Source organism: Enterococcus sp. AZ167 (genome assembly GCF_051714025.1).
Lineage (GTDB): Bacteria > Bacillota > Bacilli > Lactobacillales > Enterococcaceae > Enterococcus_D > Enterococcus_D casseliflavus.
The window spans coordinates 172,243-229,913 of the sequence record NZ_JBIORB010000001.1 but is presented as its reverse complement, the minus strand read 5'-3'; the positions used below and the strand labels follow the sequence as shown (position 1 = coordinate 229,913).

44 protein-coding genes and 2 pseudogenes (2 of these 46 only partly in view) are annotated in these 57,671 nt (G+C 42.1%); 4 read left to right on the top strand and 42 right to left on the bottom strand.

Annotation, left to right across the window (positions count from 1 at the left end):
- The 15 genes and pseudogenes from IGJ05_RS01110 to parE form a co-directional block, all read right to left on the bottom strand.
- Window positions 1–443, bottom strand: a pseudogene (locus tag IGJ05_RS01110) (WxL domain-containing protein); it reaches 1,855 nt to the left of the window's first position.
- A gap of 1,133 nt (window positions 444–1,576) precedes the next feature.
- Window positions 1,577–2,338: a hypothetical protein gene (locus IGJ05_RS01105; RefSeq protein WP_142968261.1), complete on the bottom strand. Its 762-nt coding sequence runs from the start codon at window positions 2,336–2,338 to the stop codon at window positions 1,577–1,579.
- Window positions 2,339–2,419: 81 nt separating this feature from the next.
- Window positions 2,420–4,873, bottom strand: a complete 2,454-nt coding sequence (locus IGJ05_RS01100; RefSeq protein ID WP_266166570.1) for a glycogen/starch/alpha-glucan phosphorylase — start codon at window positions 4,871–4,873, stop codon at window positions 2,420–2,422.
- A 117-nt stretch (window positions 4,874–4,990) separates the two neighbouring features.
- Window positions 4,991–6,424, bottom strand: a complete 1,434-nt coding sequence (glgA, locus tag IGJ05_RS01095) for a glycogen synthase GlgA (protein ID WP_010749405.1) — start codon at window positions 6,422–6,424, stop codon at window positions 4,991–4,993.
- Window positions 6,421–7,572: a glucose-1-phosphate adenylyltransferase subunit GlgD gene (gene glgD, locus IGJ05_RS01090; protein ID WP_266166569.1), complete on the bottom strand. Its 1,152-nt coding sequence runs from the start codon at window positions 7,570–7,572 to the stop codon at window positions 6,421–6,423. The genes glgA and glgD overlap by 4 nt, the downstream gene beginning before the upstream one ends.
- Complete coding sequence (locus IGJ05_RS01085) at window positions 7,562–8,704, bottom strand: glucose-1-phosphate adenylyltransferase (protein ID WP_016610807.1); 1,143 nt, start codon at window positions 8,702–8,704, stop codon at window positions 7,562–7,564. Before IGJ05_RS01085 ends, glgD begins: the two co-directional genes overlap by 11 nt.
- 31 nt (window positions 8,705–8,735) lie before the next feature.
- Entirely contained in the window at window positions 8,736–10,682 is a 1,947-nt protein-coding gene (gene glgB, locus IGJ05_RS01080) for a 1,4-alpha-glucan branching protein GlgB (protein ID WP_266166583.1), read from the bottom strand.
- 178 nt (window positions 10,683–10,860) lie between these two features.
- Complete coding sequence (locus IGJ05_RS01075) at window positions 10,861–11,268, bottom strand: hypothetical protein (RefSeq protein WP_005229650.1); 408 nt, start codon at window positions 11,266–11,268, stop codon at window positions 10,861–10,863.
- Window positions 11,269–11,366: 98 nt separating this feature from the next.
- Complete coding sequence (locus IGJ05_RS01070) at window positions 11,367–11,813, bottom strand: hypothetical protein (RefSeq protein ID WP_266166568.1); 447 nt, start codon at window positions 11,811–11,813, stop codon at window positions 11,367–11,369.
- Window positions 11,814–12,010: 197 nt separating this feature from the next.
- On the bottom strand, window positions 12,011–12,820 hold the full coding sequence (locus IGJ05_RS01065) for a DUF1803 domain-containing protein (protein ID WP_266166567.1): 810 nt from the start codon (window positions 12,818–12,820) through the stop codon (window positions 12,011–12,013).
- A gap of 88 nt (window positions 12,821–12,908) precedes the next feature.
- The gene (locus IGJ05_RS01060; RefSeq protein ID WP_015510000.1) at window positions 12,909–13,838 is read right to left on the bottom strand and encodes a manganese-dependent inorganic pyrophosphatase; all 930 of its coding nucleotides are present in this window, start codon (window positions 13,836–13,838) and stop codon (window positions 12,909–12,911) included.
- Window positions 13,839–13,932: 94 nt separating this feature from the next.
- Window positions 13,933–14,688 carry a pyruvate formate-lyase-activating protein gene (pflA, locus tag IGJ05_RS01055; RefSeq protein WP_010749400.1) on the bottom strand — a complete coding sequence of 252 codons (756 nt, stop codon included), beginning with the start codon at window positions 14,686–14,688 and terminating at the stop codon, window positions 13,933–13,935.
- Between the two features lie 104 nt (window positions 14,689–14,792).
- A complete protein-coding gene (pflB, locus tag IGJ05_RS01050) occupies window positions 14,793–17,021 on the bottom strand; it encodes a formate C-acetyltransferase (protein ID WP_266166566.1) in 2,229 nt (742 codons plus the stop codon).
- A 269-nt stretch (window positions 17,022–17,290) separates the two neighbouring features.
- Entirely contained in the window at window positions 17,291–19,753 is a 2,463-nt protein-coding gene (parC, locus tag IGJ05_RS01045) for a DNA topoisomerase IV subunit A (protein ID WP_016610800.1), read from the bottom strand.
- Between the two features lie 11 nt (window positions 19,754–19,764).
- Window positions 19,765–21,792, bottom strand: coding sequence for a DNA topoisomerase IV subunit B (gene parE / locus IGJ05_RS01040; RefSeq protein WP_074535153.1), 2,028 nt, complete (start codon window positions 21,790–21,792; stop codon window positions 19,765–19,767).
- A gap of 284 nt (window positions 21,793–22,076) precedes the next feature.
- Between parE and plsY the strand changes: the two genes are divergently transcribed.
- Entirely contained in the window at window positions 22,077–22,715 is a 639-nt protein-coding gene (gene plsY, locus IGJ05_RS01035) for a glycerol-3-phosphate 1-O-acyltransferase PlsY (protein WP_015510003.1), read from the top strand.
- Between the two features lie 52 nt (window positions 22,716–22,767).
- Here plsY and IGJ05_RS01030 read toward each other — a convergent pair whose 3' ends face one another.
- From IGJ05_RS01030 to IGJ05_RS00960, 15 genes and pseudogenes are all read right to left on the bottom strand, one after another.
- Window positions 22,768–23,643 (bottom strand): aldose 1-epimerase family protein, encoded by an 876-nt coding sequence (locus IGJ05_RS01030; protein WP_060792222.1) that lies wholly within the window; start codon window positions 23,641–23,643, stop codon window positions 22,768–22,770.
- Window positions 23,644–23,654: 11 nt separating this feature from the next.
- Window positions 23,655–24,446 carry a GTP-sensing pleiotropic transcriptional regulator CodY gene (codY, locus tag IGJ05_RS01025; RefSeq protein ID WP_005229632.1) on the bottom strand — a complete coding sequence of 264 codons (792 nt, stop codon included), beginning with the start codon at window positions 24,444–24,446 and terminating at the stop codon, window positions 23,655–23,657.
- Between the two features lie 13 nt (window positions 24,447–24,459).
- Window positions 24,460–25,857, bottom strand: a complete 1,398-nt coding sequence (hslU, locus tag IGJ05_RS01020; protein ID WP_010749393.1) for an ATP-dependent protease ATPase subunit HslU — start codon at window positions 25,855–25,857, stop codon at window positions 24,460–24,462.
- Window positions 25,858–25,871: 14 nt separating this feature from the next.
- Window positions 25,872–26,414 carry an ATP-dependent protease subunit HslV gene (hslV, locus tag IGJ05_RS01015; protein ID WP_005229630.1) on the bottom strand — a complete coding sequence of 181 codons (543 nt, stop codon included), beginning with the start codon at window positions 26,412–26,414 and terminating at the stop codon, window positions 25,872–25,874.
- Window positions 26,415–26,436: 22 nt separating this feature from the next.
- Window positions 26,437–27,375, bottom strand: a complete 939-nt coding sequence (gene xerC, locus IGJ05_RS01010) for a tyrosine recombinase XerC (protein ID WP_080544137.1) — start codon at window positions 27,373–27,375, stop codon at window positions 26,437–26,439.
- Window positions 27,376–27,570: 195 nt separating this feature from the next.
- Complete coding sequence (locus tag IGJ05_RS01005) at window positions 27,571–29,007, bottom strand: flotillin family protein (RefSeq protein ID WP_015510006.1); 1,437 nt, start codon at window positions 29,005–29,007, stop codon at window positions 27,571–27,573.
- Window positions 29,008–29,020: 13 nt separating this feature from the next.
- Entirely contained in the window at window positions 29,021–29,446 is a 426-nt protein-coding gene (locus tag IGJ05_RS01000) for a hypothetical protein (protein ID WP_010749390.1), read from the bottom strand.
- A gap of 119 nt (window positions 29,447–29,565) precedes the next feature.
- Window positions 29,566–30,867: an FADH(2)-oxidizing methylenetetrahydrofolate--tRNA-(uracil(54)-C(5))-methyltransferase TrmFO gene (gene trmFO, locus IGJ05_RS00995; protein ID WP_005229622.1), complete on the bottom strand. Its 1,302-nt coding sequence runs from the start codon at window positions 30,865–30,867 to the stop codon at window positions 29,566–29,568.
- Between the two features lie 151 nt (window positions 30,868–31,018).
- Complete coding sequence (gene topA / locus IGJ05_RS00990) at window positions 31,019–33,097, bottom strand: type I DNA topoisomerase (protein WP_266166564.1); 2,079 nt, start codon at window positions 33,095–33,097, stop codon at window positions 31,019–31,021.
- A gap of 142 nt (window positions 33,098–33,239) precedes the next feature.
- A complete protein-coding gene (gene dprA, locus IGJ05_RS00985) occupies window positions 33,240–34,118 on the bottom strand; it encodes a DNA-processing protein DprA (protein ID WP_266166563.1) in 879 nt (292 codons plus the stop codon).
- 68 nt (window positions 34,119–34,186) lie between these two features.
- Window positions 34,187–34,951: a ribonuclease HII gene (locus IGJ05_RS00980; RefSeq protein WP_005229617.1), complete on the bottom strand. Its 765-nt coding sequence runs from the start codon at window positions 34,949–34,951 to the stop codon at window positions 34,187–34,189.
- Window positions 34,935–35,801, bottom strand: coding sequence for a ribosome biogenesis GTPase YlqF (gene ylqF, locus IGJ05_RS00975; RefSeq protein WP_005229614.1), 867 nt, complete (start codon window positions 35,799–35,801; stop codon window positions 34,935–34,937). The genes IGJ05_RS00980 and ylqF overlap by 17 nt, the downstream gene beginning before the upstream one ends.
- A 420-nt stretch (window positions 35,802–36,221) precedes the next feature.
- Window positions 36,222–37,118 carry a class C sortase gene (locus IGJ05_RS00970; protein WP_438724983.1) on the bottom strand — a complete coding sequence of 299 codons (897 nt, stop codon included), beginning with the start codon at window positions 37,116–37,118 and terminating at the stop codon, window positions 36,222–36,224.
- 22 nt (window positions 37,119–37,140) lie between these two features.
- Window positions 37,141–39,008: pseudogene (locus IGJ05_RS00965) on the bottom strand (SpaH/EbpB family LPXTG-anchored major pilin).
- A gap of 64 nt (window positions 39,009–39,072) precedes the next feature.
- Complete coding sequence (locus IGJ05_RS00960) at window positions 39,073–42,648, bottom strand: SpaA isopeptide-forming pilin-related protein (RefSeq protein ID WP_438724982.1); 3,576 nt, start codon at window positions 42,646–42,648, stop codon at window positions 39,073–39,075.
- Between the two features lie 320 nt (window positions 42,649–42,968).
- On the opposite strand from IGJ05_RS00960, the gene IGJ05_RS00955 reads away from it, so the two are divergent.
- Together IGJ05_RS00955 and IGJ05_RS00950 are read left to right on the top strand one after the other, a co-directional pair.
- Complete coding sequence (locus tag IGJ05_RS00955; protein WP_010748508.1) at window positions 42,969–44,156, top strand: IS110 family transposase; 1,188 nt, start codon at window positions 42,969–42,971, stop codon at window positions 44,154–44,156.
- Window positions 44,157–44,611: 455 nt separating this feature from the next.
- Window positions 44,612–46,105: a helix-turn-helix domain-containing protein gene (locus IGJ05_RS00950; protein ID WP_317756367.1), complete on the top strand. Its 1,494-nt coding sequence runs from the start codon at window positions 44,612–44,614 to the stop codon at window positions 46,103–46,105.
- A 128-nt stretch (window positions 46,106–46,233) separates the two neighbouring features.
- Here the strand turns inward: IGJ05_RS00950 and lepB are convergent, their stop codons facing one another.
- The 7 genes from lepB to IGJ05_RS00915 form a co-directional block, all read right to left on the bottom strand.
- Window positions 46,234–46,782 (bottom strand): signal peptidase I, encoded by a 549-nt coding sequence (gene lepB / locus IGJ05_RS00945; RefSeq protein ID WP_005229602.1) that lies wholly within the window; start codon window positions 46,780–46,782, stop codon window positions 46,234–46,236.
- Between the two features lie 31 nt (window positions 46,783–46,813).
- Window positions 46,814–48,256, bottom strand: a complete 1,443-nt coding sequence (locus IGJ05_RS00940; RefSeq protein ID WP_317756365.1) for a S41 family peptidase — start codon at window positions 48,254–48,256, stop codon at window positions 46,814–46,816.
- Window positions 48,257–48,324: 68 nt separating this feature from the next.
- Window positions 48,325–48,546, bottom strand: a complete 222-nt coding sequence (locus IGJ05_RS00935) for a YozE family protein (RefSeq protein WP_438724981.1) — start codon at window positions 48,544–48,546, stop codon at window positions 48,325–48,327.
- A complete protein-coding gene (gene msrA, locus IGJ05_RS00930; RefSeq protein WP_005229599.1) occupies window positions 48,539–49,060 on the bottom strand; it encodes a peptide-methionine (S)-S-oxide reductase MsrA in 522 nt (173 codons plus the stop codon). The genes IGJ05_RS00935 and msrA overlap by 8 nt, the downstream gene beginning before the upstream one ends.
- Window positions 49,060–49,710: a YpmS family protein gene (locus tag IGJ05_RS00925; protein WP_005229598.1), complete on the bottom strand. Its 651-nt coding sequence runs from the start codon at window positions 49,708–49,710 to the stop codon at window positions 49,060–49,062. The genes msrA and IGJ05_RS00925 overlap by 1 nt, the downstream gene beginning before the upstream one ends.
- The gene (locus tag IGJ05_RS00920) at window positions 49,707–50,693 is read right to left on the bottom strand and encodes an SGNH/GDSL hydrolase family protein (RefSeq protein WP_266167315.1); all 987 of its coding nucleotides are present in this window, start codon (window positions 50,691–50,693) and stop codon (window positions 49,707–49,709) included. The genes IGJ05_RS00925 and IGJ05_RS00920 overlap by 4 nt, the downstream gene beginning before the upstream one ends.
- Window positions 50,694–50,905: 212 nt before the next feature.
- Window positions 50,906–51,748, bottom strand: coding sequence for a DegV family protein (locus tag IGJ05_RS00915; RefSeq protein ID WP_026008095.1), 843 nt, complete (start codon window positions 51,746–51,748; stop codon window positions 50,906–50,908).
- Window positions 51,749–51,874: 126 nt separating this feature from the next.
- Between IGJ05_RS00915 and trhA the strand changes: the two genes are divergently transcribed.
- Window positions 51,875–52,528: a PAQR family membrane homeostasis protein TrhA gene (gene trhA / locus IGJ05_RS00910; protein ID WP_005229593.1), complete on the top strand. Its 654-nt coding sequence runs from the start codon at window positions 51,875–51,877 to the stop codon at window positions 52,526–52,528.
- Between the two features lie 63 nt (window positions 52,529–52,591).
- Here the strand turns inward: trhA and IGJ05_RS00905 are convergent, their stop codons facing one another.
- The 5 genes from IGJ05_RS00905 to IGJ05_RS00885 all read right to left on the bottom strand — a co-directional run.
- On the bottom strand, window positions 52,592–53,080 hold the full coding sequence (locus IGJ05_RS00905) for a dihydrofolate reductase (RefSeq protein WP_266167316.1): 489 nt from the start codon (window positions 53,078–53,080) through the stop codon (window positions 52,592–52,594).
- A 5-nt stretch (window positions 53,081–53,085) separates the two neighbouring features.
- On the bottom strand, window positions 53,086–53,832 hold the full coding sequence (locus IGJ05_RS00900) for a hypothetical protein (RefSeq protein ID WP_266167317.1): 747 nt from the start codon (window positions 53,830–53,832) through the stop codon (window positions 53,086–53,088).
- Between the two features lie 44 nt (window positions 53,833–53,876).
- Entirely contained in the window at window positions 53,877–54,824 is a 948-nt protein-coding gene (locus IGJ05_RS00895; protein ID WP_201705124.1) for a thymidylate synthase, read from the bottom strand.
- A 16-nt stretch (window positions 54,825–54,840) separates the two neighbouring features.
- Window positions 54,841–56,748, bottom strand: coding sequence for an ABC-F family ATP-binding cassette domain-containing protein (locus IGJ05_RS00890; RefSeq protein ID WP_266167318.1), 1,908 nt, complete (start codon window positions 56,746–56,748; stop codon window positions 54,841–54,843).
- A gap of 201 nt (window positions 56,749–56,949) precedes the next feature.
- On the bottom strand, window positions 56,950–57,671 hold the 3' portion of the coding sequence (locus IGJ05_RS00885; protein WP_005229585.1) for a cation:proton antiporter. Its footprint extends 1,315 nt past the window's final position; the window shows 722 of its 2,037 coding nt (coding positions 1,316–2,037); the start codon falls outside the window, past its right edge; the stop codon is at window positions 56,950–56,952.

Below are 57,671 nucleotides of genomic sequence, written 5' to 3'. Positions count from 1 at the left end.
TGGTGTGAAACCGAATGTCCAGAAAAGCTGGCTCGAGAGTGCAACCCGTAAAACAACTGATTGCCCGTATGGTTGAGATTGTGGTATCGAATGATTGAACGCTGCTGATTTGTCATGTTCAAATCATGGTATTCAATTGCCCCCCAAAAGTTTCCATGATAGAGTTCCAAATTTTGCAAAGTAATGTCCCATGGAGAATCAGGATTGACACTCGAATCGCGGAAACAGATCGCTACGGCTCTAAGATCCATCTGATAGTTGTCGAGGCCATCGATGATTAACGTTCTTGAAACTCTCGAGGCATTGATATAAACATAGGCTAATCCGCCGTTAGGATTGACGCTGCTGCTCCAGCCGTCAATTCCCGTAATGCCTAAACGAGGATTATCGTTCGTTTGAAAACTGGCTGTCAAATAAATATAGTTGACCGTCGGATCGACCATTGCAGCCATAAATTCGACCCAGTTAGCAACCCCTCTCTTTTTTACGTCGTCGCCTAAAAGATAAAGATTGCCAGGATCAGATGCTGATGCCTCAGGAAGCTGGCTTTCTATTTCCTTCTCTTCTGCTAGTTGATCTTCTTGATCCTCTTGATCCAAATGATCCAATTGATCAGTGGAGTCACTCGAATCAGTTCGCTCATCCTCTTGTGTGTCCGTAAGGTTTTCCCGTGCTTCCTTTATTTCAAGCATTATCATTGAATCTGCTGCTTCAAATGGAAACGATCCTGCTGTATCAACTATCAATGGAACCAAAAAATCACTTCTAGGGGTATCGGTCGTTAGTTTCCAACCGTTCTCTTCAGTGAGTGGCGTCATCTTGACTCCCTTTGGCAACTCCTCTTCAGCAATAACCGCAGCTTTCGGCAATCGGATCGCTATTTCACTAATGGGACGGTCCGTATGAAACGCAACCAGTAACAGGTCTCCTACAGTCCCGGATTTCGTTGATTCATCAAAATAAATGGCAACTCTTTCCTCAGCCTCTTGCTCTCGTATCGGATCGAATGATTCACTCGTAACCGTTTCTTCCTCCAGCTGCGCAGCAAAGAAAACGTTTGAAGAAACCACTCTCATGGTTGAGAAAAAGTAGAGTCCTCCAAGTAAGCCAATAATGATGGTGAAATATACCTTTCTCTTTTTCTTGTTCATTTGTTGATGCCCCACCTTTCAGTGTATCTTTCCCTTGAAATCGATCATGAATCAGTCCTTCCCAAAGAGCAGCTTTAGCCATCAGGACGCTTGCTTCCCTTTTTCAATTGCAGCTGATCAGAAAACCACTGTCCTGCCACCGTTTGACTTGCCATCGATTTTAAATGACAAAAGTAATCGCCAATTAAAATAACAAACATTATAAATAACGATGGTTTTGATCGTTTCACTTTATTCTATAGCCCACGCTATTGCTTAGTAAAATCAGAATATTCCTCAGCCGGTGAAAAATGTATTTCAACTAATCACTTTGTGAAATCGATAGTTTCGGCACACAAAAAAAAACAGCTAGATGTTAGCCATCTAGCTGAAATCATTCATCGTTATGCTCAAAGGACCACTTCTATTAAGAGTAACTGTCACTGCTATTTAGAACGAAAATAGCCATTTGAAGATTCTTCTTGTTGATCGTCTTCAATCATTCCTTTTAATGATCGATCTAAAACGGAACGTTTTTTTTCACCATTTTTTTTATTGCTGGCTCGAAACTCACTGCGTGTCATCCCAACAGAGGGGTGGCGATTGAATTTTTTGACGGTCGGATCATTTTCTTCTTTGACTTGATAAGCTGCTGGTTCAGTATCAAACAACAAATAACTTTCTTGTTTTTTTGCCATTGCATCCATCAAATCGTTCGGTGTAATTTCAGGTTTTTGCTCATCTGGAATAATCGATGCAGGAATATATTTAGGCACGAAATAAGAGCGCCCCGAATATTCTTTTTTCGAAGAAACAGGAACCTCAGCTTTTTCCTTCTTACTAGTCACTTGATAAGAAGAATGGTTCGCCTCTTTGCCAAAAAAGTTGGTTTTTCCTGTTGGCATTTGCTCTTTCACTGGACGTTTTCCGTACTGAGGCAAGTTGGCACGGTGATTGGCAAGCTCTTCTTTTTGACGAACATTGTGCCCCCGATCCCGTTGGCTGGACTGCACTTTGCGCTGTAAAGATTGATTTTCATCCTTGTGAGAATGACTCACGGGATCTTTGATTTCGGTTAAAATCCAATCATCTGCTTTACTGAATGCGGGGCGATGCTCGGATTGCAGCTTCACACCATCTGTATCATCATAAGCAGGAAAACGGAAGTGTTTTCGTTTCACATCTAAATAATTTGCCACTGTACTCATCCTCTTACATGCATTTTTTTCATCATACCATAAATTAAGGGGAATTTCACGAAAGACTACACCATTTCAGATGAGGACACTTCAGCTAAATTCGGCTGGAGGCACCGTCTCAGTCAAGCTTGCTGCATTCGGTTCTTTGACATGGGCAAATAATGGATCGATCTGCCAAATATCTGCAGCATAATTTCGCACCGTTTCATCTGCCGAAAATTTGCCTGCATTGGCAATATTCATTAGGCTGACTTTACGCCAACGTTGCGTATCCTGATAGGCACTATCTACCCGATGCTGCGCGTCACAATAGGCATGAAAATCCTTTAATAAAAAGTATTCATCATTGTATTTCAAAAGGGAATCAAAGATTTCCCGACCTTCAACTTGAATATTCGGGATCGTCCCATCAATAAAGGCATTGACCACCCGTTGCAAGACTGGATCTGACTCATAGTAGGTGTAAGCAGAATAATTATGCTGGGCGTAATACTGATACACTTCTTCTTCCGTCAACCCAAAGATCGCAATGTTTTCATCACCGATCGCATCTCGAATCTCAATATTGGCACCATCTAAAGTCGCGATCGTTACTGCCCCATTTAGCATCAACTTCATATTGCTTGTCCCTGACGCTTCTTTAGAGGCCAATGAGATTTGTTCACTGACATCCGCTGCTGGAATGATTTTTTCTGCTAATGAAACGTTGTAATTTTCTAAAAATACAACCTTGATTTTATCATTGATGGTTTCATCATGATTGATCAGATTCGCCACTTCATTGATGACTTTAATGATCGATTTTGCGTAGTGATAGCTTGGTGCTGCTTTGGCACCAAAAATAAAGACTCTTGGATGAAACGCTGCAGTCGGATCGTCTTTGACCTCAAAGTAGAGCTTCAAGATATGCATTAGATTCAGCAGTTGTCGTTTGTACGCATGCAGGCGTTTGATCTGCACATCAAAAATTGCCGTTGGATCTACTGTAATGCCCGTTGCTTTTTGAATGTACTTTGCCAGTGCACGCTTGTTACTCATTTTTGCGTCGGCAATTTGTTGCAGAACGTTTTCGTCATCATAATAATTTTTGAGCAGCTGCAGATCCAAGGGGTCATTGCGCCAACTCGTACCGATCGACTGATCCAGCACTTTGGCTAATGGTTGATTGGCTAGCTGAAGCCAACGCCGTTGTGCGATGCCGTTGGTCTTATTGTTGAAACGGGCAGGATAAATGAGATAGAAGTCATGGAGTACCACTGATTTTAGTAAATCAGAATGGAGCTTGGCTACCCCATTGACACTATGGCTGCCGATGATGGCTAGATGTGCCATATGGACTTGATCATCAATAATGATTCGCGTCCGATCCAGTAAGGCTTGCGGATGGACCCCTTGCATTCCTTCGACAAAGCGCCGATCAATTTCTTTGATGATCTGATCCATTCTCGGCAACACTTCTTCAATCATGCGAACTGGCCATTTTTCTAAGGCTTCCGCCATGATCGTATGGTTCGTATAACTCATGACTTTCACGGTGATCGCCCACGCTTGTTCCCAATCAAGGCCTTCTTCATCAACTAAAATACGCATCAGTTCTGGGACACAAAGCGCTGGGTGCGTGTCGTTGATATGGATTGCTACTCGTTCACTGAGCATCGCTAAAGGCAGATTCGATTTTTTATAATAGCGAATGATACTTTGAATGCCTGCAGAAACAAAAAAGTATTCTTGCATCAATCGTGTGCGTTTGCCGATCTCGTTTGAGTCATCTGGATATAAAACAGCAGTCAAATTTTCTAAGTCTTGCCGTGATTCCAATGTCGCATAATGCGCCTCATCTTCAGCAGGCACTTCGACACTCCACAAGCGCAGTGTGTTGATGTGTTGATTCTGATAGCCAACCATCGCGGTGTCATACGGAACTGCCCGCCAGGTAAAGCCGCCTTCATAGACTGGCGCTAGTTTTCCGTCCTCTCCCGTAACGAGATAGACCTGCCCACCAAATCGAATAGGCACCGCTTTGCTTTCTTTGCGGACTTCCCAGACATTCCCAGAACGTAACCAATCATCTGGTAATTCTACTTGATGGCCGTCAATAAATTTTTGTTTAAATAATCCATAGCGATAGCGAATCCCGTTCCCATTTCCCGGCAAGCTTAATGAAGCCAGCGAGTCCATAAAACAAGAGGCCAAACGACCGAGGCCCCCGTTTCCTAAAGCCATGTCTTTTTCTGTATCCGCAACGTCATCAAGGGAAACGCCTAACTCTTCAAAAACGGCTTCCGCTTGCTCCAACAGCTGCATATTCAACAAATTGCTTTTTAGCATTTTGCCAGGCAAAAATTCGATTGAAAAATAGTACGCTTGTTTTTGATCCTCCAGCAAGAGATTTTTTCTGGTTTGACGCCAGTCTTCTGAATACATTTGCTTCACCACATTGGCTAGTGCTTGAAACAATTCCTGCGGTGAAGCTTCATCCACTTCAATCGCAAAGAGTTCATGAACACTGATTTCTAGCAGTTCACGCAGTCGTTCTTTTGTCATAGGGTTACACTCCTTTTTGCATTCAATTTATAAAAAAGAAGAATCCTTGCCGCCAAAATTGCTAGTCTTACAACTAGCAGTTCTGTTGCAGACAAGGATTCTTCTGTCTTAAAACAATCAAACTTTGATAGTATTATACAACTGGATATAAAGATCGGAACTTTGATTCCAGCTGAAATCTTTTGCCATTGCTTGCTTGACCAATACGTTCCACGTTGCCTGATCAGATTGATACAATTCGACCCCTTGCTTCAAGGCATTCATCAAGTAAAATGGTGAAAACTCTTGAAAGCCAAAGCCGGTACCTTGTTTCGTGATCGGATTATAGGAATCTACCGTATCTTTCAAGCCACCGATTTCGTGAACGACCGGTAATGTACCATAACGCATCGCGATCATCTGTGACAGTCCGCATGGTTCGAAGGCGGAAGGCATCAAGAAAAGATCCGCTGCTGCGTATAACTTTTGCGCCAATGCAATATCAAAAGAAATCGCGGCAGCACATTTGTCAGGATATCTCTGAGCAAAATAGCGAAAGCCTTCTTCAAAATCATGTTCGCCAGTCCCTAGTAAGATGAACTGAACATCAAATTGCAAGAGATTTTCCATTTCTTCAAGGACCAAATGGAACCCTTTTTGAGTGGTCAAACGGCTAACAACAGAAATCAATGGGACATCTTTACGGGTAGGCAAACCAAATTGTTCTTGTAGCGCTCGCTTGTTTTTAGCTTTTCCTGATAAATCTTCGACACTGAAAGGATAGTCCAAATGAGGATCGGTTTCTGGATCGTTCATTTCGTAATCAATTCCGTTTAAAATGCCGCTGAGTTTGCCGCTTTCCATACGTAAAATCACTTCAAGCCCACAGCCGAACTCAGAGGTTTTGATTTCTTCACTATAGGAAGGACTGACCGTCGTGATGCGGTCCGCATACAAGATTCCTGCTTTCATAAAGTTCAAGCAATCGTTTAAACGTAGTGTGCCATCATCGTATCTCTCAGTCCCCATACCAAAAAGATCTGGTAAAATATCGCGACTATACCACCCTTGAAACCCAATGTTATGGATCGTCAAAACGGTGCGTATGTTTTGATACGCTTGAATCCAATGATATTTTTCTTTGATCAAGAAGGGAATCATCGCCGTATGGTAATCATTGACATGCACGATGTCTGGAATAAATTCAATGCGTTCCATCATTTCGATCACGGCTAATTGGAAGAAAGCAAAGCGTTCCCCATCATCATAAAAATCATAGAGCCGTTCGCGGCCAAAATAGTAGAGATTGTCTATGAAATAATAGGTCACAGAGCCTAGAACTAATTTTTTGATCCCACAATATTGCTTGCGCCAACCGACCGCCACTTCAAAGGAAAAACAATCTTCCATTTGCTCCTGGTATTCAGCAGGCATTTTCGTGAAATAGGGTAAGACCACAATCGTCTCGACGCCTTTTTTGACCAATTCTTTTGGTAATGCCCCTGCAACATCCCCTAATCCGCCTGTTTTAAAAAATGGGGCGCATTCCGCTGCTGTAAACAGAACCTTCATGCGCTTGCCCCTCCAATAACGTCTTGGGTCACATGAGAATTTTTCTTAATGACGATTGGCGTTTCTTTGGTTCCTTGCACTTTGACACCTTCTGCGATGGTCACATTTTTATCTAGGATCGCATAAGAGACTTCGGCACCTGCTTTGATCTCATTATTTCCGAAGATGATCGCTCCTTTGACTTTTGCTTCAGGATGGATCTTCGTGCGGCGGGCAACGAGTGACTGTTCGACCGTTCCTTCCACGATGCAGCCAGAAGCAAAGTGGCTATTTTTCACGTCAGATGTTTCTGAATAATACGTTGGCACTTCGTTTTTCAGTTTGGTATAGATCTTTTGATTCGAATAAAGCAACGACGTAAATCTATGCACATCGAGCATATCCATATTTGTTTGATAGTAAGAAGAGATGTCATAAATGTTACTTAAGTAACCAGTGTACTCATATAGACCTGTATTTTCAACAGCGATCATTTCTCGTAAAAATTGACCGAGGTCTGCCGTTGCGCCAACTTTTTGCCCCTCTTTTAGCGCAGCGATCAGACGATCTGTTTGAATGATAAAAATATCCGTACATAAGTTGACAAGGTCACTGACCTCACCTTTTTTCGCTTGGATCGCTTCTTCTAAGTGACCTTCACTGTCTACATTGAACAACAGATCACTTTCGCAAACATTGTCACTGCTGATGCGTTTGTATACGACGGTCATTTCATTGCCTTGTAGCTGATGGATTTTCAGCAAGGCACGCAAATCAATGTTGCATAAGACTTTGCTGCCCATAAAAACGGTATGATCCGATTTGGATTTTTCCAAATAGTCGATGACATTATAATAATACTCTTGTCCTTCTGCTTGCTTTTTCAATGAGTCTTGGAACAGGTGAATAAAGAAACGGTTTTGTACGCCGTCCAAGTTCCACTCTTTTCCGCCACCGATATGATCGAAGACCGACTGCGTTTCTCCTTCATTGAAAATCATATAGACTTGTTTGATATTGGCATTTTCGATACTTGAAAGATTAAAATCTAACAAGCGATATTTGCAGTCAAACAATAAAGTCGACAGCGGACGGTTTTCTGTTAATGGCATCAAGTCTTGGTATCGTTGCAGATTCCCTAAAATCGCACACATTTTATTAGTTCTCATCAATCGTCACCCCTAAAATTTCAGAATAGCCGACTACGGCAATTTCGTCTGTTCCATCGATCTCTGCATCGTCACCAATCACTGCATTTTCCCCAACGATCACTCGGTTTAATTTAACATTTCTACCGATCACCGCTCCAGGCATGATCACGCTGTCCTTGATCGTCGATCCTTCTTTCACCTGCACATTTTCTGATAAAATACTGTGCTCGATCTCCCCTGCAACATAACAGCCATCCATCACGAGAGAGTTTCTCGCAGCCCCGGTCTCAGTCACAAAATGTGGTGGTGCGATTGGGTTTTTAGAAAATACTTGCCAACTTTTATCCCGAATATTCAACTCCATTGCTGGATCAATAAATTCCATATTGGCTTCCCACAATGAATCGATCGTTCCTACGTCTTTCCAATAGCCAGAGAAGCGATAGGCAAAAACGTTGTCGCCGCTTTCGAGATAAGAAGGAATGACATGTTTCCCAAAATCGACCATTTCGCCGTCTTTTGTATAGTTACTCAACAGCATACTGCGCAGACGACTCCAATCGAAAATATAGATCCCCATTGAAGCGAGATTGCTTTTTGGTTCGGCTGGTTTTTCATCAAATTCGATGATACGGTCATTTTTATCGGTGTTCATGATTCCGAAACGCGAGGCATCTTTCATCGGTACTTCGAGAACTGCAACCGTCAATGAAGCATCATTTTCTTTGTGTTTTTCCAGCATTTCTTCATAATCCATTTTGTAGATATGGTCCCCTGATAAAATCAAGACATATTGCGGGTCCATCTCATCGATATAAGCGATGTTTTGATAGATCGCATGGGCGGTTCCTTCAAACCATTTTTCGCCTTCTGAATTTGAATATGGCTGTAAGATCGTCACACCGGTACTAATTCCATCCAATCCCCAGCTTGCACCATTTCCGATATGGTTGTTTAGTGCTAATGGCTGGTACTGAGTGACAACACCCACATTTTTGATTCCTGAATTGACACAATTACTCAACGTGAAATCGATGATCCGATATCTGCCACCAAATGGAACCGCTGGTTTAGCAATATTCTTTGTTAATTTCCCTAATCGAGTCCCTTGTCCCCCTGCGAGGATCATTGCTAACATCTCTGTTTTCATTTTGTTTGGTGATCTACTCACCGTTCCCCCTCTACTCTTTTTTTTGTGCTTTCTTTACTGCTTTTTTTCGAGTCATTTTGATTTTTTCTGGTTTGATGATTAAAGCCCCAAGTGCAGGCAAAATTGTTTTGATTTGATAGTCGTATTGCTTAAAAGGGGTATTACTGGTCTGGCAGTCTGGGTTATTCGCCACCCAAGTTCCACCAAATACATCCCGTTCCGTGTTTAAAATCTCGCGATACGTTCCTTCGTATGGCACGCCGATCGCAAAATCGTGACGCTCCACTGGTGTCAGATTGACAACCACGATCAAGAAATCTTTTTTCGTTTTTCCTTGTCGTAAGAAAGTCAATGTCGTTTCATCTAAGTTGTCTGCATCGATCACCATCAATGAATCTTCTTGATCATCCAATTCCCAAAGGGCTCGTTCTTCTTTGTATAATTCATTCAAGGTCTGGGTGAAGAACTGCATTTTTGCATTGAATGCGTCGTTTAAATCGACCCATTCAAGACCATGATCATATTTCCATTCTAAAAACTGTCCCCATTCACTACCCATGAATAACAGTTTTTTCCCTGGATGCATCATCATGTACGTAAAGAGATTTCGTAGTTGTGAAAACTGTTTGTAGCGGTCTCCCCACATTTTGTGCATCAAACTTTTTTTGCCATGAACCACTTCGTCATGGGAGAGTGGCAAGATATAATTTTCTTGCATCCGATACATGAAAGAAAAAGATAAAAGGCTTAGATGATCTTTACGGAAAATCGGGTCCATTTCGTAAAAACGCAGGACATCATTCATCCAGCCCATATTCCATTTGTAGTCAAACCCGAGAGCGCCTCCTTCGACCATTCCTGTTATTTTGGTCTCGGAAGTACTTTCCTCTGCAATCATGACAACTGCAGGATGGGCTAACTTGATGACTGAATTGAGCTTTTGTAAGAAATAGTACCCTTCAAAATTCCGATTGCCCCCTTCGTGATTCGGTTCCCATGGACCTTCATCATAATCGCGATAGATCATGTTGGAAACGGCATCTACCCGAATACCATCAATGTGGTAAAATTCGATCCAGAACAATGCACTTGAGATCAGAAAGCTTTGGACTTGCGGTTTGCCTAGATCAAAGTTGATCGCACCCCAGCGAACATTTTTCGCACGGTTTTCATCCATGTATTCAAAGGTCGGCGTGCCATCATAATAGGCAAGACTGTCATCATTGACACAAAAATGTCCTGGCACCCAATCAACGAAGACACCTATATTTTCCAAATGACAAGCCTCTACAAAGTCTTGAAATTCTTCTGGTGTCCCATAATAGGAGCTAAGTGCAAAGTAACCAGTCAATTGATAGCCCCAGGAGGTTCCTAAGGGATGTTCCATCAAAGGCATAAATTCGATATGGGTGTAGCCCATTTTTTTCACGTAAGGAATAAGTTCATCTTTTAATTCGGAGAAGCGATAAGGGGTGCCATCTTCGTGGTGCTTCCAGGAGCTGGCATGAACTTCATAAATATTAAGAGGTCGATTAAATGTTTTTTGTCTTTTTTTCCGTCCTTGCCATAACCCATCCCGCCATTTTTTTTGTGGGATCGAATGCAACACGGCAGCAGTTCTTGGTCGAGCTTCAAAATGGACAGCAAAAGGATCGATCTTCAATACTTCTCGTCCATTTGATTGTTTTACTTTGTATTTGTAAAGCTGTCCTTCTTTTACTTGGTTGGTCTCAATTTCCCAAACACCGGATTCCGTCCTTTTGTTCATCGGCAAGGTATCCGTCCATTGGTTGAAGTCGCCAACAAGCCAAACTTGCTGAGCATTTGGTGCCCAAACGCGAAACACGTAGCCATCATCTACTTGATGGGCGCCTAAGAAATGCTGTACATAAAAATTTTCACCACTCAGAAAGTCTTTTTCCGCAGTCAGTACCTGTTGTTTGGTAACCACTCTCTCATCAGTCCTCCTCAAATTCATTTTGATCGTTGACTGAAATGCCAACGAACTTGTTACGCTCTTTCATCTTTTAGAAATCGTTTCAAAATCAACTACATCTCTCTATCTAGCATAGCATAAAACACTGCGCTAGTAACGCAATAACCTTAGTTGCCAGCAAATAATCTTTGACAGAAAAAAACAGCTTGAACGTATCTGTTCAACCTGTTTCAGCTCTACTTTTTAGCTTTTGGAAAATGAAGTATGTGACTACCCATAACTGAAACAAACTTGCTAAAACAAGAATGAAAACTACCATCACTGGAAGTGTTTCAGTTAATTCAAAATATGCCAACAGTGTCCCAAATGCAGAAGAGGCGGAGCAAAAACACCAAAATCGAAACCCATAAAAACTGGTCACCACGGTATAAAGACTGATGATCCCCAACAAGAAGAGCTGAGTAAATCGATCAAATACCGTATCGGTATAATAAATTTCACCTAACAAGGCTTGGATCGCACCAAAACTTGTCGGTACTTTATAAAGCGTCAGCAGAGCGCCGAGCAAGCTGAATGCGCCAATCAGAAGATGACTGCCAGCTAAGCCGATTCGAATGTTTAGTTTCACGCGTCTTTCACAACCTTCAATCTAAAAAAATCCTTTTTCCGCTAACTACTGCTTACACAGCCGTTTTCCTTATTCACTAGAGCCGAAATCATCAGTACTTATTTTGCCTGCCAAAGCTCTTTTGCTTGTCCATCCGTGTAAACTTTATAGACTTTATTTGCCGATGAGGATGTGTTTGTTCGAGCAATCAAGTAATAGTTCCCGTCACAATCAAACTCACCCTCACTTAATAATTTGTAACTCGTCACTGGCCCATTTGCCATTTTCTTTGCTAAGTAACGCATGGCATGAGCTGGATTCACCAGATAGTTTTGATTGATGAGCCAATCAATGATCACGGAAACGATCGTATTTGCCCCAAACCGTTCCTGTTGTTTTAACGCAAGAATGAGATCGCCATCAGAAAAACGCGTTTCATCGATCCCCGCTTTTGTAATTGCTTGCCGAGCAGCTTCTATTTCTGACATTGATACGAACGTGATCATTTCTGCTTTCGTTTTGTTTTGTTCCAACTGTTCAAAATCAACCGTTTTATATCCTTCCATTTTTATATCCCCTTTCAAAGTTCTAGAATCATCATATCATCAAGAAATCAAAACTCCAAACAAAACGATTGTTGTTTTTTAATTTTTATTCATCAAATTATCATTTGAAGAAATAAGAAAAAAAGCTGCTAGAATCGAATCTAGCAACTTTTTAATAGTCAGAAAATTTAAAACAAATAACATAATTATTAGAAATTTTAATTATTATTGAAATAAAGTGTATTGTATGAACCTGATTTGTTTGCCAAGTGAGCGATCACAAGGCGTTGGACGAACAGATCCTTTTCAGAAGACGGATAACGCTCGTTTTTTAGATTATCACAATTTATTTCTTCCAGCAACAAATGTAGCTCAGGGCTTATGATCTCGACCCGTTGAAGTGATTCCAGAAAAATACTCGGACGGACTTTTTTATTTTTACGAATGCGTTCAAGGATCACACTCACTTGGTCTAAGTAATAGACTGGATCGACATCACCGATCAAATCCATTAATTCATCATAGATCGCAAGGGTGCGCAACTGTTCATTCGCTTCAAAAAAAGCAGGCAGTGTTGGTGGCCACTGTGTTTCTGAGTAAGAGATCAACTGAAATTGTTCATGACTCAATGCATAGACCGCTCCTTGTTCAACTCCTTGCTGACAACCGTAAAAGTATTTATTTTCAACACTTGACGCAGCAAAACTTTTGATAAAACCAGCGATTTCTTGTGTTGACCAATTGCGCGCTGCTTGATAGAAATCATCACTTACTTGTATCTGCTGTTGATCATGTTCAGTATAGATGGGGAAGCCTAAATAATAGCGTCGTTCTTGGCGGATGATCAACTTTTCTGCGATCAAGCGGTCAAGAATTTTATCAAAAGAACCATCTGTAAACTTCGATTTTAATGCTCGTAGTGTCGGCGGCTCTTGGCTATTTAATAGCTCCTCTACCAATTCATGGAATTTCGAAGATTCCAGTATCGGTTGCAATGAGCGAAAGTGGGGACTATAAAAAAATTTCACTGCGTGTACTCCTTATCCAAACAATCATGAAAAATGCTGGCTTGATCTACCAAAACAGATCTCACCAGCATTCAGACAGTTAGCTTAATTATCCTTCAAAAACCTCTGTTAATTGAGGTACGATTTGTTTTTTACGAGAAACGACACCAGGTAAAAACGCACGATTGTTGGTTAATGTCGTTTTAAAGGCTGCTTCTACTGGGGCAGTTGGTTCACCAACGACTAGCAGCTCAGAATTACTATCTAAGATATCAGTGGCAACCAGCAAGAACAGATCATAGCCATTTGCTGCCATTGAATCCTTCATAGCCGCTTCCAACTCTGCTTGACGGTCAAAGACTTCTTTTAGATCAACCGTGTTGACTTGTCCGATACGGATGTTTTTAGCACCCATTGGGAAGCTTTTGGCATCTAGGTCCAGCAATTCTGCTGCTGATTTCGTTCCAAGATTCGTACCAGCTTTTAACATATCTAATCCATAGACTTCCAGTTCTACATCTGCTATAACGGCTAGTTCTTTGGCTGCTGTTACGTCTTCGTCGGTACATGTTGGTGATTTAAACAACAATGTATCAGAGATGATCGCTGAGAGCATGATTCCTGCGATCGCTTTTGGAATTTCCACTTGATTTTCTTTGTATAATTTCAACACGATCGTACTTGTACAACCGACCGGCTCTGCACGATAATACAGTGGATTTGCCGTTTCAAAGTTAGCGATACGATGATGATCAACAACTGCCAACACAGTGACATCCGCAATATCCGCTGCACTTTGTTGAAATTCATTATGATCCACTAACATTACTTCTTGGGTTTCCTTTGCCACTGAATCGATCACCCGAGGGGCAGTTAGGCCAAAGGTATCTAACGCAAATTGTGTCTCTTCATTCGGTGTACCAAGCGCTACTGCTTCACAATCTTTTCCAAGTTGATTTTGTAAATTCGCAAAGGCAATTGCTGCACCAATGGCGTCGGTATCAGGATTTTGATGACCGAATACTAATATTTTCGACATTTCTTCATCGCTCCTATTTCAATTGATATTCACTTTCTAATCATAGTAAAAAAACAGGAAAGAAGCAATAGCAATCTCTTCTTTCCTGTTTTGATCAACGGGTTAAGTAACCTTTATAGTCGTCTACATGAAGCAAACGCTTGGCATTTTTCACCCGATCTTCTGTTGGTGGTTCGATCCCTTCAAGGGGATATTTCAAACCAAGCTCATCCCACTTGTATTTCCCCATCGTGTGATAAGGCAAGATCTCTACTTTATCGACATTCTTCAGTGTTTTGATAAACTCATCCAAACGGATCAAAAATTCATCATAGTCGCTTCTAAAAGGAACCAGCACGTGACGAATCCAGACAGGCTGATTGATCTCTGAAAGATAATTCGCCATATCCAAAATATTATCGTTCGATTGGGTAGTCAACTCTTTATGGGCTTTGTTATCGATGTGCTTGATATCAAACAATAACAAGTCAGTAACGGTCATCAGCTCTTGAAACTTGCTAAAAAATGGTTCTTCCCGTGTAAATGGTTTTCCACAAGTATCTAATGTCGTGCTGACACCTTCTGCTTTGGCTTTACGAAACAGATCGATCAGAAAGTCCATCTGAAGCAATGGTTCCCCACCACTGACGGTGATCCCACCTTTTTGTCCCCAGAATTCGCGATATTTCAATGCCTCTTCTAAGACATCATCAGTCGTTCGTTCGACACCGGTGCCAATCTTCCATGTATCTGGATTATGACAAAACTGGCAACGCATGCGGCATCCTTGCATGAATACAATAAAACGGATACCTGGTCCATCTACTGATCCAAAACTTTCTGTTGAATGTACTTGTCCTGTTACTGCCATAATGCTCTTCCTTTCTTCGAAACGACGGATGACCACGCTCCGTCTGATACTTTCAAAACAAGAGGCGGCGGATTTTCCCGTCCGCCGCCTGAAGTTGTTGCTTATTACATTGCTTCGTGCATTGTACGAGCAATCACGTCATCTTGTTGTTCTTTTGTTAATTTAATGAAGTTTACTGCATAGCCAGATACCCGAATCGTTAATTGTGGGTATTTTTCTGGGTGAGCTTGCGCATCAAGCAATGTGTCACGGTTAAATACGTTGATATTTAAGTGGTGACCACCTTTTGCTGCATAGCCATCTAGCATTGTTGCTAGGTTTTCTTGTTGTGTTTCGTCGTCACGTCCTAATGCTTTAGGTACGATCGAGAAGGTGTTTGAAATACCATCTAATGAGTAATCATATGGTAATTTCGCAACTGATGAAAGGCTTGCCAAAGCACCATGCGTATCGCGACCATGCATTGGGTTTGCACCTGGAGCAAATGGTGCGCCTGCACGACGTCCATCAGGAGTGTTCCCTGTTTTCTTACCATAAACCACGTTAGAAGTGATAGTAAGGATCGACGTTGTGTGTTTTGAATCACGGTATGTTTTCGTGCGTTTTACTTTTTTCATGAAGGCTTTCAACAAGTTGACTGCGATATCATCTACGCGGTCATCATTGTTTCCGTATTTCGGATAATCGCCTTCGATTTCGTAATCTTCAACAATGCCGTTTTCATCACGGATCGTACGAACTTTGGCATATTTGATCGCTGATAATGAGTCAACTGCAACAGAGAAACCAGCGATACCAGTAGCCATCGTACGTAGAATGTCTGTATCTTGTAGCGCCATTTCAATGCGTTCATAAGAATATTTGTCGTGCATGTAATGAATGATGTTCAATGTGTTCACATACAGATCACAAATCCAGTCCATCATTGTGTCATATTTTTCCATTACTTCGTTATAATCCAAGTATTCAGAAGTAATTGGTTGGAATTTTGGTCCAACTTGTGCTTTTGATTTTTCATCGACCCCACCGTTGATTGCATACAACAATGTTTTTGCTAAGTTGGCACGAGCACCAAAGAATTGCATTTGTTTCCCGATACGCATTGCGGATACACAACAAGCGATTCCGTAGTCATCGCCCCAATGTCCACGCATCACATCATCGTTTTCATATTGAATCGCTGATGTTTGGATAGACATTTTCGCACAAAATGTTTTGAAATTATGAGGCAAACGTGTTGACCATAAAACAGTCAAGTTTGGTTCTGGTGCTGGGCCTAAGTTTGCTAAAGTGTGTAAGAAACGGAAGCTGTTTTTCGTTACCAGATGACGTCCGTCTTCACCCATACCAGCGATTGATTCAGTTACCCAAGTTGGGTCACCAGAGAACAATGCGTTGTAATCAGGCGTCCGAGCAAATTTCACAAGACGTAGTTTCATGACGAAATGGTCAACGATTTCTTGTGCTTCTTCTTCAGTGATCACGCCATTTTTCAAATCGCGTTCAACATAAATATCAAGGAAAGTTGACGTACGTCCCAATGACATTGCTGCACCATTTTGCTCTTTGATGGCTGCTAAGTAGCCAAGGTATAACCATTGGAATGCTTCTTTCGCCGTTTGAGCTGGTTTAGAAATATCAAATCCGTAAATGTTTCCTAATTCTTTCAATTCGCTTAACGCACGAATTTGTTCACTCAATTCTTCACGTTGGCGGATAATGTCTTCAGACATCGTTCCGTTTCCGCAATACAATAGGTCTTGTTGTTTTTCTTTGATCAAGAAGTCCACACCGTATAATGCCACACGTCGGTAGTCACCAATGATTCGGCCACGGCCGTAAGCATCAGGAAGACCTGTGATTACACCAGAACGGCGCGCTGCTCTGATTTCAGGTGTATAAGCATCAAAAACTCCTTGGTTATGTGTTTTACGGTAGTCACGGAAAATGTGAGAGACTTCCGCATCAATTTCATAGCCATAAGATTCTGCTGCTTGTTCTGACATGCGGATGCCACCAAATGGTTGCAAGCTGCGTTTAAATGGTTTTTCCGTTTGGAAACCAACAACTGTTTCTAGGTCTTTGTCTAAGTAGCCAGGTCCATGAGAAGTGATCGTTGAAACGACTTTTGTATCCATATCCAATACGCCGCCAGCTTCACGCTCTTGCTTGTTCAGTTCCATGACTTGATCCCATAGCTTCGTCGTTGCTTCAGTAGCATCTGCTAGGAATTCATCTGTTCCGTCATAAGGTGTGTAGTTTTCTTGGATGAAGTCGCGTACGTTTACTTCTTCTTTCCAAGTTTTTCCTTTAAATCCATTCCATTGTTCCATTTGATGGACCTCCTTAAATTTTCTGTTCACTAATGTAACAGCTTTACGTGAACAGTATAACACACACCTTAATGATTGCAAGCATTTTCAAGAATTATTTTTAACAATTTATTTTTTTTTAAGATATTAATTACTAAAAACGTTGATTTATAGGTGTTTAATAAATGTGAAACTTTTATTAAAGTACCTTTTTCGTTAATGTGAAAGATTAATTATGAGACAAAAAGCAACCCTTCTGTACTGGTACAGAAGGGTTGCTTTGTTATAATTTATAGTACAGAATCCTCTGCGATTGCAGGACTGATTTGGGTTTTCACTTCGTAGATTTGTCCTCCTGTTTTCTCATCCATGATAAATGAGCCGTTGGAGGTCCGATCATTGATCGGGATTTGGTTGGTGATCACTTCAAAGGATTGTCCTTTTTGATTCGTCACTAGCAGTTGCTGATTTTCCCCACTGCCCATATAGACGACGCGATGAGGATTTTTCTTCAATTCCCGCAAGACCATCAATCCGCGCTTCGCCCGACCTAATTGGTTGATTTCTTGAGCCAACATTCGTTTTGCTGCGCCACGTTGGGTGATCAAAACGATCGGTGTATCCCCTTCTGAATAAACGAGCAACCCATTGATAAGATAATCATCCGCTTTAAGGTTCATCGCTTTGACCCCAGCTGCTTTTGGTCCCACAACAGGCACTTCATTAAGCGGGTAGCGTAAGCCAAAGGCAAGATGACTGACTAAGAATACATCCATTTCTTCCGTTTGATCCGTCAAAAAGACGTTGACCAATTCATCTGATTCATCTTTCAGCTTCATGATCGTCATCGGCCGTGTTTTATAGGTGCGCCAAGGTTCAAATTCCGTCATTCGTGTCTGTTTGATCATACCGTTTTTACTGATCAGCACGAAATTTTTCAATGGATCGATCTCTTTGTAGGCAAAGACCCCAATGATCATTTCATCTTGCGCCAGTGTCATGACTGTTTGCGAAATATGTTCCCCTAAATCTTTCCATTTTAAATCAGGTAATTCATGGACCGGTCGATAGATCGTGTTCCCTTTATTAGTAACCAACAATAGGTGATCCAACGTGTTCATTTGATTACTGTAAAGTAAAGAGTCACCTTCTTTCATGCCGATCTCTTCTGGTTTTGAAGCACCGTAAGAACGCAAGCTGCTGCGTTTGACATAGCCGTCTCTTGTGACCGTCACGACGACTTCTTCTTGGGCGACCAAGACTTGTGTTTCGATCTTGATTTCTTGAATTTCTGCTTCGATCTCAGTCAACCGCGGCGTCGTATATTTTTTCTTGATCTCTCGCAGTTCTTTCTTGATCACTTTCAGCAATTCATTTTCTTCATTCAAAATCGTTGTCAATTCAGCGATCGTTTCTGCAAGTTCTTTTGCTTCTGCTTGCAATTGTGTAATGTCCGTATTGGTCAAGCGATACAACTGTAAGTTCACAATGGCTTCTGCTTGTTCTTCGGTAAAACCATGTTGAACCACCAGATTATTTTTGGCATCTTTTTTGTCTTTACTACCGCGAATGGTAGCGATCACCTCATCAAGGATCGACAAAGCTTTGATCAGCCCATCAACGATATGCTGTCTTTTTTGCGCTTTTTGCAGCTCAAAACGACTGCGTTTTTCGATCACTTCACGGCGATGTTTGATGTAGCTTTCTAAAATCCGCTTTAATCCGACTTGCTGAGGACGCATATTGTCGATTGCCACCATGTTGAAGTTGTAGTTGATCTGCAATTCGGTATTCTTAAATAAATAATTTAAAATCCCTTGCGCATTTGCTTCTTTTTTCAGCTCGACAACGATCTGCAGTCCAGTACGATCTGTTTCATCTCGTACTTCAGCAATCCCATCAATGCGTTTATTCAAACGGATCTCATCCATTTTTTTGACTAAGTTGGCTTTATTGACCTCATACGGGATCTCATTGATGACGATTTGCTGTTTGCCGCCTTTGATGTCTTCGATCTTGGTTTTCGAACGCAGGATCACTTTGCCTTTGCCTGTTTCATACGCTTTTTTGATTTCTTCTTTCCCTTGTAAAATGCCCCCTGTTGGAAAATCAGGGCCAGGAATGTACTTCATCAGCTGATCCAAAGAAGCTTGCGGATGGTCGATCAAATAGATCGTTCCATCGATGATTTCCCCTAAATTGTGGGTAGGGATCTCCGTTGCATAGCCAGCTGAGATCCCAGTTGAGCCATTGACTAACAGATTCGGGTATTTTGCTGGTAGAACAGTTGGTTCTTTTTCAGTATCATCAAAGTTCCAAACCAATTCCACGGTGTTTTTTTCAATATCTTTTAATAGCTCACCACTTAATTCCGAAAGCCGTGCTTCCGTATAACGCATGGCAGCTGGCGGATCACCATCCATACTCCCGTTGTTCCCGTGCATTTCAATCAAAATCTGACGTAGCTTCCAGTCTTGACTCATGCGGACCATTGCTTCATAGATACTCGAGTCCCCATGGGGGTGAAAATTCCCCATGATATTTCCGACAGATTTTGCTGATTTGCGGAAGCCTTTGTCATAGGTATTGCCGTCTTGGTTCATAGCAAATAAAATCCGCCGCTGAACCGGTTTTAACCCATCACGAATATCTGGCAATGCCCGTTCTTGAATAATGTATTTGGAATATCGACCGAAGCGATCTCCCATCACTTCTTCCAATGTCAATTCTTGTATATTGCTTTTGTGTTCCAAGAGACCACCTCCTATTCCTTAACTAACTGTTTGCTGTCTGCTTGTTCGGTATCCATTAATTTTTCATCAACTAATTCAGGTACCGTATCTTCTTTTTTATCCAAAATACTGCCATCTTCTTCTAAACTAAATTGAACATGACTTTCGATCCACTTCCGACGAGGTTCTACCTTGTCCCCCATCAAAGTGGTGACGCGACGTTCTGCTTGGGCAGCATCATCGATCCGTACCCGAATCAGTGTCCGCGTTTCTGGGTCCATGGTCGTTTCCCACAATTGGTCGGCATTCATTTCTCCTAACCCTTTGTAGCGCTGTAGGAGATAGCCTTTGCCGATTTTTTGGGTCAGTTTGCTTAGTTCATCATCGGTCCAAGCGTATTCGACTACTGCTTTTTTCCCTAACCCTTTTGACACTTTGTACAGAGGCGGCAAAGCAATGTATACTTTCCCCGCTTCGATCAAAGGTTTCATATACCGGTAGAAAAAGGTTAAAAGCAGCACTTGGATGTGCGCCCCATCGGTATCCGCATCGGTCATGATGATCACTTTATCATAGTTGCAGTCTTCAATTGAAAACTCTGGGCCAACACCGGCACCGATAGTATAGATCATCGTATTGATTTCTTCATTTTTCAAAATATCCTGCATCTTGGCTTTTTCAGTATTGATGACTTTGCCTCGCAATGGCAAGATGGCTTGGAACTTGCGGTCTCGTCCTTGCTTTGCTGAACCACCCGCAGAATCCCCCTCCACCAAATACAATTCATTTTTCTTAGGATTACGAGATTGCGCAGGTGTTAATTTACCAGAAAGCAGTGACTCGCCTTTTTTGCGTTTCTTTCCAGTACGGCTTTCTTCTCTCGCCTTTCTGGCAGCTTCACGGGCCTCTCTTGCCTTGATCGCTTTACGAACCAGCATTTGACTCATTTCACTGTTTTCTTGTAGATAATAGCCTAGCTGCTCACCAATCACATTGTCTACCGCATTTCTTGCTAAGGGTGTCCCTAATTTCCCTTTGGTCTGTCCTTCAAATTGCAAAAGATTTTCTGGCACGCGGATCGACAGAACTGCCGCTAACCCTTCACGGAAATCACTGCCTTCAAGGTTCTTATCTTTTTCCTTCAACAAATTGACCTTGCGGGCATACTCATTGAAGGCTTTGGTCATTGACGTCTTCATCCCAACTTCATGGGTACCGCCATCTTTGGTACGTACATTGTTGACAAAGGACAAGACGTTTTCTGAATACCCATCATTGTATTGAAAGGCAAGCTCTACTTCGATGGCTTCTTTCGTGCCAGAAAAATAAACCACTTGGGTCAAGGTATCTTTTTCTTCATTTAAATAATCAACAAATTCTTTGATGCCTTCCTCATATAAAAAGACTTCATGAATCGGTTCTTCCCCACGTTCGTCCGTCAGGGAGATTTTGACCCCTTTCAACAAGAACGCTGATTCTCTCAAACGTTCAGCGAGAATCTCATAGGAGAATTTGGTTGCAGAAAAGATTGTATCATCTGGTTTGAACGTAACGGTTGTTCCCGTTGGTTTACGGGTTTTGCCGATTTTTTTCAAAGTACCTGCTGGTTTCCCGCCGTCTTTGAAGCTCTGTTTGTATTCGATACCGTCTCGAACGATGACCACTTCTAGCCAGCTGGATAAGGCATTTACAACACTGGCACCAACCCCATGAAGGCCGCCAGAAGTTTTGTAGCCGCCTTGGCCAAACTTTCCGCCAGCATGTAACACGGTGAAGATCACTTCAACAGTTGGGATTCCAGATGCATGTGTCCCGACCGGCATTCCCCGACCATTGTCTCGAACACTGATACTATTGTCTTTATGGATCGTAACATCGATTTCATTGCCGTATCCTGAGAGTGCCTCATCAACCGCATTATCGACGATTTCATACACTAAGTGGTGCAAGCCGCGGCTATCGGTCGAGCCGATATACATTCCTGGCCGTTTTCTTACTGCTTCCAAACCCTCTAAGACCTGAATGGAAGCATCATTATATTCTGTGGTTTTCTTTGCCAAACCCACCGCTCCTTTAATCTTGATCAGTCCTTTTCTAATGCTGAAAGGACTGCAAAAAAAATCTTAACACAAAATACGCTTTTTTCAAGCGAACATTTTTCTAAACTATCTTATCCTTTTTCCTTTGTTTGCACAAGCTAGAGTCGCAAAATGGCTTGTTTGTGTTTCACAGCTCTGAGAAAAGCTGTTTTTCTTCTTTGTCTGACCAGCGAAAGATTTTCTTATTGTTGGAAAGGCGTTTTCATGCTAAAATTGCCCTAGCCTTGCAAAGAAAGTTGGTTATTATGAATACGATTCTTTTATTTATTGTTGCTTACCTTTTAGGTTCGATCCCCTCTGGTGTTTGGATTGGCCAACTGTTTTTCAAAAAAGATATTCGCCAATTCGGCAGCGGCAATACGGGAACGACCAATACATTTCGCGTCTTAGGAAAAAAAGCCGGCATCGTTGTTTTATTGATGGATATCTTAAAAGGAACTTTGGCGACCAGCTTGCCAGTCATCTTTGGTCTCCATACTGTCAATCCGCTCTGGTTTGGGGTCTGTGCGATCTTAGGTCATACCTTCCCGATCTTTGCCAAATTTAAAGGCGGCAAAGCAGTGGCGACAAGTGCTGGGATGCTCTTAGGATACAATCCGCTCTTTTTCATTTATTCTTCATTGATTTTCGTTATCTGTCTTTATGTGACAAGTATGGTGAGCCTGACCAGTATGATCGCGGCGTGTTTGATCACCTTATCGACGATCGTCTTGCCTTTTATCGCTCCTGCGATCTTGCCTGAGCAAAATTGGCTGCTGACCTTCATAGCGATCGGCGTAACGATTTTTATCTTTATTCGCCATCGTGAAAACATTACCCGCATCAAAGATGGGACCGAAAGTCGAGTACCCTTTGGACTGAATAAGGGTCAAACGAACAAATAAGCAGAAGCTGAGAAAAGTCATTGCGCTTTTCCCAGCTTCTTTTTTCATACGTTTATTTAACTGTGATGGAGTACTTTGTTTCAAACAGTTCGTCAGGTGGAAGTGCTTGAATCCCCAGCTTTTCTGACAGCTCACCGGAGGCTTCTAGCGTATCTGCGATGCCGCACCATGGTTCAATACATAGAAATGGCGATTTCACTGGATATGTGGACCAAAAACCGACATACGGCATATTATTGTAGCTTAACGTGACACTATGAGGCGATTTTTCACTGCGAATCGAGTAGGAATGTAATCCTTTCGTTTCATAAACTAGCGCATCATTTGCAAACATGTCATGGGTCAAGCGTAGATCCGTATTCGTTTGACCGAGTGTGCGTTGCTCATAATCAATATAGTTGCCTTTTAACGGCAATTTCACCCGTGATTTCTTTGGAGAAAAAGAAAGATAATAGTCTTCAAAAGTCAGCCCTTTTTCAAGTGGGACGTTGAATGCAGGGTGTCCACCAATGGAGAAATAGAGTTCTTTTTGACCGCTATTCTTCACTTGGTATTTGACGACTAAGCCATCACCGCCTAATTCATAACTGACATACAGCTGAAAATCAAACGGATACTTTGCTTTGGTTTCAGTCGAACTTTCTAGTAAAAACAAAGCGTAATCTGTGCGTTGTTCAACGACAGTAAATAACATGTCTCTGGCAAATCCATGACGAGGCAAATGATAACTCTTGCCCTCATGTTGATAGGTGTCCTCTTTTAACGCACCCACGATCGGAAATAAGATCGGTGCATGCTTTCCCCAGTGGTTTGGATCAGCTTGCCAAATATATTCAAGGTCATTGCTCGTATCGACTAAGCTTTGCAGCTCAGCCCCTTTTTCTGCAATTTTTGCTTGCAGATGACCGGCCGTGATGGTAACTGTCATGGTCTCATCTCCTAATATTGATGTTTCGTCAATTCCTCTTTAAAGCGGCTGTTAAGCACTTTTAAATAGGTGCCTTTCATCCCCAAAGAGCGGGATTCAATAATACCGGCAGACTCTAATTTACGCAAAGCGTTCACGATCACCGAACGGGTGATGCCGATACGGTCAGCGATACTTGATGCGGTCAAACGACCTTCGTCTCCTTCTAATGCCTCAAAAATAGCTTGAACAGCTTTTAGCTCACTATAAGAAAGCGTGTTGATCGCCATTTGAACAGCTGTGGTACTGCGAACATCTTCTTCGATACTACGGGATTTTTGGTACAAGAATTGCATACCAACAACCGTCGCACTATATTCCGCTAATACCAAATCATCATCATCAAAGGATGTATCGATTCTGGAAAGAATGATCGTCCCTAAGCGTTCTCCTGCACCGTAGATTGGTACGATGGTTGTTAGTCCGTTGGGATACAGCTCTCGGCCTTCCACAGGAAAAGCCGTCATATCGTCACTGATCGGCACATTGGCTTCTGTGGAAGTCAGGTGATCGACTAAATCTGTATAATTTTTAGGAAACTGTTTTTCGACAAACATTTTTTTGATGCGCTCATTATTGACATCATGGTTCTCAACAAAACCTAACACGCTGCCGTCGACGCTAATAATATACGCATTGCTGTCTAGGATGTTTCCTAAAATGACAGCCATTTTGTCGTAAGGCAAATCAGAAGCTAAATTAAAGGTGTTTTTTTGCTGCAATAATTCGTTGATTTGTCTTGTCTTTTCTAATAATGTTTTCATTGGTCCGCTCCCTTTATAAAATATACCGGCTTAAGTCTTCATCTTTTGCGATTGACGCAAGTTTTTCTTCCACATACGCTTCTGTGATCGTGATTTCACCCATTTGCATCTCAGATGCTTCAAACAATAGATCTTCAAGTAGTTTCTCTAGGATCGTATGCAAACGACGGGCTCCGATATTGTCGGTATCGCGATTCACTTGATACGCGATTTCGGCAATTTTTTCGATGGCTTCCATCGTAAAGACCACTTTGACATTCTCGGTTCCTAACAAGGCAACGTATTGTTTGACTAAGGCATTGTTTGGTTCCGTTAAAATTTTAACAAAGTCTTCCTTCGTCAAGTCATCCAGCTCCACGCGGATCGGGAAACGCCCTTGCAACTCAGGGATCAAATCGCTTGGTTTCGATAGATGGAATGCGCCTGAAGCGATAAAGAGAATATGGTCGGTTTGTAACGTTCCATATTTCGTATTGACTTGTGAGCCTTCAACGATCGGCAAGATATCTCTTTGCACCCCTTCACGAGAAACTTCTCCTGATTGCTGCGATTTCGAAGATACTTTGTCGATTTCATCAAGAAAAATGATGCCGCTAGATTCCGCCAAACGTAATGCTTCGCTATGAATATCCGCGTCGTTGACCAGTTTGGAGGATTCTTCTTGAATTAACAATTCCCGCGCTTCTTTCACGGTTACTGTGCGTTCAATTTTCTTTTGCGGTTTCAATGCACCTAATGTTTCATTCAAATCAATGCCCATTTGTTCTAAGCCATTGTTCATCATTGGCGCTTGATTTTTCGGTTCATCGACTTGGATCGTCACTTCTCGGTTATCCAAAAGGCCTTTTTCTAATTGTTCGAAAATCGCTTGGCGATTGCTGCGAATCTCATCTGTCAATTCTTCTTTTGGTTCTTCTGGTTGTTGTGCGGCGTTGAACATATTCATCATTTGTTCATAAGGATTGGTGTTCTTTTTCTGTTCCTTTTTAATACCAGGAACTAAGACTTTTACTAAACGACGATTGGCTTTTTTCTCCGCTTGGATGCGTACGTTTTTATATTGTTCTTTTTTCACGATTTGGATCGCGTTTTCTACAAGGTCACGAACCATCGATTCTACGTCTCGACCGACATAACCGACTTCTGTGAATTTCGTTGCTTCTAGCTTAACAAAAGGCGCATCAACGATTTTCGCTAACCGTCGCGCAATTTCCGTTTTCCCAACACCCGTTGGTCCAATCATCAAAATATTTTTTGGTGTGACATCTTGCTGCATTTTTTCATCTAATTGCAGTCGGCGGTAACGATTTCTTAATGCAACCGCCACTGATTTTTTGGCATTGGTTTGTCCAACGATGTATTCATCTAATTCTTTCACGATCTCTCGTGGTGATTTGTTTTGGTTTGTCATATCGTCATCCCTCTTTAAAACTCTTCTACAATGATATTGTGATTCGTAAAGACACAAATGTCTGCTGCGATATTCAAGGCACCTTCAGCGATTTCTTTGGCAGATAGTTCACCGCCATAACGTTTCATCGCACGGGCTGCCGCCAAGGCATAGTTTCCACCTGAACCGATAGCTAAAATCCCTTCATCTGGCGAAATGACCTCACCTGTCCCTGAGACTAAGAGCATCTCCTTGTCATTCATGACGATCAGCATCGCCTCTAATTTTTGCATCGATTGCTGCGTCCGCCATTCTTGTGCCAATTCTACTGCAGCTCGTTGCAAGTTTCCGTTGTATTCATTGAGTTTTCCTTCAAATTTTTCTTCCAAGGTAAAGGCATCTGCCACACTACCGGCAAAGCCAACGATCACTTCACCGTTGTAAATTCGACGGACTTTCCGAGCGGTTCCTTTCATAACGACCTGTTCTCCCATCGTTACTTGACCATCACCAGCCATGGCAAACTTGCCATCTTTTTCAACCGCACAGATGGTGGTTGAATGAAATTCTGACTTCATTTACGTTCCTCCTGTACCAATTTTACGCACGTGGATGAAATTGGCGATAATTTTTTTGTAAACTGTCTTTGGTGACATGCGCATAGATCTGTGTCGTAGATAGATTGGCATGCCCCAACAATTCTTGAACGGTCCGCATATCGGCTCCGTTGTTTAATAGATGGGTCGCAAACGTATGCCGCAGCATATGAGGATGGATTTTACTATCTAAACTGCTTTTTCGGATGATTTGATTCAACACATACTCGATCCCTGTTGCAGTGATCCCATCACCTAGATGATTCACGAAGAGGACCTCGTGTTCCTTGTTCTGCTTTTCCATCAGTTGCTTGCGTCCTGAGGAAAGATAGCGCTTGACTGCCGCTTGTGCGTAACTGCCGAAAGGAACATAGCGATCTTTGTTGCCTTTTCCGTGGATCAGCAAAACGCCGCTTTCCCAATCGATCGCGCCCAGCGTCAGACTGCTACACTCGCTGACCCGCAGACCTGAACCATAAAGGACTTCTAACAATGCTTGATTGCGCTGTTGTAATGGCTCATCACCAGCGACACTTTGAAAAAGAGCATCCATTTCCTTTTCATAAAAAAAACGCGGTAATTTAGCGTTTTTCTTTTTTAAATGAATGTAGGCGAAGGGATTCTCTTTGACGATCTCATGCTTGGTTAGAAATTGGTAGAATGAACGCAAGCTAGCCATTTTCCGACTGATGGAATTACGGCTATACCCTCGTTCCGTCAAGTAGCTCAAATAGACACGAACATCACGATACTCCACCGCTAACGGGTCTTCATTGCCAGACTCTTTCAAGAAGTGAAAAAAATCGTTCATATCTTCTTGATACGCTTTTTTTGTCTTTTCCGAATACCCTCTTTCAACAATAAGATAACGAAAAAACTCTTCTTGTAATTGATCCGTTTGCAAAGTAACCCCCCTTTTCATGATTCGAAATAACTTTAGCATAGACCACAAAAAAAAACAAATGAATTGTCAGAATTTAATCAATATTTCAAAGTTTAGACATAATTGTGAAAACTTTCTAAGAATCTTCGTAAGATTCTTATCATTCTTCAGAAAGATCACTCAAAAGAGCCATAAAAACGTACCCGTCCCTTTCTCAAAATAGAGAGGGACTGGTACGTTTCCATTTATTTCCTTTTATTCGATCCGCTCCGTTGTTGGCTGAGGCGAACCATTGCTTTGTGAAACAGCCTGAACTAGCTCTTTGTTTCCTTGTTTTGTGGACATGGTGTCATTGATCAACGCCACTAAGTCTAATCCGGTGGTTTCTTTGATCGTATCAAAGGTTCGAGCTAAGCCAGCTTCTCCCATTGATTGAAGCCCATCGTTGCCGCCAAAGCTGACCACTTTATCGATATTGCTAAGGGGTGCATTGACTTCTTTCGCAATTTCAGGTAGCACTTTGATAAATTCCATCAAAATACCAGCTTCGTTCAGCTTGGTCAAAGCGATCGCCATTTTTTCTCGGCTTTCCGCTTCGGCTTGACCGACTTTTGCGATTCGTTCCGCATCGGCACTACCTAATTTTTCAATTCGTTCCGCTTCCGCTTGTGCAGCTAATTTGACTTTTTCCGCTTCGGCTTGTGCTCGGGCGATTTCACGTGCTTTGTCTGCTAATGCGTTTTGTTCAACGACATATTTATCTGCTTCGGCTTTTTTACGGACAGTTGCATTCAATTCTTTTTCTGTCAATTCCGCTTGTTTCTCTTGAATCTCAATATTTTTTTCTTGCTCGATCAATTGTACTTTCATTTGCTCACCGACCGCGATTTGCTCTGCTTTCGCATCCGCAACTTCACGTTCTTGTTTGTACTGCGCTTGTTTCAACGCCATATCTTTTGTCGCTTCTGCGATTTCTGTTTGGCGACGGATCTCTTCATGCTGTGCCAACTGTTCATTCTCGGCTTGCTTGATCCGCGTTTCTCTTAAGGCATTGGATTCTGCTACTTCAGCATTCTTCTTCACTTCAGCAATCTGGGGACGCCCTAAAGCATCGAGGTACCCATTGCTGTCGCTAACGTCTTTGATCGTAAATGAAACGATCTCCAGCCCCATTTTTTTCAAATCCGTAGAGGCAACTTCTTGTACTTGTTCCGCAAAATCATCGCGGTTTTTGTAGATGGCTTCCACCGTCATCGTTCCTAGAATTGCCCGTAAGTGACCTTCTAAGACTTCTTGCGCTTCATCTTCCAGTTCACCAGTGGATTTGCCTAAATATTGTTCAGCGGCTGTCTTGATCGACTCGGTACTGTTGCCGACTTTCACTAATACCGTGGCACTGGCTTTGATCGGTACGCCTTGTTCTGTATAAACTTCTGGTGTCCCAATCTCTAACTTGTGGGTCAGTAAACTTAATTTATGTGCCTTTTGAACAATAGGAATCACAAACGTCCCACTGTTTTTTAAAATCTTGATGCCTTCTTTTCCTAAAAACGACCCCGTGACGATCAACGCTTCATCGGGTTTTCCGATTCGGTAGCGTATCATCAAAAAGGCGATCAATAAAACTACGAGGACAACGCCCCATAAAATCGGATTACTTAAAAAATCAACTGCTGATCCTGTATCCACCATAACCTAACACTTCCTATTCTATAAAATTTTTACTTTCAACCACCAACGCGATCCCTTTTTTATCAAAATCGACAATGATGACTTTGGTGCCGACTGGCAATCGAACATTGTTTTCACGATCTTCTTCTCGAAAAAAACGAGCAGGATAAACAGAACGTGCACCTTGACTCCCTATTTCCATGACTTCGCCGATTGTATCTCCGACAATCTTTTCCGTCAGTTCGCCGATCACAAACTCATTGCGGCTAATGACATTGCTGCGGTTTTTGTCTGTGATACGATTGTAGAGCCACATAAAGGGCCCCAACAGCAAACTAAATGCAACAAAGACAACGAAAATGACCCCGACCAAGAGGATCAGCCAACCTAAAAATTGGATCACTGTAGGAAAACGCTGTAAATAGTTTTGAATCAAATGAATCCATTCTCCGATCACCATCTTCACCACCTTCTGTCATTGTTACTGTCTATCATAAGTCACCTTGATTAAAGTTTCAAGACAAATTAAAAAAAAACTTTCTCACCAATTATCAGTAAGAAAGTTTTCGATCATCGTGCTTATAATTGTTCCTTGGCTTTTTCTAAAGCAGCTAACGCTCGATTTGCCAATGCTTCATAACGGGATTTCTTGTCTCTGATTCGCTCTGGAAGTTCTGGCAACAACCCAAAGTTTGCATTCATTGGTTGGAAGTGTTTGCCTTCAGCATGGGTGATATAATACGCCATACTACCAATCGTCGTTTCTTGTGGCATAATGATCGGTGCTTCGCCTTTTGCAAGTTTGGCAGCGTTGATGCCAGCCATCAACCCGCTGGCTGCACTTTCCACATACCCTTCGACCCCTGTCATTTGTCCAGCAAAAAAGAGGTCCTCACGTTTTTTCGATTGATAGGTTTGTTGCAAAAGCTCAGGTGAATTCATAAAACTATTCCGATGCATCACGCCATAGCGCACAAATTCAGCCTCTTCCAAGCCAGGGATCATCCGGAATACCCGTTTTTGTTCGCCCCATTTCAAATGTGTTTGAAAGCCAACGATGTTGTAAAGAGAAGCCGCCGCATTGTCTTGACGCAGCTGAATCACTGCGTAAGGACGCTTGCCAGTTTTCGGATCTTCTAACCCAACTGGTTTCATCGGACCAAACAACATGGTTTTCGGACCACGACCAGCCATGACTTCGATCGGCATACACCCTTCAAAGAATTTTTCTTTTTCGAATTCTTTCAAAGGAGCCACCTCTGCATTGACCAAGGCCTCACGAAACGCATAAAACTCCTCTTCATTCATCGGACAGTTCAGATAGGCTGCTTCACCTTTATCGTAACGAGATTTCAAATAAACTTTATCCATATTGATGGTTGATTTGTCAACGATTGGTGCTGCGGCATCATAGAAATAAAATCCTTCAGATCCGTTAAACGCTTGGATCGCTTTTGAGAGCGGTTCAGAAGTCAATGGACCTGTTGCGATCACAGTGATGCCTTCTGGAATTTCAGTGATCTCCTCTTCGATGACTGTAACTAAAGGATGCTCCTTGACACGTTTGGTGACCAACTCTGAAAAATCATCGCGATCCACAGCTAAGGCACCACCTGCTGGAACCGCTGTTTTGTCTGCAGAAGTGATAATCACTGAATCCAAGCGACGCATTTCTTCTTTCAAGACACCGACCGCATTCGTTAAATTGTTGCCTCGTAGTGAATTGGTACAAACAAGCTCGGCAAAATTATTTGTGTGATGGGCTTCTGTCGACTTCTTAGGACGCATTTCATAAAGATTTACTGCGACACCTGCTTGCGCTGCTTGCCACGCAGCCTCGCTTCCGGCTAAACCGGCACCAATAACATTGATTTCTTTCATAGTGCTCTCCTTTTATTTCAAAAGCTCGTCTCTTTTCATAAGAAACAGCTTGTATTAATCAAAAGGACCGGCGCTTTCTTTTGTCAGCCAACGATGAGGCTGACCGTTCAAGAGAATACGCCGATTCTTTTTTAACAGGATATCCTGCTAGTTATTTTTGCACATTTTCTTCATAGTCGCCTTTGACACAAACGACTTGTTTCCCGCCTTTGACTTTCTTTTCGACTAAATAATTATCACACTTCGGACAATTACGACCCACTGGTTTGTCCCAAGAAGTAAAGTCACATTCAGGGTAGCGGGTACAACCATAAAACAACCGGTTTTTCTTCGATTTGCGTTCAACGACTTGCCCTTGATGACAGACAGGGCACTCAACGCCGATTTCTTTCACGATTGGTTTTGTGTTGCGGCAATCTGGGAAATTACTGCAAGCATAAAACTTTCCGTAGCGGCCTAATTTGATCACCATCGGATGACCACAAAGATCGCAATCAAAGCCTGCAGGTTCATCTTTGATTTGAATTTTTTCGATACTTTCTTCTGCAGTTGTCAATTCTTTTTCAAATGGGCGATAAAACTGATCGACAACTTTGACCCATTCTTCTTTCCCAGCTTCAATGCTATCCAAGCTATTTTCCATTTCAGCAGTAAAATGCATATCAACAATTTGCGGGAAGAATTCCTCGATCAACGAATTGACGATCTCACCAAGTTCAGTTGGCTCAAAACGTTTTTGCGTCAGTTTCACATAATAACGCCGCTGAATGGTTTCTAACGTCGGTGCATAGGTTGAAGGACGACCCACACCGTTTTCCTCAAGGGTTTTGATCAACGTTGCTTCGCTGTAACGAGCAGGTGGTTGGGTGAAATGCTGTTTCGGTTCGATCGATACGGATTGAACGACATCTCCTTCGACTAACTCTGGCAAGATGTTCTCTTTGTCTTCTTTGCCATCATCGCGACCTTCCACATAGACCTGCATAAATCCTTTGAATTTGATCTTTGAACCATTGGCAATAAAGATGACACCATTTTGATCCAAAGTAACTTTCATCGTATCCAAAATAGCAGGCGTCATTTGACTAGCCACAAAGCGAGACCAGATCAAGCGATACAATTTTAATTGGTCTTTGTCTAAGAATTTCTCCATGGCTTCTGGCGTACGCAAAACACTGGTCGGTCTTACCGCTTCATGGGCATCCTGTGCCCCTTGTGCATTGGCGCGTTTTTTGCCACCGTGAGCGGAGAACTCTGACCCATAGGTGTTTTCGATAAATTCGGCTGCTTCCCCTTTGGCTGTGTCAGCGATTCGCGTCGAGTCGGTACGCATATAGGTAATCAAACCGACAGTCCCTTGTTTGCCAAGGGCGATCCCTTCATAGAGCTGCTGTGCGACCATCATGGTTTTCCGTGTTCGAAAATTCAGTTTGCGGGCTGCTTCTTGTTGCAAACTACTGGTGGTAAATGGTGCAGATGGATTCCGTTTGCGTTCTTTCTTTTCAACCTTTGTCACTTGAAAGTCTTTACCAGAAAGGCGATCGGTGACTTCTTTAATACTTTCAGCATTCGGTAATTTTTTCTTTTTGCCATCTAAGCCCCAAAAATTGGCTTTGAATTTCTTCGTGGCTTTTTTAAAGTTTCCATCAATGCTCCAATATTCTTCAGGAACAAAATCACGGATCTCTTTTTCACGATCAATAATGATCTTAAGCGCCACCGATTGAACACGTCCAGCACTTAACCCTTTTTTGACTTTGCGCCAAAGGATCGGACTCAATGAATACCCGACTAATCGGTCTAAGATCCGCCGTGCTTGTTGAGCATCGACGAGATCCACATCGATCGTTCTTGGCTCTTTGAAGGCTGCTTTGACCGCATCTTTAGTGATTTCATTAAAGACGACACGATTTTTATCTTTTAAATCTAGTCCAAGTAGAAAAGCTAAATGCCAAGCAATGGCTTCTCCTTCTCTATCCGGGTCACTTGCGAGGTAGACTTTTTCAGCTTTTTTCGCAGCAGAACGGAGACTTTTGATCACGTCACCTTTTCCACGGATCGAAATGTAATGAGGCTCATAATCATTTTCGACATCGATCCCCATCTTACTTTTAGGGAGATCACGAATATGACCGACACTTGCGACGACTTTGTAATTTCGTCCAAGGTATTTTTCAATGGTTTTCGCCTTTGCTGGCGATTCCACGATTACTAAATATTTATATGCCATATAAAGAATGGCTCCTTCCTGAATTTTTCCTACTATTATATTCTATCAATCAGTGAACCTATCGTATGCAGATGAAACATACAAATCGTAGCTTATCATAGCTTTCAAGAAAAGGTTTGTCAAGGAAGGTTGATTGGAAAAATCAAAAAAAGGCTAACTCTTGTAAAATATCCGACACGCTAATCGTACATTTTGCACCATCTTGAATCAAGCGGTGACAACCTTTTGACTGATCCGAAATCATTTCACCAGGCACTGCAAAAACTTCTCGTCCGTTTTCCATCGCTAACTGTGCCGTAATCAAAGAACCGCTTCTTTCCTTGGCTTCAATTACGCAGACCCCTTTTGAGATCCCAGCAATAATGCGATTGCGCAGCGGAAAGTGGTATCTTTGCGGTTTGGTATCGTGGGGATATTCGCTTAGCACCAGATGTTCTTGACGGATCTGCTGGAACAAACGGTAGGAAGATGACGGATAACAATGGTCCATCCCAGAAGCAATCACAGCAATGGTTTGTCCACGATTTCTGATGGCTGATTCATGGGCAAAGCTGTCGACACCATTGGCCAATCCGCTAACGATGGTATAATTTTCCGTCACTAGAGGTGGAATCAGCTTTTCGCAAACTTTTCGTGCGTATAAGGACGCCGTTCTTGCACCAACAAAGCCAATCATGGTCGTTTGTAGCAATTGCAGATTCCCTTCATAAAAAAGCATCAATGGCGGGTCCGCGATTTGTCGTAAAAGCATCGGATACTCCGCCGAGAAGAAAGTGAGGTAGTTTTGTGCGCCCATCTTTTGTGCGATGTGTTCGTCCGTCAATCGCTCCCATGATCGCCGAAAAACCGTACGGTGCTGTGGAAGGACCCCGATGGCAATCATCTCTTCCAGCGAACAATTCATCTCTTTTGTTTCCAACCAATGCCAAATGATCTTCCAACAACCTTGCAGACCAATTCCCTGACAGTAGTACAGTTTTATCAACTGTTTTTCAAAATCTGTTGCTTGTTGATACTTCATAAACAAAGCCCTCTTTTCTTAGTAATCTTACTTATAAGATTCGCTAAAAAAAGAGGGATGGATGAAATTTATAGATATTGTTTTACTGGCGCAAATGTTTTTCGATGAATAGGACAGATTCCGTGGGCAGCTAGCCCTTCTAAATGGACTTTGGTTCCATACCCAGCATTTTGATCAAACCCATAAAAAGGATAGACTTCATGAAAATCTTTCATTAAGTTGTCTCGATATACCTTGGCGATGATACTTGCTGCGGCAATGGAAATGGAACGGGCATCTCCTTTGATCAAGCTTTGTTGAGGGATTTCCGTATCGATCGTCATCGCATCGATCAGTAAATACTCGGGCTTGACTGCTAAGTCGATCAAGGCTTCTTTCATTGCTAGACGACTGGCTTGATAGATATTGATCCGATCGATCTCTTCTGGACTGACCACACCGATACCGACAGCAACGGCTTTGTTTTGAATTTCGATAAACAGCTCTTCTCTTTTCTTGGCAGAAAGCTGTTTGGAATCATTTAGACCTAAGATCTGACATTCCTTAGGCAAGATGACCGCAGCTGACACAACGGGTCCTGCTAATGGTCCGCGCCCCACTTCATCTAAACCAGCAATAAAACGGGCGCCTTGCTGAAATGCTTCGTTTTCAAAACGCATCATTTCTTCGTATTTTTCCTGCAATAGCTGGTGTTTCACTCGCTGTTTCTCATATTGTTGCAGCAGCTTTTGGACCCCCGCTCGTTCATCTGCTTGCAGCGCCTGCAAATACGCTTGGTCATTGAAAGCTGGATCAAATAATCGCTCTTTGATTGTCTTAATCGGTTGTTTCATCTTGGCTTTCCATTTCCTCCACTCGATCTAGTGTATATCGGCCCAATTTCCCTTGCCGAATGTCGAAGACAACGAGTTCGCTTCCTCGATCGTAATTGTCTTTATAGCCACGTTTTTCCGTGATTTTCATCAACAGATCGGGCGCTAACAACGCCTCTTCTTCCGCTTTTAGTTGGTAACGATTCGCGATTCTTTCAGGATAATAGCGGGCAAAAAAATCAAGACCATACAATGCAATATCATCCAAATGGATCAGCTGGTCTTTGATCGCTCCGGTCAATGCCAACTTCTTGCCGATCTCAGGATCTTCAAATTTTGGCCATAAGATCCCAGGCGTATCTAGAAGCTCTAGATCAGTCCCAAAACGCAGCCATTGCTGCCCTTTCGTCACGCCGGGTTTATTGCCCGTCTGAGCGATTTTCTTCCCTACTAAGCGGTTCATCAAGGTCGATTTTCCGACATTCGGGATGCCGATCACCATTGCTCGAATCGCACGAGGCTTCAAGCCTCTCGCTTTGTCGCGAGCAATTTTTTCCTTCAAGACTTGTTTTGCTGTAGGAACAATGGCTTTAACCCCTTGATTGTCTTGGGCGTTGATTGCCAGTGCTAGATAGCCTTGTGCTTGGAAATAATGCTCCCATTTTTTGGTTTGAACGGGATCTGCGAGATCCGCTTTATTGATCAAGATCAATCGTGGTTTTTGTTGTAATAATTGATCTAACATCGGATTGCGGGATGAAATCGGCAAGCGTGCGTCCACGAGTTCAAAAACGATATCCACGAACTTTAATTTTTCACTTACTTCACGTCTGGCTTTCGCCATATGGCCTGGAAACCATTGAATGGTCATTTGAACGTTTTCCTCCTTGGTACTTCTTCGAATTGATAAAAAAGACAGTCGTTTTTATATTCGTGTAGTCTATAGGTGACAAGAACGAAGGCTACTTGCTTTTTTTGAGTCTGAGAAACCCAGCAGTGCAGCAAACTAGCTGAACTGTTTGCGGATCAAGGTTCTTTTTCCAACCTGATGCATAGGAAAAGCTTCGAGCGCGTTTGTTTCAACGCTCCTTGACTTTTAATTTTGGGGAAGTGGTTGAATGAAGCATCCTTACCGCTTTATTTTGGTTTTTCCTAACACACTCACAATAGTCTGACTGCTTTTTTGCTATCTTTTATCTTAGTTATTGTACCATATTTCACACGACATGTTTCATTCTGACTAAGGTTAAAAAGTCATTTTCTTCTACTTAGTGAGAAAAACGAACGATCCTTACTTTTCATCAATGGAAGTATTCGAATGAAGACGTTTTTTCCGCTGAATCCTGTTACTAATCAACAAGAGGAGGATAAGAACAGTGATCACGCCTAGCATCAATCCTACTTTTTGCTGCTGTGCTTTTTTGGCGGCGGCTGTTTCTTTTTCTTCAACATAAGGAATTCTTTTGCCCCGTACCAATAAACGATGGCTATTGACCATATAGGGGGTACAGGTCAACAGCGTGACGTAATCGCTGCCTTTCACAATTTTTAATGCCTGAGTATCATCAGGGTCGACCGTTTTTATCTGATCTACTTGATACGCCAATGTATCATCAAACGTTTCGATATAAAACTCATCACCGATCTGCAGCTTAGGCAGATCAGTAAAGAGCGTTGCACTCGTTAACCCACGGTGCCCACAAAGAACCGCATGGGTATCTTCACCACCTATTGGATACGAAGCGCCCTCCAATAATGTTGCGTCTCTTTTTAACAACGTATCGGTGGTTTGATCAAAAATCGGGAGAGCGACACCAATTACGGGGATATTTAAAACGCCGATCGTATGTCGTTCATAGTAATCAGGTGTATCAACTGATTCTGAGTCCCTTGTTTCTGATAAATCTTGCGTTTCTTTGATTCCAGGATTGCTGGGCTGCTGTGCCAGCTCTTGATTTGCTCGTTCCAACTGGTTCCTTTTTTGTTGTTTTTCTATTTCACTCATTTTTTTGGCTTGGCTCTGGTAGAAACTGATCAACTGTTGATCCAAAAACGTGTTGAGCTGATTACTTACAAAAGGATAACTGATGATCAAAACCCCTAGCAGCAGCAGAACACCCATCAGAAAATCCAATAAAGTTACTTTTCTAGTTGGTGCTTTTGCGCCATTTCTTCGTCTGATACTCATCGTGCTTTTTCATCTCATTTACTTACCCTTTCCGTTTTACAAAATAACCCCTGCTAAACCAACGATCACCACTCTGATTGCGCCCATTAGATACGTGCCGACACCACCAGTTGCTGGTAAGGTTCCTTTGCGGCGGTTAGGAACTTTTTCGGGCTCTCCCAATTGCTCTTTCGTTCCATAAGACGTTTCATGGACTTCAAAAGCGATGCGATTTGTTAGCAGCACGTAATTTTTCGGTGCTTTTACTTCTTCCAAATAGTACGTGCCAAATTTCAACCCGATGATATCAACCAATCCATCTGTTCCTGTGGTAAATTTCGTCGCTTAATCCGCTGTTTGCACCCAAGATACCTGTTTGGTTCCCTCTTCGATTTTCAAGTAGTTGGCATCATCACGGTCTTGATCCCGTACAACAAAAACTGCATCTGCCAGCGCTTCGGTAGCGGTCACAGCCCCATCGACTTTTAAGAAGCGTTTGCCCCCTGTCAAAACTTCCACGCTTGGCGGCGTTTGATCCGTCATGAAATCTGTTTCTACATTTGCTTCATTCTTAAAGCCATTGATAGGCATAGCCTGTTCATTTAAATACATATAATACACAAAGCGCAATTGATTTCCCGGCGTTAGTTGCGGCACAAATTCTGGATTGATGATTACCGTAAAGCCATGCTCTTTTTCCGCTACTTGATAGTTCGTTGAATCGATTTTCTTTTCTCCATCATACAACGCATAGCCAGTTTCTCCCTCTGCTGTGTTTTCAAAAGTCAACGCTGGATCGTGCGCATCGATCAATTGGAAATGTTTGTATTTGTTTTCTGCTCCTACTTTGTCTTGGATACCTAATGGGATATTGACCGTTAGGTGATATTGAATTCTTTCGCCGATTCCCACGTCTTTGCCGTCTAATTGTGGTGTTGTTTTGGTAACATTTGTCGTGTCATTCTTGACTGTTAACTCAACCGTGACGTCATTGCCTGCTGCGATCGAAAAATCCTTGATGGTTTCTTGCTCGATCAAGGCGGCTTGACTTGGGGCTTTCGTTTCTTCTAATTGATAGGTGCCTGCTTCTAACTGCTCAACTTTTAACTGTCCTTTTTGGTTTTCTTCAACATCGATGGTCGTTTCTCCAGCAGCATATTGTTTACCTGTTAAAAAGCGGTACGCTGCTTGTTTGTCAGTCGTCCACGTATAAAGTCCATCGGCTGCACTTAAAATATATTTCTTGGTCTGTTGGTTTCCTTCTTGCTTTGAGATGACAAATTCCGCATCATTCAGTGGTTCGTTTTCCCCCGTTCCTCGTTTATTCACAAGGAGCGTTCCTTCATTTGTGACAGTATTTTTTGGATAAAGATGAATCGTGTCTAATTCTTCTTCCCCGTAAGCATACGACCCGTCTGCTTGTTGGATCATTTCGTAAACAGGAAAGGCGATCACCATGTTCTCAGCAGTGGTAACACCGTCTTTAGGGTCTTCTACAATGGTGTAAACTGCATCCCGATCGGCTTGTTTTTTCGGCAATTCAAAAACCAAATCACCGGCTGCATCTGTTTTCCCGCTAGCTACAGGGGAACCAGGCGTCAAGGTTTGGACTTGACGCTTCGCTTCTTCAACGGATGCCCCTGCAGATCGTTTTTCATAAAATGCTGTGGTCACATCATAGACAGAAAAAGTGACATCGGCTAAGCCTTGGTATTGATCAAACTCTGCCATCTCAGTCCCACTATTTTGAATCAATGAACCTGGCAGATTGACCATTTTCTTTTTATGCAGATGGACCTGTGCCAAATTGCTCTCTGCGGATACTTGCTGATTTTTCGTTCCAAAAAAGACAAATGGCAGAAGTAAAAATAGGAGACAAACCATTTTCGTATGATTAAAAATCTTTTTCATTGTTCTTTCCTCTCTTCTATGTTTGATATGTTTGATATTTTCGTTTATTTCACGAATGGTCAAACTACTTTAATGAAGGCTTATCTTTGCGCGTAACGTACAGATAGCTACCTGTTAAAAGGACTAGTAGACCTGCTGAAAGAATCGCCAGCCACCCATGCCAATTCCCTCCTGTTTCAGGAAGAGACACTTTTACTTGATTGGTGACGATCAATTCTATTTGATTGTTCTTTTCTCCAGAAACAAGAAGATTCGGCTGCAATTTTTCGTCAATCAAGACACTGCCATCCTCTTCGATCCTGATTTTCACAGGTGCTGTTAAACCAGTATAGCCTGTAGGCGTAACAATTTCTTCTAAGGTATAGCTGCCTGGTGTTAGATCATGGAAATGAAATACCGCTAGCGATTCTTGGGATTCTGGTAATTCTATCGTCTGACCGTTTCCGCTTAAGCGGAATTTGGCTCCCTCAAGCGCTTGTCCCAGTTCATCCTGTTTATTGACCACCAAATCAAAAGGTTTTAACTGATTGCCATGGGTAAGAGTCCAACAGTTGGCATCTGCAGCGACGTTTTCCCCTTGATACTGGATCTTTCCGTCTGAACCAACGACAAACTCATAATCACCAGCAATCGTATCGTATCCAAGCGGACCAGCTGTTTCTGAGATGCGATAAGCGCCCGGCTCAAGGATCGTAAATTCAGCCATCCCCACGTCATTCGATGTTTCTGAGGCAATTTCTTGATAATCCCCCGCTGCTGTTTTTTGTTGCAGAGAAAAGACAGCCCCAGCTAACAGTACTTGCTGCTCTTTTTGTACCGTATATTTTCGAATAGCAACTGGAATTTCTGTAAACGGATTGGTGATCTCCAGCGTAATCGTATGATCCTCCACTGTGACGGATTGCCCATCGATCGTCGTATTCCCTTGCGCATCGATATGAATTAGCCACTCTGTCTGCTTAGACAAATGATGTCCCGCCGGTGCAGTGACTTCCTCCAAACGATAGGTCTGATCTTTTTGCAACACAGTATCTGCTGGCAGCCCATACGTTCCATCCCCTTGATCCACAAGGGTCACTGTCTCCCCTGCCCCCGTTAATTCAAAAACGGCACCTGTCAGCTTCACCTCTCCTACAGCGGATTTTTTGATCAGGTTTAATGCCAAGGGCACAAACGCCTTTGTGTTTTTCCATGTATAAGCGTCCACTTTTGTCGCTTCATAACCTGCCACTGCTCGTTCATTTGTGACTTGATAATCAAAAGTTTCTCCTTGATTGTTATACAGCGGCAGTAAACGGGTTTCTTCGTACTCCGGCCCATCCTTTTCAGAAAGCGCGTAAACCTTGCTTCGTTCCCAAGTTGTCTGATCTTGGGCATCGGTCTCAGTAAGTTTGAGATACCCTGTTTGCCAGCTATTCTCATTGCTGACAGGACTCCTGCTTATTTCAAAATAGATCGTTTCGGGACGACTGGAGGTATCGCCATCGTATTCTTCCCAGTGCTTTTTGATCGTCACCTCCTTCCCAGGTGCTTTGGCGGATGGCACACCAAACAATGCCTTTTGATCGGACTGATGATTCGGATAAAATACCGTTTCGCCATTCATTTGATACCAAGTATCTGGTTTAAAATCCGCTGCTTCTGTTTGAATCCGCACTTGATAATGAATTTGCAGTTCTTGTCCTTCGCCTAAATAAAGACCAGAAGCATGGATTGTATTGTCAGACATCGAAATGTCAGGCTGCACCGTTAGAGCAGTCGACCCGACACTCTTGGCAGACAAGCTATTTTCTTCGTAGACAAATGGCTGCGAAATGGGGTCAGTAATCTCGCCATCGGTGACTGTTGCCGAAATGTGAAGGGCTTTTTTCTCGAGATAGTCGGCAATATCCGCTGCTTCATTCGCTGACTCATAATAAAGATGGCCGTCTTCATCAGCAGAAACCATCTGTCTCATTTTTTTCTCGACATCGGCCTTTGTATACCCAGCCGTTTGATCTCCTTGCAGTTGAATCCCCAACCCATGAATCTCGATACCACGTTCTTTTAACGCCATCGCTTCACCAATCGTGGCGATAAAGGTATTGTTGATCCATTTATAATTGTTCTGTTGATCAAACGCAAAATAGCCATTGTAGAGAAACGATGTATTCATCGGCTGGTCTTGAGTAAGAGAAAAGGCGGTTCCATAATAACTGCCGTCTGCCTGTGTATGCACTTTAGACACATGATAACTGTAAGTAGGAACGCCATCCGTTAGCAAAACGATGACTTTCTTATGTCCATTTTGCGTCGATAGCATATCCCCTGCTTGACGTAGCCCCCTTTGTGTAAAGGTTCCCCCAGCTGCTGTTTCTGGCGTCATCGATCGGATCGTCTCTTTGACTTCAGAAAATTTTCCTAATTGGCAGGTTTTGTTTTGATAATTGCTGCCATCACTGGAATAACCGACATAGCCCATGTAGACACTATCCTGAATGCCGCTTCCTTCAATTTGATTCAAAAAGCGATCCACGCCTTTTTTCACTTCTGTGATCCGTCCCATCTCATTCATACTGCCTGACCAATCCACTACCAACACGACATCGATGGGATCAATTTGACGTTGAACATTCCCTCGTACATTTAGGTAGACATCAAATAGTCCTGGGGTATTCGTCTCTTTGGCAAATTTTCGTAGCGCGAAATCTGCTTCGTCTCCTACACCACCATATTCAATATATGAATGGGTCAAATTTGCTGGATTGCCATTCCATGTAGTTATGCCGTCCCACGTTTCGCCTGCATCCTTGTTCCCCTGATGATTTAAGACGTTACTGTTTTCATCAGTTTTCCAGTTCGCCACAGGATACGTCCCGCTTTGGTCTGTCGTATAATCTGGTTCAATCGAAGCAAAAGCCTGTGAAACGGTCGTTTTTTGATAAAGATGTTCTTGTTTAAATGGTTCAATGAGCGTTTCCTCTTCAGAAGCACTTGTCGCTGTTCCTGTCTCGTTTGTCTCTTCCTTCGTTTCTTCGTTCGAAACTTCTTTTGAACTTTCAGTCGACGCTTGCTCCGAGGTCGACTCACTCACGGCTTCTGAAGAGGATCCAGTGCCAGAATTGACTTCTGACGTTTCTGAAGAAGCAGAATTTGTGGCAAGTGGGATTTCAAAAACTGATTCATTCAAAGACAGTAGGTTGTACGATTCTTCACGTTCCTTGTCATATTCTTCGATCTGAATCATCAATTTTAGCTTTTTCGTTTCTTCAGGCAGCTGAAAGATTAGTTCTTGTTCCGTTGGTGTTTGCAAGAAAGCTTGGGTTGTAAGCCAAGACTGTGCGGAATCATCCTTGACTTGAGTCATCTCTTCATTGCTTGTTTTTAATAACGACTGTTCCTTCGTTTCATCGATCGCGTATAGTTGTACCCAGAGACGCTGCTGTTTGTTTTTTTGCGGTAGTTGATAGCATAAAGAAAATTGATGGTCCTTTTGGTGACCAGTCAGTTTGATCTGCTTCGTTTCAGCAATAGTGATCGTATGTTCTTCTTGTGCACTTGCAGTCCCGTTTGTTTGCAAACTCGAATAAATGAAAAATAGTATCCCCCCTAACCTACAGAAAATGAAAGAGAACCAGTGGTGTCTCTTTGTCAAAAACATAAAAAGACCTCCTTGTATATTAGAGTTAGGGTTTTAACCTTCCGGTTTTGATTGGATAACCCTATGAACCATCGTTATTTTAATTTGGTATTAACTCATTCATTTTGAGATAATATATTTATTGGATTGAGAGGCTATGCCGTTGCCTCTTTGAGTTTTGAAGCTCGTAATCGAAAGACTGGCACCTCTCTCTGATAAGTGGATTACGTATGAGTTAGATGTTGAAAGTTTTTGCTTTACTCCGTATCTCGTACAAGGTAGTGACGCTTTTCAGTTGAGCGGGTTTCAATCCAAAATATTTTTTTAGAAAGGTCAAATGTATGTACTTCTTAGGAATTGATATCGGCAAGCGAACTCACGTGGCTTCTTTAATGAGTGAAGAAGGTAAAGTGATCCTAAAAGGTTTTTCTTTCCCTAACACTACTGAAGGAGCTGATTCCCTGATTGAGCGGCTTTCAAAATATTCAGAGACTCCCGCTGACTTTATTGTCGGAATGGAAGCTACGGGTCATTATTGGCTCTCCATCTTTTCATACCTCCACGAATCAGACTTTTTGATTCACGTTGTGAATCCTCTTCAAACCGATGGCTGGCGCAAAGGAACAGAAATCAGAAAACGAAAAAATGATATTATTGATTCTGTTTTGATTGCTGACTTGATGCGTTATGGTTCCTTTGTAGAAACAGTATTGTCTGATGAAAATGTTTTTTCGTTAAAACAACTTTCACGTTACCGAACCTATTTAGTAGGTACCGCAAGCGACTTCAAACGAAAAATCATAGCTGTACTAGATCAAGTGTTTCCTGAATATGCATCAATTTTTTCTAAACAAGGTATTTTCGGAAAAGCGTCTAAAGAGTTATTGCTTGAGTTTAGTTCTCCTATAGAGCTAGAAGAAATTTCGGCAGAAACGTTGGCTCAATACTTAGCTGAGTTAAGCAGGAACCGAATAAAGCCAGAGAAAGCAGATCAATTGAAGCAAGCAGCTTCTAACTCCTTTGGAGTGAAATTTGCTCAAGAAGCTTTTACATTTCAATTACGCTCCATGATTGAACAATTGAAATTCATCGAAAGCCAAGTAAAAGAAACTGAAAAAGAAATTAAGCGCATAATGAGTAATTTAGACTCTGTTATTCTCACAATCCCTGGAATCGGCCCTATAAATGGCGCGACAATTCTTGGTGAAATTGGAGACATTCGCAAATTTTCTAATCCGAAAAAACTGGTTGCTTATGCTGGCATAGACGCGTCTGTGTCCCAATCTGGGCAATACGAAGCAACACATAATGTTATGAGCAAGCGTGGATCTCCATACTTACGAAAAGCCTTGTTTTCAGCTGCTCTAGTTGCTTCTCAATGTGATCCTGTTTTTCGCGCGTTTTATCAGAAAAAAATTTCTGAGGGAAAGCATCATCTGACGGCCTTAGGTGCTGTTTCTCGTAAGCTTTGTTATGTGATTCATGCTATTTTAACTAAAAATGAACCTTATAAGATTGTTTCCGATTAGCTATTGAACAATCAAAAAAATCTAATAGTGAAAGGTCTATTTGTTGTACTCATTTTTTGGACTTAACTGTTATAAAATATTTTTTTGATTTAGCTAATTTTCACTTGACTCTATATAGTTAGTCTTTCAAAGAATCAAAAATTACAAGCTGATCATACAAGAAAGAAGCAAAAGACACCTCTTTTTTTTATTTTCTGAAAAATAGAACTAATTGGCACACCTGTAGTTATTCATAAGAAAAAAAAGTTGGTTATTTTAAAGTTAATTCATTATCGATATGTTATTTAATAATGTAAAAAAACTATCGTTTTTCACCTGCGATTTCTATTTTTGTTCTTTATGAGACAGTTCTATGAAAAATTTGTCTCAATTTTTCTAAAAAAAAGCAAAAGTTTTGAGACGTGTCTTTACACCGTTATATAAATACGTTATTAATAAAACAAGAAGGTGATCATTTGATTGAAAAAATACTCTTAGATACCCGAGCGTTAGACAAAATCGGACTCTACGGAAAACTATTATCAATTGCTCCGGGTGAATACAACCTAGAGTTCGTGAAAAATCTGACCCACTTAAGTGCAACACGATTGAAAAGTTTACTTTCCTCGATCCAAATCGACTTGCAAAACCTCTCTCCAGTAAATCTTTCATTACATAAAAACACCCTGAATCTTCCTAAAAATTTGATTGAATACAACCAATATCAGCAATTTTTAGCGCAAGAAAGCATTTCTTACAAATTATTGTTAAGCATCTTGACCAATCAAGATGAAAGTTTACTGGCATTTTGCCAAAGAAACTATATCAGTCGTTCGACTTGCTTTCGGCAAACAAAGAAGCTGCAAGACCATTTGAAAGAATTCAACGTGACGTTAAATCAGTCCGCTATGGCAATTACAAGTTCGGAGATGGTGATTCGCATCTTATTGTTTAATTTTATCTGGCACATTTCTTTAGGAGATAGTTTGGCGAGGGCATTTGATCAAGAGATCGAAGAACTTTTTGTGACTTATGAAGGAACGAAGTACAAAAGCAAGTATGAGATTGGCAAAAAAGAAGCCTTGCTTCATTGCAAAATCTGTCTATTTCGTATCAAGAATGGTCACGCGACAAATCTTTATCAGTTAACGAACCAGTCCTTTATTCCCAGTGGTGAAAATCTTGATTTCTTTTCAGCGTTTTTTGAAATCATTGATTCAGCGATAGATATTCTTGAGATCAATGCTTTGTTTTTCCTTTTTTATTACTGGCCGATGCTAACTTCAGCGGCAGACGTGCGCCTTCCGATCATTCAAGACTGTTACAAGCATGAAAAATCGGAGTTAAAGGAACTGATGGCTGAATTTGAAGCACACTGCCAAAAATTTCTCTGTGATTTTGATTTCGACCATCAATCGTTTCTTTATATGAATACATATCTTACATTGCTGAAGTTCTGCATATTCAAGCAAAAAGTCCCTCTTTTAAATTTTTTCGAAACAACTGTAATCAAAGATAAGTACCCATTACATACGATTTTGACAAATACGATTCAGAGTTTTTGGCGTAAAATAGCAAACCGCAAAGGCTACGAGTGGTTAAAAGCCTGTTATACGGATCTTGCTTTTTATCAAGCGTGTTTGCTTTACCCCATTTACATCGAAAAGGAACAGAAATATAAGCTTAAAGTTGCTTTTGTCTATGTATCCAATTACTTGGTCTCAATGGAAGTGTTTAATATATGTGAACGATTGCCCTATGTTGAAATTGAAAGGATCACGCTGCCCACAGAGGAACCCTTTGACTTTTATATTCTGAGTTCCCCACAGCTTTTACCTCCTTTTACAACCGAGGAGAACACTGCGATCATTGATTTTTGCCGCTACCGTGATTTTGAAACGAATCTATGTCAGAAACTCTTGGCTGCTTTTAATGAAAAAATACAAAGAATAACTGCCAATAGCGCCTAAGTCCACCCTTTTCTCGATACAAACCACATTCTTTTGAAAAGGGATCATTGCTATACAAAATCCCCCCTTGGAATCAACAGATGATTCCAAGGGGGGATGTTTATTAAGAACATTCTATTTTTCTCAATCTAAATCAGCCGAATATGAGTCAATGGATAATAAACAAAGCGGGCATTGCCTAAAATCGCATCGCCTGATATAGGACCAAAGGAGCGGCTATCTTTAGAGGCACGTCGATTATCACCAATGACAAAATAACTGTCTTTGCCTAATTTCTCCACGCCCAATAAAGATTCCAAATCAAAATCATTGGTATAAGAGGCAGACTCATGATCGTTGCTGCGGTTTTTCACTAGAAAATCTTCATCTACCGGTTCATCATCAATGTAAAGCTGATCATTGACATATTTCACCGACTCACCCGGCAAGCCAATCACCCGCTTGATATAGGTCGAACCATCTGGCAGCTGGAAAACAACGACATCAAAACGCTGGATCGGTGAAATCTTTTCGATGACTACCATATCTCCTTGTTGCAACGTTCCTTCCATGGAGTTCCCTTCAACAGGAACCGGAATCAGTAAAAATGCCCGAATCAAGAAGGCTGTTGCAAAGGCGATCAAGGCATATTTTACGACTAGCCAAAAACGATCGATCCACTGTTTCTTGGCATTCACAAATCTACCTCCTCTCCGATTTATTCCTTACTTATTTTTCTGAAAGCAAGGACAGTGCTTTTAAGTACGCTGGGTCCTCTGCTTTGAGTTTTTCTGCTACTTCTTTTTCAATTGCTTGGGCAGTGTCGGCATCGACTTCACCAGTTGCCTTTAGGTTATGAGCTTCTTGGAAGGCTTTCACAGCTGCAGTCGTCTCGTCATTGAAGGTATCGCCGCTCGTGGCGTACCCTAACGCTTTAAGAAATTGATTCAGATTGTTGACAGCCGTTGACGATTGTCCAGCTTTTAAGGCATTATCACGAGGTAATGGCGGGAAATACGCATATTCTGGATAATCCTCTTCATAGTCTGGCATCACACCTTGATCGTTGACCCAATTTTCATTCGGTGTCAGCCATTTCATGACTGTCATTTTTAATTCACTATTATCCCCCAGATCCTTCACATTTTGAACGGTCCCCTTACCAAAGGTTTCCGTACCAACAACTGGGATATCCGCTGATTCTTGCAAGGCTGCGGCAAAAATCTCAGCTGCGGAGGCACTGCCACCGTCGACTAAAACAACGACTGGCTCTGTGACTTTGAATCCTTCATCCAATGCTTCGCTCGCTTTGGTCTCACTGACAACCCCTTGATTGTTGGCAAACTTCACGATCGTTTGGCCGTTTTCTAAAAACATACTTGCCATGATCTGGACTTGATCCAGCAATCCACCAGGATTTTGTCTTAGATCAAGAACAAACGATTTCGCACCGTCTTCCCGCAACTCGGTGATCGTTTCTTTCAACTCAGCTGCTGTGTTTTCGGCAAAGGAGGTAATATCAATTCGACCGATCGTATCATCATTTTCAACCAGTTCACCATGGACCGTTTCGATTGGGATCACGTCCCGAGTGATTTCCACATCAAAGGTATCTGCTCCACGCTGAATCGTTAAGGTCACCTGCGTGCCTTTTTCCCCTCGAATCTTACTCACGACTTCAGACAATTCCTGTCCTTGCGTATCTTCCCCATCGACTTTGACGATTCGATCATTCATGCGCAGACCACTTTTTTCTGCAGGGGTGTTTTTGATTGGCGCTTGTGCGACCTCGGGATAGTCTTCCACGATCGACAAAGTAGCACCGATCCCTTCAAAACTTCCTGAGAGGGACTGATCCAAGTTATCCGCATCTGATTGGTTTAGATACGTCGTGTAAGGATCGTCAAGCGCATCGGTCATCCCTTGAAGAGCACCCTCAATCAATGCATCCTCATCGACTTCTTGGTAATAATTCGCAAGGATCTGGTCATACAACGACTGGATTTTCTCCATCCCGCTGGCTTCTGTCGTCGTTTCTGTCGTCGTTTCTGTCGCCGGCTGTGTCGTCTGCCGATTTTGCTGGGCTGTTTGCCATAAGTAGACACCGCCTCCCGACAAAATCGCGACACAGACAAGAGAAACGATATATCGGCTTGTCGTTACATTTTTCATTCACAACACCTCTCTGAGAAAAAACAACTTCGTTCTGAGCATTTATGCAGGCAAAACGAAGGACGTTTTTATTTGTTATTTTCGAGATACTCTGCCCAGATACGATCAAAAATATCCATGGATGGCAAATAATCAACGTTTAGTTCCAGATAAGAAGAGACTTCATCATACTCATCACTGTGCTTTGGAAACTGAATATCATGACTCGCATGAGTGGCAAAGATCTGAGCCTCATCAGTATGACTCGGACCTTTGACTGCCATTAAATAGCTATAAAAACTTTTACGCATGTTCTTGCTCCCAATGATCTTCTAAAAAGGCTGCTCGACGAGCATGATTGCGAGCAAAATTTTCAGGATTCTTTTTGTAGTACTCTTGATGTTCTTCTTCCGCTAAATAAAAGGGTTGCGCTGGTTCGATCGTAGTCACGATCGGATCGGTAAAGCGACCGGAAGCCTGAAGTGCTGCTTTGCTGGCTTCGGCTTTTTTTCGCTGCTCTTCGTTAAAATAGAAGATAACCGGACGATAATTGTCGCCGCGATCTTCAAATTGGCCAAAAGCATCGGTTGGATCTGTTTGCTGCCAATAAATCGTCAAGAGCTCCTCAAAACTGATTTTTTCTGGGTCGAAAATGATTTCTACTGCTTCGGTATGCCCTGTTTGATGGCTTTTGACTTCTTCATAGGTTGGATTTTCGGTATGTCCTGCGGTATAGCCAGAAAAAATCGAATGCACCCCTTCGAGTTCATCAAAGGGCTGGATCATACACCAGAAACACCCACCTGCAAAAATTGCTCGTTCCATTATTCATCCTCCGTTTCAGCTGGTAAATATAAGCTCATTTGAATTTCATCATCTACAAGATTGATTTTGTTTGCCTTGATGAACAATCCGTTTTGCATGCGGAATTGATCCAATCGTATCAGTATAATTTGTTCATCGGCATTGACATCGATCCATTCGGGAAATTTAAAACTACGTTTGATCATTTTCATTACTTCACTGGTGGGCAAATCCAAGGTGCCAATCGATAAACTTTTGGCTTTTAATTGGACATTGCCTTCTTCTGTCACATAAGGATCAAAATAGAGATAAAACGTGATAGGAAACCCTAATACTTGAAACTCGCCTGTTAAGAGTGCTTCGTTTCTCAGCTCAAAATTATATTTTACCTCTTGATCCTTTTGAAAATCAGATAGATAAAAATCAATCAATTGATTGACTTGGCTTTTGTTGCTGTTAACGGTCAGAACAGGACTGCCCTCCCGTTGAACAAGTTCAGCACTTTCATTTAAGCCAGTTTCTCGCTGCTGAAAAATTCTTGAAGCAAAGAAAACCGTTGTCCCCAAAAGGATCCCGACCAGAACTAGAAAAGCAATTTTCCAGTAGTTGATCGATTTTTTAGTGCTTGCAGCTGTTTTTTCCAGCTGCTTCTTTGATTCGCTTGGTTTCATTTTGCTTCCTCCTCTAGCAACCAATAGTTTTGTGTTTTGATCACTTCATCGCGAACGGCATTCGCCATCAGTTGATACCCAAGATTATTGGGATGGAAGCGGTCGCCTTCATACAAAACATTGTTGGTGATATTATTCCCGACAGCTTGCGATGAGTCGGTAGTCGCCGACGTGCTGCTTTGTGTCTCATCAGCATTTGGCGCCGATGACTCAGGTACACTTCCAGTGTCGGTTGTTTGTGTTGTTTCCTCAGTTGCGTCTTCTTCTGTATCCGCAATACCGACCTCATCACTTAACCCTTTATAGAGCAAATCGTTGATAGGAATAAAAAAGGCATTTTCTTGCTGATTGACGAACGTTTCCGTCTGTTTATTCCAGTTATCAATGATCGTCTGCATGTCGGTGATCTCTGGAAAGTTCAGATAAAATGGATTGTAAATACCCAAAACATAGATTGGGGCATCGCTATTTAGTTCACGGATTTGAGCGAATAAATCTTTTAAGCGTTCATTATATTCTGCCATCGGTTCCGTAAACGTCTCGATACTCAGACCGAAGAAATTGCTTTGGATCACTTTTAAGACGTCATTTCCGCCGACGGTCAAAGTAATCAGGTCCGCTTGACTAAGGTCTTGGCGCAAGTCTTCATCATTTTTGACTCGTTTTAAAATCTGGTCGCTTCGTTCACCAGCGACCCCATAATTTTTGGTTACTAAATTGCTCAGATCATAGCGGTCCTCTAGATCTCCTGCCAAAATAGGCACAAAGCCGCCCCGAGCTGTTTCATCTCCAACACCCTCTGTCAATGAATCCCCAAGTGCGAGGTATTCAATGGCGGATTTTTTCGAATCATTGGCTGCTAGCTTATCCACAGGGGTCAGCAGTGGTTGCGCTTTGGGAACAGCTAAATGAAACAGTACACCCGTTCCAACGGCTATCAGTCCCACAACGATCAAATAAGTTACTAATTTCTTCCATTTCACAGGTATTCAAACTCCTTTGTAATCTTTGCTATTTTAACAAAATTCTCATAAAATTCCTAGTCGCAATCCTTCAAACTTAAGAAAGAAAACAGCTCCCTACTCTCTGAATAAACAAAGAATCGCAGCTTCATTCTGCTTTTTCTTCCTTTCAGCTTTTCATACACCAAAAAGCGATTCGTCGTCAAACGAATCGCTGAAAGGAAGCACCTTTTTTATTCCGTACTGTAAGTGATCGCAAACGCACCTCTACCTGTATGAGTGGCGATGATCGGTGTTGTGTGAAGCAATGGGATCTCCAAGTCAGGAAACAATTCTGCTAGTTCTTTTTGGAAACGTTCCGTGATTTCTAACCCTTCTGCATGAGAAATACCAATTTTCGTCACTTTTGGCATATTCTTCAATTCTGCTTTTAATTCCTCAAACCATTTATTGAACGTCTTGACGCCGCGTCCTTTGACGACTGGAATCAGTTCTGAATGATCAAAATCCATGATCACTTTCATGTTCAGTAAGCTCGATAAAAGACCTTTGGCACGACTGATGCGCCCACCTTTTACTAAGTTTTCTAACGTTGAAACGCCGATAAATAATTTCGTATGCTCACGCACCAGATCCACTTCTGGTAAAACTTCTTCTAGTGTCTTACCGGCTTTAGCCAATTCTGCTGCCCGAATCACTTGAAAAGCCAACGCTTGGTCTGTCGTGTCGCTATCGATCACGGTGACTTTGGCTTTTGATAAATGACTGGCTTGACGAGCCGCTTCCACAGTTCCACTAAGACCTTTGGTCATATGGATCGATAGTATTTCACTGCCATCTTTGCCTAATTCGTCATACAGTTCTACAAAATGACCAATCGGCGGCTGACTAGTTTTAGGTAATTCTTTGGCTTGCGCCATCATTTGCATAAATTTTTCTCCCGGCAGCGTTTCATCATCTGGATAAACGACACCATCGATCATTACAGATAAAGGCACGACATGGATAGCCAAAGCATCACGGACACTTGGTTCCATCGTACTGGAAGAATCTGTCACAATTTTAAGATTTGCCATCATATATTCACTCTCTCTTTAAATCAAGTCTTTTTTCGTGGTAAAATAACCACAGACCATTTATACTAAGTATAACAGAGAGAAAATTTTTTTTCATCTAATTTCGATTCGAAAGGACGGTGCCGAATGCAGCACATGAAGTTTAGTCGCAGATATTTGATCGTCAATGAAGTATTAAATGCAGTAACCCACGGGATCGGATTAGGACTGAGTATCGCAGGACTGGTCATCCTCTTAATCAAGGGGGCAAATCTAGGGTCACCTATCCACATCGTTTCCTATGCCATTTATGGGTCGATGATGATTTTGCTCTTCCTCTTTTCTACCTTATTTCACAGTTTGATTTTTACCAAAGCAAAAAAGGTCTTCCAAGTCTTTGATCATGCCTCCATTTTCTTGCTGATCGCTGGAAGTTATACACCTTTTTGCTTGCTTAGTATCCAAGGCTGGCTTGGCTGGTCACTCTTTGTCTTGATTTGGCTACTAGCAATTAGCGGCATCGTTTATAAGTCACTGACTCTTCATAAAAAAGAGACCGTCTCAAAAATCTCCACCCTGATCTACATCATCATGGGCTGGTTATGTGTTATTGCCTTTAAACCTCTGATCGAACATTTAGGCTACTGGGGAACATTTTTACTAGCAAGCGGTGGTGTTTCTTATACTGTAGGTGCGCTATTCTATAGTTTAAAATCCGTTCGGTTCATGCATGTGGTTTGGCACTTATTCGTTATGTTAGGTGCTGGACTGATGTACTTTTCCGTCTTGTTGTATACCTAAAAATGAAGCACTGCTTATAAAAAAAGAACAGGAAACTTTCGCTGCAGAAAGCTTCCTGTTCTTTTATTTTCTACGATAAAATTCAAATTGATGGGGATAATGGTTCTTTTCATCGACGATCCCATCGATCACATGATCAAGTTTCCATTGCATCCAATCAATCTCTGGGAAATACACATCTCCGTTAAATTCCGCAGCGATCACTGTACGGTACAATTGATCGCAATCGTCAATCATCGCTTCAAAAACACCTGCTCCACCAGTTAAAAAAACGGGATGCTCTTGCTGCTTTACATACGCCAAAATTTCCTCACGGTCATGCATCACTAAGGCGCCGTTGGCTTGATAATCCCAATCACTCGTCAAAACGATCGTCGTACGCTGTGGCAGTAATCTTTTTCCCATGCCTTCAAAGGTTTTGCGTCCCATTATAATCGTATTATTGATGGTTTGCTCTTTAAAAAATTTCAAATCATTCGGCAAATGCCACGGCAGTGTACCATCCGCTCCGATCAACCCCTTTTGATCTTGTGCCCAAAGTGCGATCAACATAAAAATTACATCCCTTCTGTATAAAATGATTCCGAAATAATAGCAGCAACCTGCAGCCGCTGCATCAGCTGAAAAGCTGATTCATGCTCAAATGGATCTTTGTTGCGCTCCTCAAAGCGCAAGCCATCACAGGCTTGGTAAACAATTGTGCCGCCGCTTCTTTGGACATTTCGCGGCCATTCCCCATCGTTTAAATGCGCGTTGTTGTTTTTCAGCAAGGTCGGTATCAGGGAGATTGGAAAGAGAGCACTACCAGCTGCGATATCAACTTCTTCTATTTGAAAGAAGTCAGCAGCGATCTCGTTGATCAAGCGCTCCGTTCTTTGCCACGTTTGCGGATGACTCGCAAATGCCCTTGCAGTTCGTCCTAGGATACAATACGTATTCGCAGGTAAAGGCTTTTTGCTTATTGCCACTAGTTCTTCGGGATAGGTCTTCATCCACGTGACCACGCGATCAAAATCACAAATATGCAGCGAATCCAAAGCTGGCAGGTGGTGCTGGGCAGCAAAAACAAGCCTTCTGCGGGCATCCGCTGCTCCTTTTGCTGGTATAAAAATGGCAGTACACTGCTGATTTGATCGAATGGCTTCCTTTAGCTCTGGCACTGTTTCTTCGGATACGGATAGCCAAACTGCATCATAGTGCTGATGCAAGAACTCGATGACTTGCTCAATGAGCGCTACAGTAATCGATCCAGCATGTCTCTGATGAAAGGTCGCCGCAAAGCCTCGCTTGTGGGTATTTACCATTACGCCTCATTCCTTTCTTTATGAAATGAAACCCAAACAACCACTTAAACTGCGATCGGTGCTTTGATCGTTGGATGCGGCTCATACCCTGCCAAGGTAATATCTTCCATTTCAAAATCAAAGATCGACTGTTTTTCAGGATTTAACTGTAAGGTTGGCGCCGGACGTACCGAACGAGACAACTGTTCCTTCATCTGTTCCATATGATTGCTGTACAGATGAGCATCGCCTAATGTATGGACAAAATCCCCGACTTCTAGTCCAGTTTCATGAGCAATCAGGTGCGTTAATAGCGCATAACTAGCAATATTGAAGGGAACGCCTAAAAAGACATCGGCACTGCGTTGATACAGCTGACAGCTTAAGCGACCCTCATGAACATAAAATTGAAACATTGTGTGACAAGGTGGCAACGCCATCGTCGGTACATCTTCAGGATTCCATGCGGAGACGATCAGACGGCGAGAATCCGGCGTCGTTTTGATCATGTCGATCACTTCTTTGATTTGATCGATAAACCCGCCGGTACTTTTTTCCCAATGCCGCCATTGATACCCATATACATGGCCCAAATCGCCGAAAGTTTCAGCGAAAGCATCATCGGCTAAGATTTTTTCACAAAATAGTTTCAACTCATGTTGATACTGTTCATTGAAAGCTTCATCCACTAATGAACGGCGACCAAAGTCTGTCATATCAGGACCTGTATAAGCATCACTTTTAATATAGCGTTCAAACGCCCATTCATCCCAAATGTGGTTATTATGTTCCAGCAGGTAGCGGATATTGGTATCTCCCTTTAGAAACCACAATAATTCGCTCTTGATCAAGCCAAAAGGAACTCTTTTTGTTGTCAGCAAAGGAAAGCCTTGGGACAGATCAAAACGCATTTGATGACCAAAGACACTGCGTGTTCCCGTTCCTGTACGATCACTTTTATCATTGCCTTCTGCTAGTATTTTTCTTCCTAGATCTAAATATGCTTGTTCCATCGTTCTCTCCTTTACTCTATACAAATTCGCTCAAATATTCCCAGCGATCCATTTTTTCTGCCAGTTGCGTTTCAACCTCGCTGATTTCTTGCTGTAATTTTTGCAGCTTAGTAAAGTCCGCGCCATGATGATTCATTTCTTCGGTCAAAGCGGCTGCTTTTTCTTCTAATGCCGCGATATCATCTTCAATCGTCGCCCACTCTTTTTGTTCCATATAACTCAGTTTCTTTTTGACAGGCGCTGCAGCAGACGCCTCACTTTCAGCAGAAAGTGAATCGGTTTTTGTTTCTTTTGGCTCTAGTACACTCGAACTAGCTTTATTGGTATTGGCTGCTAGATATTCATTGATGGAACCAAAGTAGGACGTAATCCTGCCATTTCCTTCGAAGATCAGCAATTTTTGGGCAACTTTATCTAAAAAGTAGCGGTCATGGGAAACAGTGATGACTGCACCTGGAAATGTTTCCAAATAACTTTCCAAAATCGTCAAGGTATCAATATCCAAATCGTTGGTCGGTTCATCTAACAAGAGAACATTTGGCTGTCCAATCAATAGCTTGAGTAAAAATAGTCGTCGTTTTTCCCCGCCAGACAGCTTGCCGATCTTGGTGCCATGCATGGATCGCGGAAATAAAAACTGTTCCAGCATTTCTGCGACACTGACTTGGGAGCCATCCACTTTTTGCACTTCCTCGGCTGCTTCTTGCAAATAAGCAATCATTCGCTGATCAGGGTTCATCGCTTCAATCGTTTGCGTATAATAAGCCATTTTCACAGTCACGCCCATCGTACGCTCCCCTTCTTCTAAAGGCAGGCGACCAGCTAAAATATTGAGCAACGTCGATTTGCCCGCACCGTTTTCTCCTGTGATCCCTAAGCGTTCTCTTGATTGAATCAACAAATCAAAGTGAGACAAAATCGTTTTGTTTTCAATCTTGAAACTTGCATCTTTTAGTTCTAAGACTTGTTTGCCTAAGCGTGTCGTAGCAACATCAATGGCCACTTCGCCGTTTCGTTTTACTTGATGTAGGTTTTCTTTTAAATCATCGAAACGATCGATCCGTGCCTGTTGTTTCGTTGTACGGGCCTTCGCTCCAGTGCGAATCCAAGCCAACTCATGTTTGTACAACTGCTTGCGCTTGTCTTCTTGCGTCTCCTCCACACGTTCTCTTTCTGCTCGAGCATGAAGATACGTCTCGTAATTGCCCTGATATTCATGTAGCTTGCCAAAAGACAATTCAAAGATCCGATTAACGACTCGATCCAAAAAGTAGCGATCGTGGGTCACCATCAATAATGCACCCCGATAATTTTTTAGATAGCCTTCCAACCATTGGATCGCATCATAATCTAAGTGGTTAGTCGGTTCATCCAATAACAACAAGTCTGGTTCATCGATCAATACTTGAGCCATAGCCACTCGTTTCTTTTGACCTCCAGATAATTCACTGATCTTTTTTTCTAACTCATTGATCCCAAGTTTTTGTAAAATGATCTTGGCAGTTGTATCTGTATTCCAAGCATCGGCTTTATTCATCGCTTCTTCTGCCAACTGATAATTCCGTTGCGTTTGTTGATCCAAGCCATTATTCTCTAAGGCAATTAGCGCTTTTTCATAGTCACGAACAACGCGAATCAGCGGACTGGTGCCTTGAAAAACAGCATCTACAACAGATAATTCTTCTCGTAACTGATTGTCTTGAGTCAAGAAACCGATGCGATAATCTTGGGCGGCAAATACCGTTTGGCGATCGCCATCTCCGCGATCCAAACCGGCCAAGATCCGTAACAAACTCGATTTACCCGTGCCATTGACACCGATCAAACCGATTCGATCTTTTTCATGTATCAGAAAAGAAAGCTGATCAAACAGTGTTTTTTCACCATATGTTTTGGTTAATTCACTTACTTTTAATTCTTTCACAGAATCCCTCCTGAGTTTTTTCTTCGCTCATTGTACCACATTTCATCAGCGGAAACGATGAGAGAAAAAATCAATTTTTGTAAAAAAGAATGCCTTCGTCAGTCTACTCCTTCTGATCATCGATGTTGATCATCGTTTAGGAATAACCTGACGAAGACACTCCATAAAACGTGCCTTAAGTTGTGCGCCTCTTGAGACGTATTATCGGCGAAACATTCGCTGTTTCGGCTGTTCTTCTGCTCGAGACATCGCATACGATTCTAACAGATTGACATTGCGTCGGTATTCATTTGCCGAAATCGTTGAGATTTTTTCAGCCACTTCATATTCATCGATCGTCTTGCGCTCAAGGTAATAGCCCCAAAGGACTTTCTTAACAAAAATCGGGTCTTGCTCGATCATGATCGTTTCAATGAAATTGCTGTGTTCAAATCGTTTGATGCTCATTTCTCGTTGACGAATAAAAAAATTGATCAGCGAGGAATCATAGACATCTTCTAAATTGCTCAAACTATGAAAAATATATTCACTGTTCTTTAAGTAAATTTTTTGTACTTCAGAAATGTCTCGTTGCTTCAAGGCAGCTTTTAGCTGCTGCTGTCGCTGTAAAAACAAGCGAGGATGAATCAAAATACGGATAAATCGCTGAATAAAGAAGAGCCAAAAACTAAAGAATGAGAGAATTTGTTTTGCGAGGGAATGCTGTTGCTGAGAAATAAACCGTGAATAAAAACGGTAGCCATTTAAGCTGACTTTCCCATTTCGATAAGCTTCATCCAAGCCGTCTTGTTCGATCGATAGGATCAATCCTTGAATTTCTTGGATTTCTTGTTTTTCTGAATCAGTCAAACTATTGCGATACAACTCCCAGCGCCGATTTTCATAGGAATTGATGACAGCATCGATCGCTAAACGGCCTTTAT

Excerpts from the sequence above, each read along its gene's own strand:
- IGJ05_RS01105 (WP_142968261.1), bottom strand. The coding sequence starts at position 2,338 with ATGAGTACAGTGGCAAATTATTTAGATGTGAAACGAAAACACTTCCGT.
- IGJ05_RS01100 (WP_266166570.1), bottom strand. The coding sequence starts at position 4,873 with ATGACAAAAGAACGACTGCGTGAACTGCTAGAAATCAGTGTTCATGAA.
- glgA (WP_010749405.1), bottom strand. The coding sequence starts at position 6,424 with ATGAAGGTTCTGTTTACAGCAGCGGAATGCGCCCCATTTTTTAAAACA.
- glgD (WP_266166569.1), bottom strand. The coding sequence starts at position 7,572 with ATGAGAACTAATAAAATGTGTGCGATTTTAGGGAATCTGCAACGATAC.
- IGJ05_RS01085 (WP_016610807.1), bottom strand. The coding sequence starts at position 8,704 with ATGAAAACAGAGATGTTAGCAATGATCCTCGCAGGGGGACAAGGGACT.
- glgB (WP_266166583.1), bottom strand. The coding sequence starts at position 10,682 with ATGAATTTGAGGAGGACTGATGAGAGAGTGGTTACCAAACAACAGGTA.
- IGJ05_RS01070 (WP_266166568.1), bottom strand. The coding sequence starts at position 11,813 with ATGGAAGGATATAAAACGGTTGATTTTGAACAGTTGGAACAAAACAAA.
- IGJ05_RS01060 (WP_015510000.1), bottom strand. The coding sequence starts at position 13,838 with ATGTCGAAAATATTAGTATTCGGTCATCAAAATCCTGATACCGACGCC.
- pflA (WP_010749400.1), bottom strand. The coding sequence starts at position 14,688 with ATGGCAGTAACAGGACAAGTACATTCAACAGAAAGTTTTGGATCAGTA.
- pflB (WP_266166566.1), bottom strand. The coding sequence starts at position 17,021 with ATGGAACAATGGAATGGATTTAAAGGAAAAACTTGGAAAGAAGAAGTA.
- plsY (WP_015510003.1), top strand. The coding sequence starts at position 22,077 with ATGAATACGATTCTTTTATTTATTGTTGCTTACCTTTTAGGTTCGATC.
- IGJ05_RS01030 (WP_060792222.1), bottom strand. The coding sequence starts at position 23,643 with ATGACAGTTACCATCACGGCCGGTCATCTGCAAGCAAAAATTGCAGAA.
- codY (WP_005229632.1), bottom strand. The coding sequence starts at position 24,446 with ATGAAAACATTATTAGAAAAGACAAGACAAATCAACGAATTATTGCAG.
- hslU (WP_010749393.1), bottom strand. The coding sequence starts at position 25,857 with ATGACAAACCAAAACAAATCACCACGAGAGATCGTGAAAGAATTAGAT.
- hslV (WP_005229630.1), bottom strand. The coding sequence starts at position 26,414 with ATGAAGTCAGAATTTCATTCAACCACCATCTGTGCGGTTGAAAAAGAT.
- xerC (WP_080544137.1), bottom strand. The coding sequence starts at position 27,375 with ATGCTAAAGTTATTTCGAATCATGAAAAGGGGGGTTACTTTGCAAACG.
- IGJ05_RS01005 (WP_015510006.1), bottom strand. The coding sequence starts at position 29,007 with ATGGTGGATACAGGATCAGCAGTTGATTTTTTAAGTAATCCGATTTTA.
- IGJ05_RS01000 (WP_010749390.1), bottom strand. The coding sequence starts at position 29,446 with ATGGTGATCGGAGAATGGATTCATTTGATTCAAAACTATTTACAGCGT.
- trmFO (WP_005229622.1), bottom strand. The coding sequence starts at position 30,867 with ATGAAAGAAATCAATGTTATTGGTGCCGGTTTAGCCGGAAGCGAGGCT.
- topA (WP_266166564.1), bottom strand. The coding sequence starts at position 33,097 with ATGGCATATAAATATTTAGTAATCGTGGAATCGCCAGCAAAGGCGAAA.
- dprA (WP_266166563.1), bottom strand. The coding sequence starts at position 34,118 with ATGAAGTATCAACAAGCAACAGATTTTGAAAAACAGTTGATAAAACTG.
- IGJ05_RS00980 (WP_005229617.1), bottom strand. The coding sequence starts at position 34,951 with ATGAAACAACCGATTAAGACAATCAAAGAGCGATTATTTGATCCAGCT.
- ylqF (WP_005229614.1), bottom strand. The coding sequence starts at position 35,801 with ATGACCATTCAATGGTTTCCAGGCCATATGGCGAAAGCCAGACGTGAA.
- IGJ05_RS00970 (WP_438724983.1), bottom strand. The coding sequence starts at position 37,118 with ATGAGTATCAGACGAAGAAATGGCGCAAAAGCACCAACTAGAAAAGTA.
- IGJ05_RS00960 (WP_438724982.1), bottom strand. The coding sequence starts at position 42,648 with ATGTTTTTGACAAAGAGACACCACTGGTTCTCTTTCATTTTCTGTAGG.
- IGJ05_RS00955 (WP_010748508.1), top strand. The coding sequence starts at position 42,969 with ATGTACTTCTTAGGAATTGATATCGGCAAGCGAACTCACGTGGCTTCT.
- IGJ05_RS00940 (WP_317756365.1), bottom strand. The coding sequence starts at position 48,256 with ATGAAAAATGTAACGACAAGCCGATATATCGTTTCTCTTGTCTGTGTC.
- IGJ05_RS00935 (WP_438724981.1), bottom strand. The coding sequence starts at position 48,546 with ATGCGTAAAAGTTTTTATAGCTATTTAATGGCAGTCAAAGGTCCGAGT.
- msrA (WP_005229599.1), bottom strand. The coding sequence starts at position 49,060 with ATGGAACGAGCAATTTTTGCAGGTGGGTGTTTCTGGTGTATGATCCAG.
- IGJ05_RS00925 (WP_005229598.1), bottom strand. The coding sequence starts at position 49,710 with ATGAAACCAAGCGAATCAAAGAAGCAGCTGGAAAAAACAGCTGCAAGC.
- IGJ05_RS00915 (WP_026008095.1), bottom strand. The coding sequence starts at position 51,748 with ATGGCAAATCTTAAAATTGTGACAGATTCTTCCAGTACGATGGAACCA.
- trhA (WP_005229593.1), top strand. The coding sequence starts at position 51,875 with ATGCAGCACATGAAGTTTAGTCGCAGATATTTGATCGTCAATGAAGTA.
- IGJ05_RS00905 (WP_266167316.1), bottom strand. The coding sequence starts at position 53,080 with ATGTTGATCGCACTTTGGGCACAAGATCAAAAGGGGTTGATCGGAGCG.
- IGJ05_RS00900 (WP_266167317.1), bottom strand. The coding sequence starts at position 53,832 with ATGGTAAATACCCACAAGCGAGGCTTTGCGGCGACCTTTCATCAGAGA.
- IGJ05_RS00895 (WP_201705124.1), bottom strand. The coding sequence starts at position 54,824 with ATGGAACAAGCATATTTAGATCTAGGAAGAAAAATACTAGCAGAAGGC.